General features: G+C 28.9%; 50 protein-coding genes and 1 riboswitch (1 of these 51 only partly in view). Of the genes, 15 read left to right on the plus strand and 35 right to left on the minus strand.

Features of this window, described 5'->3' with window-relative positions:
* Positions 1-583, minus strand: a 583-nt coding sequence (locus tag BN2920_RS18880; RefSeq protein WP_420919882.1) for an N-acetylmuramoyl-L-alanine amidase family protein, incomplete at its 3' end; no start/stop codon positions are given.
* A 415-nt stretch (positions 584-998) separates the two neighbouring features.
* Between BN2920_RS18880 and BN2920_RS18885 the strand changes: the two genes are divergently transcribed.
* Positions 999-1,691 (plus strand): PHP domain-containing protein, encoded by a 693-nt coding sequence (locus tag BN2920_RS18885; protein WP_058296511.1) that lies wholly within the window; start codon positions 999-1,001, stop codon positions 1,689-1,691.
* A 107-nt stretch (positions 1,692-1,798) separates the two neighbouring features.
* Here the strand turns inward: BN2920_RS18885 and recQ are convergent, their stop codons facing one another.
* From recQ to BN2920_RS18950, 13 genes are all read right to left on the minus strand, one after another.
* Entirely contained in the window at positions 1,799-3,562 is a 1,764-nt protein-coding gene (gene recQ, locus BN2920_RS18890) for a DNA helicase RecQ (protein ID WP_058296512.1), read from the minus strand.
* A gap of 138 nt (positions 3,563-3,700) precedes the next feature.
* On the minus strand, positions 3,701-4,219 hold the full coding sequence (locus tag BN2920_RS18895; protein WP_058296513.1) for a hypothetical protein: 519 nt from the start codon (positions 4,217-4,219) through the stop codon (positions 3,701-3,703).
* Between the two features lie 4 nt (positions 4,220-4,223).
* On the minus strand, positions 4,224-4,634 hold the full coding sequence (locus BN2920_RS18900) for a DUF4430 domain-containing protein (protein ID WP_058296514.1): 411 nt from the start codon (positions 4,632-4,634) through the stop codon (positions 4,224-4,226).
* A gap of 1,070 nt (positions 4,635-5,704) precedes the next feature.
* On the minus strand, positions 5,705-6,340 hold the full coding sequence (gene thiE / locus BN2920_RS18905; RefSeq protein ID WP_058296515.1) for a thiamine phosphate synthase: 636 nt from the start codon (positions 6,338-6,340) through the stop codon (positions 5,705-5,707).
* A gap of 340 nt (positions 6,341-6,680) precedes the next feature.
* Positions 6,681-7,511, minus strand: a complete 831-nt coding sequence (gene thiM / locus BN2920_RS18910) for a hydroxyethylthiazole kinase (RefSeq protein WP_058296516.1) — start codon at positions 7,509-7,511, stop codon at positions 6,681-6,683.
* A gap of 62 nt (positions 7,512-7,573) precedes the next feature.
* On the minus strand, positions 7,574-8,890 hold the full coding sequence (thiC, locus tag BN2920_RS18915; RefSeq protein ID WP_058296517.1) for a phosphomethylpyrimidine synthase ThiC: 1,317 nt from the start codon (positions 8,888-8,890) through the stop codon (positions 7,574-7,576).
* Positions 8,891-9,002: 112 nt separating this feature from the next.
* Complete coding sequence (gene thiD, locus BN2920_RS18920) at positions 9,003-9,788, minus strand: bifunctional hydroxymethylpyrimidine kinase/phosphomethylpyrimidine kinase (protein ID WP_058296518.1); 786 nt, start codon at positions 9,786-9,788, stop codon at positions 9,003-9,005.
* Between the two features lie 38 nt (positions 9,789-9,826).
* Positions 9,827-10,351: an energy coupling factor transporter S component ThiW gene (gene thiW, locus BN2920_RS18925; RefSeq protein ID WP_058296519.1), complete on the minus strand. Its 525-nt coding sequence runs from the start codon at positions 10,349-10,351 to the stop codon at positions 9,827-9,829.
* A 91-nt stretch (positions 10,352-10,442) separates the two neighbouring features.
* Positions 10,443-10,553, minus strand: a riboswitch (TPP riboswitch).
* Positions 10,554-10,621: 68 nt separating this feature from the next.
* Positions 10,622-11,506 carry an L-serine ammonia-lyase, iron-sulfur-dependent, subunit alpha gene (gene sdaAA / locus BN2920_RS18930; protein ID WP_058296520.1) on the minus strand — a complete coding sequence of 295 codons (885 nt, stop codon included), beginning with the start codon at positions 11,504-11,506 and terminating at the stop codon, positions 10,622-10,624.
* Between the two features lie 76 nt (positions 11,507-11,582).
* Positions 11,583-12,260, minus strand: coding sequence for an L-serine ammonia-lyase, iron-sulfur-dependent subunit beta (gene sdaAB / locus BN2920_RS18935; RefSeq protein ID WP_058296521.1), 678 nt, complete (start codon positions 12,258-12,260; stop codon positions 11,583-11,585).
* 378 nt (positions 12,261-12,638) lie between these two features.
* Entirely contained in the window at positions 12,639-14,075 is a 1,437-nt protein-coding gene (gene nagE, locus BN2920_RS18940) for an N-acetylglucosamine-specific PTS transporter subunit IIBC (protein ID WP_058296522.1), read from the minus strand.
* A 207-nt stretch (positions 14,076-14,282) separates the two neighbouring features.
* Positions 14,283-15,170, minus strand: coding sequence for a PRD domain-containing protein (locus BN2920_RS18945; protein WP_058296523.1), 888 nt, complete (start codon positions 15,168-15,170; stop codon positions 14,283-14,285).
* A 412-nt stretch (positions 15,171-15,582) separates the two neighbouring features.
* Entirely contained in the window at positions 15,583-17,223 is a 1,641-nt protein-coding gene (locus tag BN2920_RS18950; RefSeq protein ID WP_058296524.1) for a nucleoside kinase, read from the minus strand.
* Positions 17,224-17,412: 189 nt separating this feature from the next.
* Here BN2920_RS18950 and BN2920_RS18955 point away from each other — a divergent pair, with 189 nt between their 5' ends.
* The 12 genes from BN2920_RS18955 (at position 17,413) to BN2920_RS19010 (ending at position 28,928) form a co-directional block, all read left to right on the plus strand.
* A complete protein-coding gene (locus BN2920_RS18955) occupies positions 17,413-18,195 on the plus strand; it encodes a YetF domain-containing protein (protein WP_058296525.1) in 783 nt (260 codons plus the stop codon).
* Positions 18,192-18,572 (plus strand): DUF4363 family protein, encoded by a 381-nt coding sequence (locus BN2920_RS18960; protein ID WP_058296526.1) that lies wholly within the window; start codon positions 18,192-18,194, stop codon positions 18,570-18,572. Before BN2920_RS18955 ends, BN2920_RS18960 begins: the two co-directional genes overlap by 4 nt.
* A gap of 329 nt (positions 18,573-18,901) precedes the next feature.
* A complete protein-coding gene (locus tag BN2920_RS18965) occupies positions 18,902-20,125 on the plus strand; it encodes an argininosuccinate synthase (protein ID WP_058296527.1) in 1,224 nt (407 codons plus the stop codon).
* Positions 20,126-20,127: 2 nt separating this feature from the next.
* Complete coding sequence (argH, locus tag BN2920_RS18970) at positions 20,128-21,513, plus strand: argininosuccinate lyase (protein WP_058296528.1); 1,386 nt, start codon at positions 20,128-20,130, stop codon at positions 21,511-21,513.
* Between the two features lie 152 nt (positions 21,514-21,665).
* Complete coding sequence (gene argC, locus BN2920_RS18975) at positions 21,666-22,700, plus strand: N-acetyl-gamma-glutamyl-phosphate reductase (RefSeq protein WP_058296529.1); 1,035 nt, start codon at positions 21,666-21,668, stop codon at positions 22,698-22,700.
* A gap of 106 nt (positions 22,701-22,806) precedes the next feature.
* Entirely contained in the window at positions 22,807-23,157 is a 351-nt protein-coding gene (locus tag BN2920_RS18980) for a four helix bundle protein (RefSeq protein WP_058296961.1), read from the plus strand.
* Between the two features lie 88 nt (positions 23,158-23,245).
* A complete protein-coding gene (gene argJ / locus BN2920_RS18985) occupies positions 23,246-24,469 on the plus strand; it encodes a bifunctional glutamate N-acetyltransferase/amino-acid acetyltransferase ArgJ (RefSeq protein ID WP_058296530.1) in 1,224 nt (407 codons plus the stop codon).
* A gap of 117 nt (positions 24,470-24,586) precedes the next feature.
* A complete protein-coding gene (gene argB, locus BN2920_RS18990) occupies positions 24,587-25,447 on the plus strand; it encodes an acetylglutamate kinase (protein ID WP_058296531.1) in 861 nt (286 codons plus the stop codon).
* 192 nt (positions 25,448-25,639) lie between these two features.
* A complete protein-coding gene (locus BN2920_RS18995; protein WP_058296532.1) occupies positions 25,640-26,818 on the plus strand; it encodes an aspartate aminotransferase family protein in 1,179 nt (392 codons plus the stop codon).
* A 71-nt stretch (positions 26,819-26,889) separates the two neighbouring features.
* A complete protein-coding gene (locus BN2920_RS19000; RefSeq protein WP_058296533.1) occupies positions 26,890-27,150 on the plus strand; it encodes a hypothetical protein in 261 nt (86 codons plus the stop codon).
* A 155-nt stretch (positions 27,151-27,305) separates the two neighbouring features.
* On the plus strand, positions 27,306-28,226 hold the full coding sequence (argF, locus tag BN2920_RS19005) for an ornithine carbamoyltransferase (RefSeq protein ID WP_058296534.1): 921 nt from the start codon (positions 27,306-27,308) through the stop codon (positions 28,224-28,226).
* Between the two features lie 435 nt (positions 28,227-28,661).
* A complete protein-coding gene (locus BN2920_RS19010) occupies positions 28,662-28,928 on the plus strand; it encodes a hypothetical protein (RefSeq protein ID WP_058296535.1) in 267 nt (88 codons plus the stop codon).
* Positions 28,929-29,172: 244 nt separating this feature from the next.
* On the opposite strand, the gene BN2920_RS19015 is transcribed toward BN2920_RS19010, so the two are convergent.
* The 3 genes from BN2920_RS19015 to BN2920_RS19025 all read right to left on the minus strand — a co-directional run bounded on the left by BN2920_RS19015 (position 29,173) and on the right by BN2920_RS19025 (position 32,426).
* Positions 29,173-30,144 carry an aldo/keto reductase gene (locus tag BN2920_RS19015; protein ID WP_058296536.1) on the minus strand — a complete coding sequence of 324 codons (972 nt, stop codon included), beginning with the start codon at positions 30,142-30,144 and terminating at the stop codon, positions 29,173-29,175.
* Between the two features lie 120 nt (positions 30,145-30,264).
* Positions 30,265-31,158 (minus strand): hydroxyacid dehydrogenase, encoded by an 894-nt coding sequence (locus tag BN2920_RS19020; protein WP_058296537.1) that lies wholly within the window; start codon positions 31,156-31,158, stop codon positions 30,265-30,267.
* Between the two features lie 230 nt (positions 31,159-31,388).
* The gene (locus BN2920_RS19025; protein ID WP_058296538.1) at positions 31,389-32,426 is read right to left on the minus strand and encodes a nucleoid-associated protein; all 1,038 of its coding nucleotides are present in this window, start codon (positions 32,424-32,426) and stop codon (positions 31,389-31,391) included.
* A gap of 379 nt (positions 32,427-32,805) precedes the next feature.
* Here BN2920_RS19025 and BN2920_RS19030 point away from each other — a divergent pair, with 379 nt between their 5' ends.
* The gene (locus BN2920_RS19030; protein WP_058296539.1) at positions 32,806-33,363 is read left to right on the plus strand and encodes a class IV adenylate cyclase; all 558 of its coding nucleotides are present in this window, start codon (positions 32,806-32,808) and stop codon (positions 33,361-33,363) included.
* Between the two features lie 127 nt (positions 33,364-33,490).
* Here BN2920_RS19030 and BN2920_RS19035 read toward each other — a convergent pair whose 3' ends face one another.
* From BN2920_RS19035 to BN2920_RS19065, 7 genes are all read right to left on the minus strand, one after another.
* Complete coding sequence (locus BN2920_RS19035; RefSeq protein ID WP_198157502.1) at positions 33,491-34,879, minus strand: hypothetical protein; 1,389 nt, start codon at positions 34,877-34,879, stop codon at positions 33,491-33,493.
* A gap of 399 nt (positions 34,880-35,278) precedes the next feature.
* Positions 35,279-36,112, minus strand: coding sequence for a carbohydrate ABC transporter permease (locus tag BN2920_RS19040; RefSeq protein ID WP_058296540.1), 834 nt, complete (start codon positions 36,110-36,112; stop codon positions 35,279-35,281).
* Positions 36,112-37,068, minus strand: coding sequence for a carbohydrate ABC transporter permease (locus tag BN2920_RS19045; protein ID WP_083498861.1), 957 nt, complete (start codon positions 37,066-37,068; stop codon positions 36,112-36,114). Before BN2920_RS19045 ends, BN2920_RS19040 begins: the two co-directional genes overlap by 1 nt.
* A gap of 59 nt (positions 37,069-37,127) precedes the next feature.
* Complete coding sequence (locus BN2920_RS19050; RefSeq protein WP_058296541.1) at positions 37,128-38,501, minus strand: ABC transporter substrate-binding protein; 1,374 nt, start codon at positions 38,499-38,501, stop codon at positions 37,128-37,130.
* 78 nt (positions 38,502-38,579) lie between these two features.
* Positions 38,580-40,421, minus strand: coding sequence for a sensor histidine kinase (locus BN2920_RS19055; RefSeq protein ID WP_058296542.1), 1,842 nt, complete (start codon positions 40,419-40,421; stop codon positions 38,580-38,582).
* The gene (locus BN2920_RS19060) at positions 40,418-42,028 is read right to left on the minus strand and encodes a response regulator transcription factor (protein WP_172437825.1); all 1,611 of its coding nucleotides are present in this window, start codon (positions 42,026-42,028) and stop codon (positions 40,418-40,420) included. Before BN2920_RS19060 ends, BN2920_RS19055 begins: the two co-directional genes overlap by 4 nt.
* Before the next feature lie 291 nt (positions 42,029-42,319).
* The gene (locus BN2920_RS19065; protein WP_198157503.1) at positions 42,320-44,629 is read right to left on the minus strand and encodes a glycoside hydrolase family 127 protein; all 2,310 of its coding nucleotides are present in this window, start codon (positions 44,627-44,629) and stop codon (positions 42,320-42,322) included.
* Between the two features lie 223 nt (positions 44,630-44,852).
* Between BN2920_RS19065 and BN2920_RS19070 the strand changes: the two genes are divergently transcribed.
* The gene (locus BN2920_RS19070) at positions 44,853-45,746 is read left to right on the plus strand and encodes an AraC family transcriptional regulator (RefSeq protein WP_058296544.1); all 894 of its coding nucleotides are present in this window, start codon (positions 44,853-44,855) and stop codon (positions 45,744-45,746) included.
* A gap of 258 nt (positions 45,747-46,004) precedes the next feature.
* Here the strand turns inward: BN2920_RS19070 and BN2920_RS19075 are convergent, their stop codons facing one another.
* The 11 genes from BN2920_RS19075 to aroF (BN2920_RS19125) form a co-directional block, all read right to left on the minus strand.
* Positions 46,005-46,715: a GntR family transcriptional regulator gene (locus tag BN2920_RS19075; protein WP_058296545.1), complete on the minus strand. Its 711-nt coding sequence runs from the start codon at positions 46,713-46,715 to the stop codon at positions 46,005-46,007.
* 164 nt (positions 46,716-46,879) lie between these two features.
* The gene (locus tag BN2920_RS19080; protein WP_058296546.1) at positions 46,880-47,713 is read right to left on the minus strand and encodes a prephenate dehydrogenase; all 834 of its coding nucleotides are present in this window, start codon (positions 47,711-47,713) and stop codon (positions 46,880-46,882) included.
* A 246-nt stretch (positions 47,714-47,959) separates the two neighbouring features.
* Entirely contained in the window at positions 47,960-48,973 is a 1,014-nt protein-coding gene (gene aroF / locus BN2920_RS19085) for a 3-deoxy-7-phosphoheptulonate synthase (protein ID WP_058296547.1), read from the minus strand.
* Positions 48,974-49,198: 225 nt separating this feature from the next.
* Positions 49,199-49,633, minus strand: coding sequence for a type II 3-dehydroquinate dehydratase (gene aroQ, locus BN2920_RS19090; RefSeq protein WP_058296548.1), 435 nt, complete (start codon positions 49,631-49,633; stop codon positions 49,199-49,201).
* A gap of 172 nt (positions 49,634-49,805) precedes the next feature.
* Entirely contained in the window at positions 49,806-50,303 is a 498-nt protein-coding gene (locus BN2920_RS19095; RefSeq protein ID WP_058296549.1) for a shikimate kinase, read from the minus strand.
* 292 nt (positions 50,304-50,595) lie between these two features.
* Positions 50,596-51,405 carry a shikimate dehydrogenase gene (gene aroE, locus BN2920_RS19100; protein WP_058296550.1) on the minus strand — a complete coding sequence of 270 codons (810 nt, stop codon included), beginning with the start codon at positions 51,403-51,405 and terminating at the stop codon, positions 50,596-50,598.
* A gap of 435 nt (positions 51,406-51,840) precedes the next feature.
* A complete protein-coding gene (pheA, locus tag BN2920_RS19105; protein ID WP_058296551.1) occupies positions 51,841-52,986 on the minus strand; it encodes a prephenate dehydratase in 1,146 nt (381 codons plus the stop codon).
* A 15-nt stretch (positions 52,987-53,001) separates the two neighbouring features.
* Positions 53,002-54,075, minus strand: coding sequence for a chorismate synthase (gene aroC / locus BN2920_RS19110; RefSeq protein ID WP_058296552.1), 1,074 nt, complete (start codon positions 54,073-54,075; stop codon positions 53,002-53,004).
* Positions 54,053-55,357 carry a 3-phosphoshikimate 1-carboxyvinyltransferase gene (aroA, locus tag BN2920_RS19115; RefSeq protein WP_058296553.1) on the minus strand — a complete coding sequence of 435 codons (1,305 nt, stop codon included), beginning with the start codon at positions 55,355-55,357 and terminating at the stop codon, positions 54,053-54,055. Before aroA ends, aroC begins: the two co-directional genes overlap by 23 nt.
* Before the next feature lie 177 nt (positions 55,358-55,534).
* The gene (aroB, locus tag BN2920_RS19120; protein ID WP_058296554.1) at positions 55,535-56,587 is read right to left on the minus strand and encodes a 3-dehydroquinate synthase; all 1,053 of its coding nucleotides are present in this window, start codon (positions 56,585-56,587) and stop codon (positions 55,535-55,537) included.
* A 255-nt stretch (positions 56,588-56,842) separates the two neighbouring features.
* Positions 56,843-57,671: the 3' portion of a 3-deoxy-7-phosphoheptulonate synthase gene (gene aroF, locus BN2920_RS19125; protein ID WP_058296555.1), read on the minus strand. Its footprint extends 185 nt past the window's final position; the window shows 829 of its 1,014 coding nt (coding positions 186-1,014); the start codon falls outside the window, past its right edge; the stop codon is at positions 56,843-56,845.

The following is a 57,671-nucleotide window of genomic DNA, read 5'->3' on the forward strand; positions in this document are numbered from 1 at the left end:
CATTGTTATCTGGAGTTTCTGTTGTTCCATTATCTCCGTTTGATCCTCCATTGTTATCTGGAGTTTCTGTTGTTCCATTATCTCCGTTTGATCCTCCATTGTTATCTGGAGTTTCTGTTGTTCCATTATCTCCGTTTGATATTAAATTTCCGTTGCAATCAAATTCTTTTGAAGCATTTGGAATTTTATTTCCTACCGCTTGCCCATTCTTAGCAAATCTATATGTTGTTCCATTTATTCTAACTCTACCTGTTTGCATTACGCCTGATTTATTAAAGTAATATGTTTTTCCATCAATTTTTATTACGCCAGTTTGGATTACACCTTTACTATCTGCAAAATACCATTTGCCTCTACTTTTTATCCATCCAGTCTTAACTTTACCATTTTCCTTATAGCACAGCCTGCCATTATTTTTAGCAAATCCATTTGTGCTACTTACCTCATTAGTAGTTTGAGTAATCTCATTTCCTTGTGAAGTTGAAATATTTCCTTGTGCAGATACTCCTAATGGGTTTGATGCTATTATTGTAGCTGCAATCGCTACCCCACTTATACTTTTTAAAATAAAAGATCTCTTCATTAGTTTTTCTCCTTTTCTTTTTTATTTGGTTAATCATAACAATTATCTTTTCTTATCTTTTATAAGATTCTTTATCATTTATTCAAATTATTACAAGCAACCTTTGCACTTATGGTAACATACATTTCGTCATTTCGATTTTGTTCGACATTTGTTCTCATGCTATAAGATAAAGATATTTTAATATAACTCAAAAATACTATAAAAAACATGCATTTTACTATATGATATCCCTCTATATCCCATATAGTAAGGGCTAACCCCTATTATTTTTTTCTAAATCTATATATGCTTATATACTTTTTTAATAATTTTCAGATCTTAAAAATTGCTAAGCTAATCACAATCTTCTTTGTTACAATTCAGCTTTTAATTCATATAATAGGAATTGGAAATTAATAAATATGGAGTAAGTATGTATAAAAAAGGCGATTTTCATATTCATTCAACTTATTCTGATGGAAAATGTACACCTACTCAAATAATAGATATAGCTAAAAGACATGGTGTTGATATAATTTCAATAACAGATCATAATTGTACAAATGGAATATCAGAAAGCATAAAACATGGTAAAGAGATTGGGATAAAGGTTATACCTGGTGTTGAAGTATCTACTAGATATAATAGAACACGCGTACACATTTTGGGATACTTCAATGGTGAAATCTTCAATGACAGAACATTAATAAAATGCTTAAAATGCATAAAAAATCACAACATCTCAGAATTTAACAAAATATTAAAAAAGGAATTCTCAATTGCTTATAGAAGTGAAAACATCTGTGTTGAAAAAGGAATTGAATTACTTAGAGCTTTTGGTGCTACAGTAATTTTAGCTCATCCTGTTTTACTACCACGAAATCAATTTGAAGAGATAATCAAATTAGGTTTTGATGGATTAGAGGCAAAATATTTTAGTAATACAGAAAGAGAGACTGAATTTTTTATAAATTATGCCAATGAAAATAATATGATTTATACTGCCGGATCTGATTTTCATAGAAATAATGAATTATATAGAGCTCATGGTCTTATTGGTGATGCTTATTTAGATGAAAAAGAAATTCAGATTTTTCTTAATCATCTAGAAAAAAACGCTATTTAACTAACATTCTCATAGATTCACTGTAATCTAATTTCCTGAATAACAAAAAATATTGATGATTATGCCTAATTAAAAATCCTTAATTTGGTATAATCATCAATATTCTCTTAATACTTTTCTATTATTTTCAATATCTCATCGCCATATGCTTCTACCTTTTTACTTCCCACGCCTCTTATTTCCAATAATTCTTCTTTATCTTTAGGTATATTATTAACAATTTCAATTAAACTTGAATCTGAAAAAATAATATACGGTCTAATTCTTTCTTTATATGCTTTTTCTTTTCGCCATTTTTTAAGGTCTTCAAATAATTCTTTATTAAGAATAGTTTCTTCTTTATCCAAAATTTTAAATACTACATTTTCCTGACTTTTAAGTACTTTATACGAACGTGCATTTAATTTAAGCATGGAATAAGTTCCTTCTTTTAAATCTACATATCCTTCATTTAGAAGACTTTTAATTAAATCTTTTATAAAAGAATTTCCATATTCCTTCATTATTCCATATGTAGTTACTTTATCTAAATTATTTTGAATTATTTTAGGTCCTTTAAATCCCTTTAAAATATCAACTAAAACCGATATTCCATATTTTTCTCTCGTTCTAAATACAGTTGATAAAATCATTTGACTTTCTTTTGTAAAATCTTTGAGTTCATCATCATTTAAACAATTGCTGCAGTTATTACAATAACTTACTATTCTTTTATTCCCAAAGTAATTTAATATGTATTTTCTAAAACATTCATGATAATTACAGTAATCTATCATAGATTGAAACTTTTTAAGTTGAATAGATAATCTACTCAAAGCTGAACTTTTATTTATTATATACTCTATTCTACTTAAATCACTTTCGCTGTAGAAAAGATAACAATCACATTGCTCTCCATCTCTCCCACCTCTACCAATTTCCTGATAATAGTTTTCTATATTTTGTGGAATGGTGAAATGAACTATGAATCTTATATTTGATTTATCAATCCCCATTCCAAATGCAGTTGTAGCAATTATTATATTGTATCTTTCGTACAAAAATCCTTCTTGATACTCTTCCTTTTCTTCATCACTAAGTCCGCCATGATATTTACCCACGCTATACCCTAGTTCTTTTAAATAATAATATAAACTATCAACTTCTTTTCTCGCAGCACAATAAACTATACCTGATTGTTCATCATGAGCTCTTATAATATCTTTCACTTCTTCAAGCTTATCAATCTCTTTAAATACAGAAATATTTAAATTTTCCCTATTAATATCACCTATGTACATATAAGGGTTATTTAATCCTAGAAGCTTAATTGAATCCATCCTTACTTCATCTGTTGCAGTTGCAGTAAATGCTGAAATTACTGGTTTTGTTTTCAATATCTTATAGAATTCAGAAATTTGTAAATAACTTTTTCTAAAATCATGTCCCCATTGTGATACGCAATGGGCTTCATCTATAGCAATCTGGCATATATCCAGGTCTTTTACCATATCTTTAAATATTTTAGATTCTAATCTTTCTGGGGCCACATAAATAATTTTGTATCCCCCAAGGCTTGCTTCTATTAATATATTTTTAATATTTTCCATTGTTTGAGTACTATTTATATATGCACTTTTTACTCCAAGCTCAGTTAAATTATCAACTTGATCTTTCATTAGAGATATTAATGGAGAAATTACAATTGTTATTCCGCTAAGTATAATTGCTGGTATCTGATAACAAACTGATTTTCCTGCTCCAGTTGGCATAAGACAGAATGTATCTTCTTTGTTTAATATACTGTTTATTATTTCAAACTGTCCACGTCTTAAAGTGCTATATCCATAATACTTCTTTAAAACATAAAATATCTTTTCTTTATTATCCACACCATTCTCCTCCCTAATAATATTAATTATCTAATTTATGTAAACAGAAAGTGGCACCATTTTAACTGTTATGCCACTTAATAATAATACTATAATAATTTCCAATAATAAATAAATTATAAATATTTTATGTTATTTTTAGAATTCTCCAGTATAAAAATATTTTTTATTTAGCCTATTTAATAATTTAAATATTCTTTCTCCTAAAAATAGCATTATAAAATAATTTCCTGTTCCGTGTACAATATCATATGGAATTCCTGAAATCCAATATCCAATCCCCGAATTTATTCCAGTAAATATAAATACAGGAATAGCATATAATGCACCAAATATTAATCCAAAAATCCCCGAATAAATTGATAATAATAAATATCTCTCTTTAATTTTATTTCTTATTAAATATGTAATCATACTCAATGATGGCCATATTATTAAGTAACCAAACCACCATGTTCCAAATCCATATATAAGTCCCATCATCATTACAAAAATCACTACTATATACATCGATTTCTTCTCATAAATTAAAGAATATAATATTATCAATAAGCTTACAGTTTCAACATTTGGAATAAAACTTAACGATACCTGAGATATAGTTAAAATTGCAGCTAATACTCCAAATAAGATTAATTCTTTTACAGAACACTTCATTGTTTTACCATCCTGTTGTTAATATAAATTCTACCGTGTCACCATCATTTATCATTACATCATCAATACCTGTTGAAGAACTTTCACCATTAACAACTAAATTCCACCATTCTTGTTTTGATTCATCTGCTTTTCTTCCATTAACTTCAGTTACAAATCTTCCATATGAACCATTTTCAGATTCTATAAGTTTTCTCTTATCTAAATCTTCTCCAAGTGATTTTTCTTTTGTTGTAACATCAAATTCTTCACTAAAAGTTTTATCAGAATCTGTAACAATTATTTTATATTCTTTAATTCCATCTACTGCTTTACTATTTATATAAAATTTATATCCTGCAAAACCAAATACAGCTATAAGTAAGACAATAATTGAAACTATAAATTTCTTATTTTTTAAAATTGTATTTTTCATCTTCTCCTCCTTGATATTTTAATACCTTAAGTATATACCATATGTTTCATTTCTAAAACATATGATTTTAAATATATAAATATCTAATATTTATAACAATTATTAAGCATCTCATGCAAATCAATTTCCTGTTTAGTACATTCCTGCCATAATAATACTAAAATATAATATATAAGAAGGACTTCCTTTGAAAATTTTTAATTATATGCGCTTACAAAAATATATAAAATGTATTATACCTTTAATAATATTTTTTTATTTAATGTAACGTTACCACTTCTAATTGCATCTTGCACAATAATTAGCATTATTAATATTTGTAAAATAAATTCTTATAATTGTAACAATATTTCAAATAGTTTATTTACTCTAAAATCTTCTAACAATAATAGATATCTTATTCTTTTAATGTGGTTCTTTTTTGGGGAGATTGTTTTAGAAAATGATCTTTACACAAAGGATTTACCTAACGGTCCATTTACTTTTATTTGTAATTTTTTCCTTTTATGATAAGGCATTCTCTCCCGAAATGATATTATTTTATATAGTTGTATGTATTGCTATTTTTCTTGAAATTTATGTATATAAAAATAATAAACCTTTAATATATGAGGATGGCTTATTTAAAAATTTATATTTTTTAAATTTTTAACTTGGTTAATTAACTATTCCTTAATTTAAAAATGTATTTATGCATAGCAACATAATACCGATACTCTGAATTTAGATGAAACAAAGAAATAAAGCTCTTATGTTGGCGGTGTCTTGCATTCGAAAATGAAGCTTTAGAATTCTTCATGTAGACTTGTTCCACAATTGTTTGTCTAAGGTATATTAAAGGAAACATCTTCATCGGTAGATGAAGATGGGCTATACTGCTAAGTTCGTACCTCACTAAGCATTATATGCCTTGGAGCAAACATTTGTGGATACAAGTCTACATGTTTGAATTCTTAGCTTCATTTTTGTAGCAAGCGAGCCACACATAAGAGCTTTATTTCGGTTATTTCACTCTAAACTTTGTACGTCCCTTATTTATTCTATGCATTATTAGATTTCCAAAATTAATTTTATTTTTTAATTTTATTAAATTCATCCTTAATTTCTTTAGCAGCCTTTTTTATATCTTTTTGTGCTATTATTGCTGAAATTATAGCAACTCCATCAATATTTATGTCTTTAAAATCTTTTATTCTTTCTTTATTAACTCCGCCAATAACAACCATTGGAAGTTTAACATTATCTCTTATTTTTCTGACTTCCTCCATTGTTACTGCTGTTGCATCTTTTTTACTTCCTGTGACATAAACCGCCCCTACTCCTATATAGTCTGCTCCATCTTTTTCAGCTGTTAATGCTTCTTCAAGATTTCCTGCCGATACTCCAATTATTTTATCATTTCCTAATATATTTCTTACAATAGTCAATGGTAAATCACTTTGACCAACATGTACCCCAGCTGCATCAACTGCTTGTGCAATATCAAGTCTATCATTTATTAATAATGGTATATTATATTTATCAGTTATTTTTTTCACATTAACTGCTGTACTATAAAAATCAAGTGATGAACATTCTTTTTCTCTAAGCTGAATTAATGTACAGCCTCCCTTAATAGCTTCTTCAACTGCTTCTTCTAAAGTTTCCGTACTCATTAAGTCTCTATCTGTTACAAGATATACACTATAATCAATATAAGGCTTCATAAAATAAATTCCTCCTATAATAATAACAACTTCAATTAAATGATCAAAACTATATTAAGCTTATCAAAAATATAAATAAAGCTTGGCTCACATATGTTAGCAGATGAAACTATAATATAAAACCAAATATTTTGGTTTTTAACTTAAGAATATATATTCTTATATTCTTAAAAATTTGCTTATTTTATTAGAATTATATGGATTCTTTTTAATAATGAAACACCTACTCATATTCATTCGTAGGTGTAAGCGATTCACACCAAATATAAAATTTGGGCTCTCTGCTTAAGAATTTGCTTATTTATTGAGCTTCAACTTATATAAATATTATTTTTAAACTCTATAAAAAAGTTATTTTTCCTCTATCTTTAATTATCTCTGCTGTAAGATTACTTATTGCATCCATAATTCCAACATGAAAACTTCCAAGTCCTATATTTTTATTTTTTTCTTCTGAAATTTCTCCACTTATACTCATAGATAGTACAGCTCCTACTGCTGCTATAAAATAATCATTCCCACTACCTGCATAAGCTCCACAAAGTGCACTTGTCATGCATCCTGTTCCTGTGACACTTGCAAGCATTTTGCTTCCATTTGATAAAATTACACTTCTTTCACTATCTGAAACAACATCTTCTACACCTGTAATTGCAACTGTACAATTTAGTTTTTGTGCTAGATTTTTTGCTACATTAACTTTATCTTCATTAGTCATATTCATATCACTTTCAGATGCATCAACACCTTTAGTAACTGAACTTATTCCACTTATGAATTTAATTTCAGATATATTTCCTCTTATAATATCCATCTTAACTTCTCTTAAAAGTCTTTGAGCTACACTATTCCTGTATGGTGCAACACCTGCACCTACTGGATCATATATTACTGGAATACCACATTCATTAGCTTTTTTACCTGCAATAATCATAGCTTCAACCATATCATCATTTATTATTCCCATATTTAAAACTACAGCAGATGAAATAGATGCTATTGCTTCAACCTCTTTTGAAAAATCAGCCATTGTTGGTGATCCGCCAATAGCAAGTATTATATTTGCGCAGTCAGTTGCTGTAACATAATTAGTTATACTATGTACTAATGGCTTCTTTTTCTTAATATTTTCTAATAAATTTCCTACTTTATTTAAAATTTCACTGCTCATTTAAAACCCTCCTTTTGACAGCTGACATCTGTAACCTTTACGCCTTAACTGTCAGCTCTCAACTACTTAATCTCTTTTTGTAATAATTCAACTTTTTCTCCATTTAAAATTCTGTTTGTAGTTCTTACTGCGCACATTTTTCCGCACATAGAACAACTGTGTTGATCCTCTGGTGGAATGCTTTCAAAGTATTCTCTAGCCTTATTACCATCAAGTGCAACCTTAAACATAGCTTCCCAATCTAATTTTTGACGTGCATCTGCCATTGCATTATCTCTATCTCTTGCTCCTTTGACACCATTTGCTATATCAGCTGCATGGGCTGCAATCTTTGATGCTATAATTCCTTCTTTAACATCATTAATATCTGGTAATCTTAAATGTTCTGCTGGTGTAACATAGCAAAGGAAGTTTGCTCCATTGGTTGCTGCAATAGCTCCACCAATCGCTGATGTTATATGATCATATCCTGGTGCAATATCTGTTACTAATGGTCCAAGTACATAAAATGGTGCTCCATGGCATAGTCTTTTTTCTATTTGCATATTAGCTGCTATTTCATTCATCGCCATATGTCCCGGTCCTTCAATCATAACTTGTACATCTTTTTCCCATGCTCTTTTAGTCAATAAGCCAAGTTCCATTAATTCTGAAATTTGACCTGCATCAGTTGAATCATCAATACATCCTGGTCTCATAGCATCCCCAAGACTAATAGTTACATCATGCTCTCTAAGAATTTCTAATAATTCATCATAATGTTCATAAAATGGATTTTCATTTCCTGTCATCTCCATCCATGCAAATAGAAGAGAACCTCCTCTAGATACTATATTCATCTTTCTTTTATCTTCTTTAAATACAGAAATAGTTCTTTTATTTATTCCAGCATGAATAGTAACAAAATCAACACCTTGTTCTGCATGTTTTCTTACTACTTCAAGAAAATCCTCTGCTTTAATATCTAAAAGATCTTTTTCTAAATATCCAATTGCATCATACATAGGAACTGTTCCTATCATAGCTGGAGAATATTCTATTAGTTTTTCTCTAAATTCTTGTGTCTTACCATAATTACTTAAATCCATTATAGCTTCTGCACCATATTCAATAGCTAATTTAACTTTTTCCATTTCTCTGCAATAATCTACTGAGTCACCTGAAATACCTAAGTTCACATTTATCTTAGTTCTTAATCCATCGCCAACACCTTCTGGATTTAGTGATTTATGATTAACATTAGCCGGTATTACAACTTTTCCTTCTGCTATAAGTTGTCTTAATTTTTCTGCTTCTATTTGTTCCTTATCTGCTACGATTTCCATTTGTTTTGTAATTATACCTTTTTTAGCTGCTTCCATTTGTGTTTTATAACTCATCTTAATTTTCCTCCTAAATATTTCCCTAGAGAATTCTAAGGGAATTTTTAAACAAATTTAGACTTAACCCAATTTTTTTATTACCCCTGATGTACCTCAGGGGTACAACTAATTAATAATATTTATAAAAATGGTGAGTTGGTCCAACGCCTTTGCCAAGCTCAAAACCATTTTTGATAGCTCCCGTAATATAATTTTTAGCTTCACCTACTGCATCTTTTATATTCATTTTCTTAGCTATATTAGCAGCAATTGCTGATGATAATGTACATCCTGTCCCATGTGTATGAGTTGTATTTATTCTTTCTTGTGGAAATAATACAAATTCATTACCATCATATAATAAGTCTGTTGCATCATCTTCTAAGTGACCACCTTTAACTAATACTGCCTTTGGCCCTAATTCAATTAATTTTTTAGCAGCATCCTTCATTTGCTCTAAATTCTTTATTTCAACGCCTAAAATCTCTTCCGCTTCTGGAAGATTAGGTGTTATTAATGTTGCTAGTGGAAATAATTCTTTTACTAATGTTTCTTTTGCATCTGGTGATAATAAATTAAATCCACTTTTTGAAATCATAACTGGATCTAAGACAATATCACATAAATCTTCAACTTTGTTTAATGCATTTGCTATAGCCTTTATAGATTCAATTTTAGATACCATTCCGATTTTTACTGCATCTACTCTTATATCTTCAAAAATTACGTCTATTTGTTTTTCTATCATTTGCGGTTCTATATCTTGTATCCCAAATACGCCCATTGTATTTTGAGCAGTTATAGCAGTTATAACACTCATTCCATATACACCATTTGCAGAAAATGATTTTAAATCTGCTTGTATTCCTGCTCCCCCACAACTGTCTGAACCTGCAATTGTTAATGCTCTATACATACCTTCACATCCTTTGTTTTAGATATAATACTTAATATTTAGTTAGTTTTAGCTTCTAAATTATGCGAGCTTCTATTTATTAATGTATGTTCTATAACAGGAATCTTTAGAAATACATATGCAATTATTGCACCTGCACTGCAGCTAAGCATAAATGGTGCTACAAACATTATTACTGCTCCTTCTTTTCCTAAAAATGCTGCTGCTAGTGGATACGCAAGTAATGCTCCTAATATTCCTGTACCTACTACTTCTCCAATTACACCAACAAGTATTCTCTTAAATTTTTTATAAAGAATACCTGAAAGTAATGCACCTACCATACTACCTGGGAATGCTAACAGACTGCCTGTCCCTAATATATTTCGTATAAGTGATGCTACAAACGCATTACACATTGCATATATTGGTCCAAGAGTTACTGCTCCAACTACATTAACAAAATGTTGTACTGGCGATATTTTTGCTGCTCCTATTGGTATTGAGAATGTTCCGAATATAACAGCCATACCAATAAGTACACCACTTAGTGCAATTTTTTGTGCTTTACTCTTTTCGTTCATTTTTCAGCCTCCTTATCTTTTAATTTTAGGAAACTATACAAAAACTACGTAAAAAAAAATGTAACCCAAAGGGTTACATTATAAATATACACGCAATTATTTTGTACTTCCCTCCGTTGGCATTAACCAAATCAGGTTATAAGAGTCTAGGAAATCAATCTTTCCAATCTCAGCCGATGTATCAGCTCCCCTAGTTATAAATTATTTAATTTTATCCACAAATTAAACATTATACCAATATTATAAAATAGTCAAGATATTTTACATTCTTTACTCATTATTTTTTCCAAATACTTTTTCTTTAAGCCTAAGTCCTTCCTTTGTTGCAGCTACTCCTCCCATTGCAGTTTCTCTAAGTGCTGATGGTAAGCTTTTTCCTACTTTATACATTGCTTCAACAGCATCATCAAAAGGTATTTTAGCTTCAACTCCTGCCATCACCATATCTGCTGTACAAAGAGCAGTAATAGCACCTTGTGCATTTCTTTTTGCACATGGTATTTCTACTAAACCTGCTACTGGATCGCATACTAAACCTAATACATTTTGAAGTATTATTGACCCAGCATCTAAACTCATTTTAGGAGTTCCACACATTAATTCAACTACTGCTGCTGCTCCCATTGCAGAGGCTGATCCGCACTCTGCCTGGCATCCTCCTTCTGCACCAGAAAGGGTTGCATTCATTCCAATAATCATTCCAACAGCTGAAGCTGCAAGAAGTCCATTTATCATTTCATCCTCTGACAATTCCAACACTTCACCTGCTGCTAAAATAACTGCTGGTAATATTCCACATGATCCTGCTGTTGGACATGCAACTATTTTCCCCATGGAAGCATTTACTTCTGATGATGCAAGGGCCATTGCCATAGCTATATTAGTAGCTCTTCCTGTTAAAGTCTTCTTATTTTTAGCGTAATTATTTAATCTATGTCCATCTCCGCCAATAAGGCCACTAAGTGAGTAAACTTCTTTTTCAGTTCCTGCTTTTGCTGCATCCTTCATTACTTTTAAGTTTTTTCTCATCTTTTCTATTACTTTCTCTCTTGTTGATCCCTTTTCTTCAACTTCACATCTTATAGCATACTCGCTTAAAGAAATATTATGTTTATCACATAATTCTAATAACTCTTCTCCTGTTCTTGCAAGCATATTACCTGTTCCACCTTTCTTCTTACGCTATTGTTTAATACTATATCTCGAATTATATGCATTCCAAAGCAATTTATTATTCTTCTTGTACTGGGCTAATTGCAATAACTTTAAATACAAATTCTAATTTTTTTATTTTATCTATAACATCCTCATTTATCCTATTATCCATTTCAAAAATCATAGTTGCTTCTTCGCCTTTTCTATCTCTAAAAACTTTCATAAATGCTATGTTTATATTTTCACTTGAAAGAATCTGAGTAACTGAATTAATGACCCCCGGTACATCTTTATGAGATATAATCAATGTTTCATATATTCCTGTAAATTCTACTTCATTATCATTTACCTCAAATATTTTAATATTTCCACCACCAATAGAAGATCCCATCACTTCACAATAGTTATCATCTACAGTTCTCATTATAAACTTAACTGTATTAGGATGAACATCACCTAAATCTGCTTCTTTAAATAGGAATTTCACTCCTAATTCTTTTGCTATTTCCATAGAATCTCTAAGCCTTTCATCATAAGGTTCCATCCCAAGTATTCCTGCTACCAAAGCTTTATCTGTTCCATGACCTCTATATGTTTTTGCAAAAGAACCATGTAGTAAAAATGTTACTTCTGCTATTTCTCCTCCAGCTATACTTCTTGCTATTTTCCCAAGTCTAGCTGCTCCTGCTGTATGTGAACTAGATGGACCTATCATTACTGGTCCAAGTATATCAAATATTCCTATACCTTTCATAATCGAATTTCTCCTTATTTACTTTTAACGATTGTAATGTTTCTCAAAATTTATTAAAACATATTATATTTAAAGTATCTACATTATATAATTATTTTGTCATTTTTATAAGAATATAAGCATAGTTTATTTAAATATTTAAATTTTATAACTCAAAAAATTTAAATATATATGTTGCAATTACTTTTCTACATTTTGTATGCTGGTATTTACTTAGACTGTAAACATCTTAAATGAAATTTTATTATTGTAATATATATTTTTCTAACTTATTAAATAATACATGAATATTATTAATTTACCCGAAATAAGGATAGCAATTAGAATGCTATCCTTATAAATGATTAATTATTTAAATATTTCTTTATAAACAATTTATTATCTACATAGTTTTTTAAATTCATCAGCTACAAATTGAACTTGCGTACCTACTATAACCTGTAAGCTTGTCTTACCTGGTCTCATAACGCCTGATACACCTGCTGATTTAATTAATTTTTCATCTACGCGTGATTGATCTTTAATTTCTAAACGTAATCTTGTTACACAATTATCAATTGAAGTTATATTTTCTTTTCCTCCAACACCTTTTAATATGATAGATGCAACTTCTGTATAATTATTATTAGCAAGTACTGCATTCATTTCTTCAGCATCATCATCTTCTCTGCCCGGAGTCTTTAAATTAAATTTTGTAATAGCAAAGCGGAATACAACGTAGTAAATAACTGCAAAAACTAAGCCTATTGGTATAATATAAAGTGGATTTTCAGCCATTGGGGCTTTAAAACTTAAGAACCAGTCTACAAAACCTGCACTAAAGTTAAATCCGCATCTTACTGGCAATAATGTACATACCACTGCTGAAATTCCTGATAATATTGCATGAACTAAGTATAATCCTGGTGCCAAGAACATAAATGAGAATTCTAAAGGTTCTGTTACCCCTGTGAAAAATGCTGATATTGACGCTGCTAATAATAATCCATAAACTGCTTTCTTCTTGTTATCTTTAGCAGTATGATACATTGCAAGAGCTCCTGCTGGTAAACCAAACATCATTACTGGGAAGAATCCTGTCATATACATACCAGTCACGCCTTGTGTACCAGTTCCTGCCCAGAAGTTTCCTATATCATTAATTCCTGCAACGTCGAACCAGAATACTGAATTAAGTGCATGATGAAGACCTGTTGGAATTAAAAGCCTATTGAAGAATGTATAAATACCTGAACCAATTGCTCCTGTAGATACGATTGCTTCCCCAAAACTTACTAATCCTCCATAAACTATTGGCCATACAAAGAATAATATCAAAGATGCAACAATTGATCCTGCTGCTGTTACTATAGCAACACATCTTTTTCCACTAAAGAACGCTAAAGCATCTGGTAATTTAGTGCCTTTAAATTTATTATAACAACTTGAACCTATAATACCTGATAAAATACCTGTAAATTGTGTTGCTATCTTTCCAAATGCTGCTGGTACTTCTGCAACATCTACACCTTTAAACATTGCTACAACGGCTGGTGATAATAAAGTAGTAATCATAAGCCATGAAACAAGTCCTGCAAGTCCTGCTGTACCATCGTTGTCATCAGACATGCCGACACCAACACCAATTGCAAATAATATACCCATGTTGTCGATTAATGAGCCTCCAGCTTTTATTAGGAATGCTGCAATTATATTGTTTGCCCCCCAGCCAGATGGATCAATCCAATAACCAATTCCCATTAATATACTTGCAACTGGCAAGCAAGCTACAGGTAACATTAATGATTTCCCTAGTTTTTGTAAGTACTTCATCATATTGAAGTCCCTCCTTATTAAATATTTATTACAAGAGTACTAGACTCTCATATACATTTTTATTTTTGAACACAAAAAAGCTGAAAAGAATAGATCAAGATATAATCCTATCCTTTTCAGCTGATGCTCGAATCTAATCGGTTACACGCTATTTATTAAAAACGTATTCTGTTTATGTTTACATGTTACCATATAAATCTATTATAATCAACTCTTTTTATTAAAAAATTTAATATTAAATTTAGTATTCTTGCTTTCCTTTCTAAACCTTTCTATATGCATTGCTAAGTATGCTATCTCACTCTCTGATACTTCTTTATCAAGGTATTTTTCTAATATCTTTGCTGAAGATTCCGCTATTTTATAAGATACCTTATATTTTGACTTAATCTCATAAATAAAGTCATTACCGATTTCTGAATCTGCCAAAATTCTTTTAATAGCAAACTTTATATGAGTTACAAATCTTGCATAATTTAAGGTTTCTTTGTCTATTTTTATATCTAATTGCTTTTCTACACAGGTAATTACCATATTACTTAAATTAGTACTCTTTATTGTGTCATTTAAGTTTCCGCTATTTCTACTTGAATGAATATGCAATGCTATAAGTCCAATTTCATCTTCTGGAATTAATAAATCCAATTCATTTTCTAACATTTTTGCTGCTTTTTCAGCTAACATATATTCTTTTTTATAAAGAACTTTAGTCTCAGTAATAAAAGGATTTTCTATTATTTCTCCATTTACAATTCTCTTTATTGCAAAATTTAAGTGATCAATTAATCCAATATGTATCTTTTCATCCAAATCTTCATTTAAATCACTTGATATTTCTGTTATTATATTTTCACATAAACCAAAAAATTCTTCATCAACTTTCTCAATAACTTGTTTAAAATTCTTAAGATTATCTTCATTCTCCATCACAAAGACTTTTTCAACCTGTGTTCCTTTTGGTATTTTATCACCAAATTTTTTACCAAATCCTATTCCCCTAGAAAATAGCATTTTTTCTTTTCCTGATATTTTTACACAAACTATATTATTATTATACGCTTGTATCACTACCCCTTCATTAACAACAATACCCATGACACGCCTCCTTTTTACTAATATTTCAGCATCATATAATCATAGTATAACAAATCTATTTATATTTCAATTTAAATTATTCGATATTTTATTATGATTTCTTTATTCTGTAAACACTTAGAAATAAATCATATCAACCTTAATAATCATTCATCAGAATCTATTTATTATTATAATATCTTTATTATATCATTTTAGAAATAGGTACTATCATACAAACAAATCCTTTGTGAAGTAACTAATAACATTGTAGCTGTTAAATAGGATAATATGATTGCTACTTCATTCCATTCAAAAATTATAGATGATTTAAGTTTTTTAGAATATTTTCAAAACGGATTAATTAAATGAATTTAAATATAATAAATAATGTTGAATTGTATTATACAAATATAATTCAACATTAATATTTTTAATATTCATAAAAACAAGATCCACCTATAAATTCTCTAAGCAAAGAATTCTTCGGCACATCATTTGTATTTATTTCTTTAAAAAAACTTAAAAATGTTATAAGTCTTAGTGCTTCTGAATATACTGGACTTTTTTTCGGAACCTTACTTAATTCCTCTAATGCAAAAGGTTTTAAAACACCTAATTCATATACCAATGTAGAATTAAAAATCACATCTGCTTCTTCCTGATAAACAAAAATATTTTTCTTTTCTCCACGTTTTATTGCAGGCCACATCTTTAATGTTTCCTCTGCACAATAACCTCTTGATAAAGAATCTCTTACAATTCTTCTAACTATTCGTGAATCTGTTGTAGAAATTCTATTGTGATCATCTATATTAAGCTGAGTTAATGCTGATATATATATTTTAAAAACATTCTTATTTAAATTATCCCATATTAATTTAGGATTAAGTCCGTGTATTCCTTCTAATATAAGTACTCCATTTTCAGGCAATTGTTCCTTATATCCATTCCATTCTTTCTCACCTGTTTTAAAATTATAAACAGGAAGTTCTACCTCATTACCATTTAAAAGCTGCTCTAAATCATAATTTAGAAGTTTTAAATCAAGAGCATCAATATTTTCATAATCATATTCTCCATTTTCATCTTTTGGAGTATCTATTCTGTTTACAAAATAATTATCTAATGAAAGCGGTATAGGTATCATTCCATTAACTCTTAATTGAATACTTAATCTATTGGCAAATGTAGTTTTTCCAGAAGATGATGGTCCTGCTATGAGAATTATTTTAATATCCTTTTTATCATATATTCTATCAGCAATATTAGCTATCTTCTTTTCATGCAATGCTTCTGATACCATTATTATATCTTGGAGCTCTCCTGCATCGATTTTTCTATTTAATTCACCAACTTCGCCTATTCCTAATATAGATAGCCATCTTTCAGTTTCAATGAATATACTATTTAAAGATTTTTGATTTTTAAGTTTTGGAATTGTATTTAAATCACTTATATCAGGTCTTCTTAATATAAATCCTGATAAATATTTTTCAACATCAAAAGCTTTTATAACACCTGTTGAAGCTGCTATTTTCCCGCAAAAATAATCATACTGACCTTCTAGTTCATATAATCTCACTTCATTTATATTACTATATTTCAACAAATTAATTTTATCTAGCATATTATAATTTTCAAATATTTTAATTGCCTCTTCTTTTGAAACAGATATTATATTTATTGGTACATCTTTTTTTATTAATTCAATCATTTTTAATTTTATATTTTTCAAATCCTCTTCATTTATATCATATTCATTATAAATCTCACCGTATATTGATTTGCTAAAAGAATGTTGCAATGTTATTCTTGCATTTGGAAACATATCTAATGCACATTTTATAAATATAAATTGTAACGTATTTATATATATCTTCATACCAGCATCAGTATCAAATTTAACTATTTCTATTTTGCCGTCATTTGGTATCTTATCTTTTAAATTATATATATTTCCATCTAGCTTGCATGCTGCAATTTCCTTAATATCTTCTCTATGTTTTTCTTCCAATGATTCATAAAAAGTAATTTTCTTTTTATCTAAAACAACTCCATTGTTATTTATCATTAATTTTCCTTCTTTCTTTAATCATCATTTATTCATAATTAGTTATATTATCGTATTTAGTTTTAATATTTCTATTCCTATTATATACATTTATCTTAAAAAGGATAAATGTAATTTTCTTATTAGCTGTCCTAACTATTATGAATTATTTTATATATTTTGCACATATTAATTTTGTGAGGTGTTTTTATGATTATTGTATTTATTAGAACAGCATTACTTTATTTACTTGTAGTTATAACCATGAGACTAATGGGAAAAAGGCAAATCGGAGAACTTCAACCATATGAATTTGTAATAACTATAATGATATCAGATTTAGCATCCTTGCCTATGCAGGATCAGAGACTTCCACTACTCCAAGGAATTATTCCAATAGTAACCTTATTATTTTTAAAAACCATCATAACACAAGTAGAATTAAAATTTCAACGTGCGAGAGATTTTCTAGATGGTGCTCCATGTATTCTTATATATAAAGGAAAGATCAATTATCAAGCATTAAAAAAGCAACAACTAAATATAGACGAATTATTTGAAGAATTAAGACTTGCTAATTACTTTAATTTAGATGAAATACAATACGCGATTTTAGAAAACAGCGGGCAATTATCTATACTTCCTGCAAATTATAATAGCTCTAGTGGAAGTTCAAATAGCAGTTCATCATCTTCTAGCTGCAGCTGTAATCAGTCCAAAAATTCCAGCAGTGCCAGTGGAAGTAATACCACAGACAAGAAATATAATACTTCAAAAACTCCAGATGCTCAGCTCCCTAAGGTTTTAATATCTGATGGTAAAATAAACAAAAGTTCTTTAACCAGTATAAATAAAGATGAAGAATGGATTAAAGGTGTTTTAAAACGTCATAATATTCCTTCAATAGATGAAGTCCTTATCGCTATGTATGATACAGAAGGAAAATTTAAATTTCAACTATACGGTGACTACGAAAAGGAGTGTAAAAAATGAAGAATGCCATAATCTCTGTAGTTATTTTTCTTAGTTTATTAATTGCTGTAATATTTATAAATAATTCTGTCTTAGATTTATGCGATGATATTAAGGATAAAACTGATGAAATTGAATTAATACTCTTAGATAAAGATAAAGAACTCGCTTATGATAAATCTATAGAATTAATAGATTTTTTGAAAGAAAATGACTTAATAACTTCAATTTATGTTAATCATCAGGATTTTGATGCTTTAAAAAATGAAGCTGTTAAATTAAGTATATATATTTCACATGATGATATTAGTGAAGCTAATGCATCTCTTCACGTTATTAAATACGGAGCGGAAACGGTAAAACATCTTCAAAAACCTGGATTAGGCAATATCTTTTAAAAAATAACTATATTACTAAAATATTCATTTTAGTAATATAGTTATTTTTTCAAATGAATTTTATATGCATTTTTATTCAGTGTATGCAAATTTTATGCATATATATTTTAGTTCTTCCCTTACTAAATACTCATAATATTCTTTATATATTTAATATTTTTCGAGTCACACTTTTATTTTTTATGAATATTATTAAAATAAGATGAATATTTTTTCATTTTTCTATTGATTATTTATTCTTTCAAATGTATAATTATAAACAAGCAAATAATTACAATTAGTCATTTATTTTATATTTTTATAGATAGATACGAAGGGGGATTTTTTCGATGAAAAAGTATAACAAGGTTGTTTTAGCATACTCAGGAGGTTTAGATACATCCATTATAATTCCATGGCTTAAAGAAAATTATGGATGTGAAGTAATTGCAGTATGTGGTAATGTTGGACAAGCTGATGAATTAGAAGGCTTAGAAGAAAAAGCAATAAAAACTGGAGCTTCAAAATTATATGTTGCTGATATAGTAGATGAATTTGTAGAAGATTATATATTCCCTACTATTCAAGCTGGTGCAATATATGAAGGAAAATACCTTTTAGGAACTTCTTTTGCAAGACCAATAATCGGTAAAAAATTAGTTGAAATTGCAAAAAAAGAAGGTGCAGATGCAATTTGTCACGGATGTACTGGTAAGGGAAATGACCAAGTTAGATTCGAAATGGCAGTAAAAACTTTTGCTCCAAATTTAGATATTATAGCTCCTTGGAGAACTTGGGATATTAAATCAAGAGAAGATGAAATTGAATATGCAGAAGCAAGAAATATTCCTTTAAAAATTAATCGTGAAACAAACTACAGTAAGGATAAAAATATATGGCACTTAAGCCATGAAGGTTTAGATTTAGAATTTCCTGAAAATGAACCAAATTATGAAAAAATATTAGAGCTTTCTAAAACACTTGAAAATGCTCCTGATAAAGCAACTTATATAACATTAACATTTGAAAAAGGTAAAGCAGTCGCTTTAGATGGTAAGGAAATGAAGCCTGCTGAACTCCTTGAAGCATTAAATGAAATTGGCGGAGAAAATGCTATTGGAATTATTGACATGGTTGAAAATAGACTTGTTGGCATGAAATCAAGAGGTGTTTACGAAACTCCAGGCGGAACTATTCTTTATAAAGCTCATAAAGACTTAGAAGAACTTTGCTTAGATAAAGAAACTTCTCATTACAAAGAACAAATAGCATTAAAATTTGCTGATCTTGTATACAATGGTCAATGGTACACTCCTCTTAGAGAAGCATTAACTGAATTTGTTAATAAGACTCAAGAAACAGTAACTGGAGAAGTTAAATTAAAGTTATATAAAGGAAACATTGTAAATGCTGGTATGACTTCACCTTACTCATTATATAGTGAAGAATATGCTACTTTTGGTGAAGATGGTGTTTATGATCAAGGTGATTCTGCTGGCTTCATTAACTTATTTGGTCTTCCAACTGTTGTTAGAGCTAAAATGCAAGAGAAACTAAAGAAAGAAGGAAAATAATAATGAAACTTTGGGGTGGACGTTTTAAAAAAGGTACTGATAAATTAGTTAACGATTTTAATTCTTCTATTCCGTTTGATTCAAGAATGTATAAAGAAGACATTGAAGGAAGTATCGCACATGCATCAATGCTTGGTGAACAAGGTATAATTCCAAAGGATGCCAGTGATAGAATCATCTCTGGCCTTCTTGAAATTTTGAAAAGAATTGATAGTGGCACAATTGAAATTGATATGACTTCTGAGGATATTCATAGTTTTGTTGAAGGTACTTTGACTTACTATATTGGAGAAAACGGCAAAAAGCTACACACGGGAAGAAGTAGAAACGATCAAGTTGCTTTAGACTTAAAACTATATCTAAAAAAAGTTCTTAAATCTATTCAAAATGATCTTATAGCATTAGAAGAAGTTCTTTTTGAAAAAGCTAAAGAGAATATAGATACAATAATGCCTGGATACACTCATATGCAAAAAGCTCAGCCTATTACACTTTCTCATCATCTTTTAGCTTATGCTGAAATGTTTAAGAGAGATGTTACTAGATTAGCTGACTGCTATGAAAGAATGGACACTATGCCTCTAGGATCTGGAGCATTAGCTGCAACCACATATCCTCTGAACAGAGAATCTGTTGCAAAGACCCTTGGTTTTTCTAAAATAACATTAAATAGTTTAGATGCAGTATCTGATAGAGATCATGCTATTGAAGCATTATCTGCATTTTCAATGATAATGATGCATCTTTCTAGATTTTCTGAAGAAATTATTCTTTGGTGCACAAATGAATTCAGTTTTATAGAACTTGATGATTCATATAGCACTGGAAGTTCTATAATGCCTCAAAAGAAAAATCCTGATGTTGCTGAATTAGTTCGAGGTAAGACTGGAAGAGTTTATGGTGATCTTATGACTTTGCTTACAGTAATGAAAGGAATTCCCCTTGCTTATAACAAAGATATGCAGGAAGATAAAGAAGCTCTTTTTGATGGAATTGATACTGTCACTTTAGCTCTTGAAACATTTACTGGAATGATTAAGACCATGAAAGTAAAAAAAGATAATATGAGAAAAGGAGCTGGACTTGGCTTCACTAACGCAACTGATTTAGCTGACTATTTAGTTAAAAAAGGTGCTGCATTTAGAGATGCTCATGGAATAGTTGGCGAAATAGTTCTTGCATGCATCAAAGATAATAAGATGATTGAAGAATTAACCCTTGATGAGTTAAAAGAATTTTCTCCTATCTTTGAAGATGATGTATATAAAGCTATTGACCTTGTAACTTGTGTTGAAGAACGTAAAGTAATTGGTGGTCCTTCTACTGAATCAGTTAAGATTCAAATTGATGCCTTAGAAAGTTTCATCAATAAGTATAAAGAAAGTTAGTTTATATTTATATAAACATCTAAAGTTAATATATCATGCACAATCCACACAATATATATTTAGAATCTCCTTCTATTATACATTTGTTATTTCTTAATATATATAATGCTGTGAATTGTGCATTGATTTTACTTTAAGGAGGATATTTTAAAATGACTAAAATAGGAATAATCGGTGCTACTGGATATGTAGGCGCTGAGCTTTTAAGATTATTACTTGCACATCCTAAAGTTCAGGTTTCAGCATTAAGCTCTGTTTCATTTGAGGGGCAGGGAATTAGTGATGTATATAAAACCTTTTTTAATAAAACAAACTTAGTTTGCGGAAATGCTGATGAGGTTATTGAAAAAAGTGATGTTATCTTTACTGCTCTACCTCATGGATTAAGTGAAGATATAGCTAAAAAAGCAATTGATAATAATAAAATCTGTATTGATATGGGAGCTGATTTCAGATTATCAGATGAATCTGAATATGAAACTTGGTATGGAAAGAAATTTGTTCAACCTGAATTACACAAAAAATGTATATATGGTCTACCTGAATTAAATAAAGAAAAAATTAAAGACTGTAAATTAATTGCGAATCCCGGCTGTTATCCTACCACTATAAATTTAGGTTTAATGCCGCTATTAAAAAATTCTTTAATTGAAACTAAAAATATTATCTGTGATTCTAAATCAGGTACTACAGGATCAGGTAGAGGTTTAACTTTAACTACACATTTTCCTGAAGAAAATGAAACATTTGCACCATATAAAGTTGGGACTCATAGACACACTCCTGAAATAGAAGAAATTTTATCTACCATAGCTGATGAAAAAGTTACTATAACTTTCACTCCTCACTTACTACCTATAAATAGAGGAATTCTATCAACTATTTATTGTACACCTAAAAAAGAAATAGATCTTGAAGAAATTCATAAACTATACATTGATTTTTATAAAGATATGCCATTTGTAAACATACTTCCATTAGGGGAAACAGCCTCAATAAAAAATGTACGTTTATCAAATGACTGCTTTATCTCATTACATTTAAATCATAGAAAAGATCAAATAATAGTTTGTAGCACAATCGATAACATGATAAAGGGGGCTGCTGGACAAGCAATTCAAAACATGAATATAATTTTAGGTTTTGATGAAACTGAAGGTCTTAATTTAATTGCACCAGCTTTTTGACAATTCACAATTAAATAATATTAATTACTTGTTTTTTTAGAAATGAATATATTTCATTTCTTTGGTTAAGTATTTATAACAAAATACTTATCTAGGAGTGATTTTTCTGAGTGAAAATATAGTAAGAGAGAAATCTTTTAAATTTGCATTGGATATCATTAATTTATATAAACATTTAACCGTGATACAAAAAGAATTTATTTTATCAAAACAGATACTCCGTTCAGGTACTAGTATAGGTGCTAATGTTAGAGAAAGCCTAAGAGGTCAATCACGGCGTGATTTCTTGTCCAAAATGAACATAGCTTTAAAGGAAGCTGAAGAAACTGAATATTGGTTTGAATTATTAATTGAATCTGATTATTTAGATACTAAACATTATTATTTCTTATACAATAATTGTAAAGAACTATGCAGGATTTTACATTCAATTGTAAAAACTACAAACATAAATTAATCAATGCACAATTCAAATCAAAAACTACAATAACTACAACTGTGAATTTTGAATTTTGAATTGTGCATTGACGAAGGGGGTTATTATTATGAATTTTAATTATATAAAAGGTGGAGTTACCGCTCCAAAAGGATTTTTGGCATCTGGTATTCACTGTGGATTGAAAAAAAGCAATTTAAAAAAGGATTTAGCATTGATATATTCTGAAGTTCCTGCTGCTGCATCTGGTATGTTTACTAAAAATAAAGTTAAGGGAGCTCCAATATCAATTTCTAAAGATCATTTATCTAATAAAAAAGCTCAAGCAATAATCGTTAATAGCGGAAATGCTAATACATGTAATGGCACAGATGGTCTGAATAAAGCAAAAAAAATGACATGTCTACAAGCTAAAGAATTAAATTTAAAAGCAGATGACATTTTAGTTGCATCTACAGGGGTAATTGGGGTTCCCTTAAATATTGATGCAATAAAATCTGGAATTCCACTCCTTACACAAAAATTATCTAAAGAAGGTCATGATGATGCATCTTCTGCTATCATGACTACTGATACAGTAAAAAAAGAATTAGCATTAGAATTTACCATTGGTGATAAGGTAGTAACTATTGGAGCTATGGCTAAAGGTTCAGGAATGATTGAACCTAATATGGGGACAATGCTTTCATTTATTACTACTGATATTGCAATTACTCCTGAGTTATTAGACGAAGCTCTTAAATCTTGCGTAAAAGTTACTTATAACAGAGTTAGTGTAGATGGTGACACAAGTACAAATGATTCTGTATTTATATTAGCTAATGGATTAGCTGAAAATAATCTTATCTCTGAAAAAAATGAAGATTATGAAACTTTTCTTAAAGCACTTACAGATTTAAATACAATAATGGCAAGAAATATTGCTAAAGATGGTGAAGGTGCTACTAAACTTTTAGAATGTAAAATCTCAGGTGCAAAAACTGAAGAAGATGCTTCTATTTTAGGGAAAAGTGTTATAAATTCTCCACTTGTTAAAACAGCTATGTTTGGAAGTGATGCTAACTGGGGTAGAGTTCTTTGTGCTCTTGGATATGCAAATATTAACTTTGATCCTGAAAAAGTTGATGTATCTTTCCAAAGTTCAAAAGGTGAATTAAATGTATGTAAATCTGGTAGTTCTCTAGATTTTGATGAAGATAAAGCAAAAGAAATATTAAGTGAAGATGAAATAATAATTGATATAAATCTAAACTCCGGAAAATATGGGGCAGTAATTTGGGGCTGCGATTTAACTTATGAATATGTAAAAATTAATGGCGATTACAGAAGTTAATTCAATGCACAATTCAAAATTCACGATTCACAATTAAGGATTAAAATCCATTAAAGGATTTTCTTTTCTAATTGTGAATTGTGAATCATGAATTGACTAAATTGAGGGGGGATTTTTTTGGAATTAAATCATACACAACAAGCTGAAATTCTAGTTCATGCTCTTCCATATATTCAAAAATATCGTGGAAAAATTATCGTAGTTAAATATGGTGGAAATGCTATGATAAGTGAAGAACTTAGAGAAACTGTTATAAATGATATTATATTAATGAAATGCGTCGGAATAGAACCTGTTGTAGTTCATGGTGGTGGCCCTGACATATCTGACTTACTAAAAAGATTGAATCATAAAAGTGAATTCATAAATGGACTAAGATATACGGATGATGTAACAATTGAAGTAGTTCAGATGGTTCTTGGCGGAAAAGTAAATAAAAATCTTGTATCACTGATTGAGAAATTTGGTGGAAAAGCCATTGGATTATGCGGTATGGATGGTTCATTACTAAAAGCTAAAAAATTAAAATCAGATGTTGATCTTGGCTATGTTGGTGAAGTTACTGAAGTAAATACAGATATATTAAAAATGGCTATGAGCTCTGGATACATTCCTGTAGTAGGTAGTGTAGCTCTAGGCGAAGATGATAATAAAGCATATAACATAAATGCTGACACATGTGCATCAAAAATTGCATCTGCTCTAAAAGCTGAAGAATTAATGCTTTTAACTGATGTTCCAGGAGTTATGAAAGATCCTAGTGATCCTTCTACTTTATATCATAGCTTAAGATTGCATCAAATTCCTAAGTTATGTTTAGAAGGCATAATTAAAGGTGGTATGATTCCTAAAATTGATTGTTGCGTCGAAGCTGTCAGAATGGGCGTTGAAAGAGCAATCATATTAGATGGACGTATTTCTCATTCAATCCTTCTAGAATTATTCACTCCAGAAGGTATAGGAACAATGATACATTAAAATAATTCACACTTCAAAATGCACAATTTAAAGAAGAACTATTTACAGAATTTCTTCAAATTATATATTGCACAGATTTTAGTAATATAAAATCTATTACTAAAAATAATACTTAGATATTTCTAAGAAATATCTTCAATAATTGTGCATAGTGAATTGTGAACTATAAATTGAATAAATGGAGGTTTTCTTATGTCATACGATTTTAACGAAGCATCAAGTCATATTATGAATACTTATGGACGATTAGATCCACTTATCACTCATGGTGAAGGTGTTTATTTATATGATAAAGATAATAATAAATATCTAGATTTTACTAGTGGAATAGGTGTAAGCAGCCTAGGTTATGGAAATGAAAAATGGATAGAAGCTACATCAAATCAGCTAAAGACTCTAGCTCATGCTTCAAATATTTTTCATACAGAACCTGCAGCTAAAGTTGCAAAAAAATTAACTGAAATAGCTAAAATGAGCAAAGTATTCTTTGGTAACTCTGGTGCTGAAGCTAATGAAGGTGCTATAAAATTAGCTAGAAAATATAGCTATGAAAAATATGGTGAAGGTAGGAATACTATACTTACATTAATCCAATCATTCCACGGACGAACAATAACTACATTAAAAGCAACTGGTCAAGAAAAATTCCACAAATACTTTTATCCATTCACTGAAGGATTTAATTATGTAGTTGCAAATGATCTTGATGACTTTAAATCTAAGCTTACAAACGATGTTTGTGCAATAATGCTTGAAGCCATTCAAGGTGAGGGTGGAGTTATTCCACTAAATAAAGACTTTGTACAAGCAGTTGTTAAAATCTGCAATGAAAAAGACGTTCTTGTTATCTTTGATGAAGTTCAATGTGGTATTGCTAGAACTGGTAAGATGTTTGGATATAATAACTTTGATGTTGAAGCAGACATCGTTACTGTCGCTAAAGGATTAGGTGCTGGCCTTCCTATTGGTGGATTCCTTTGTTCTTCAAAGCTTGAAAATGTTTTTAAGCCAGGTGATCATGGTTCAACATTCGGTGGAAATCCTGTTGTATGCGCTGGCGCTGAAGTTGTTTTAGATGAATTATGTAATGAAAAATCTTTTAACGAAATTGCTGAGAAAGGTGAATATGTTAAGGATTTAATACTAGATGCAAATAATCCAAATGTTCTTGCTGTCAGAGGAATGGGCTTAATGATAGGAGTCAAAGTTGAATGTTCCCCTAAAGATGTACAGATAGCTGCTTTAAAAAAGGGATTATTAGTTTTGACTGCTGGAAGTGATACAGTTAGATTCTTACCACCTCTAGTTATTTCTAAAGATGAATTAAAAAGTGGTGTTGATATTTTACTTGATGTTTTATCTACTATATAGGAATATATATTAATTTCAAATTATATAATTTTCTAAAGTAATATTATTTATTGAAGGAGAAGTCTATTATCATGAGTGAAGAAGATTTAAGAATCAAAGAATTGCTAATTGAGAATGACCGATTAAAAAACAAAATTGAGAATTTAAAAAAAGAAAACAAGACTTTGTATGATGAATATCTAAATTACATGGAGTATTCAGAGCTAACAATTCTTGATTTATCAGTAGAAATTAATAGACTCAAGGGAATTGATAACACAATGTCAAATAAAGAATTTCAAGAATTATTTAATGAATGCAAGCTCAATGAGCTTGAATACTATTCTTCTTAAATAGATTAATTCTTGTAAAATTCTAAACTTCAAGTCTTAAATAATATAACTATAATTTAAATTATAGTTATATTATTTACGTAATTATTAATTAATTATATTTAAATAATGTTATGATTTATTCATTTCTTTTGCTATATTATTGGGGGATTTTTATGAAAAAAGATTTATTACGAATTGACACCTTATCTAAGGATCAAATATTAGACATTTTAAACTTAGCTGATCAATTAAAATATGAACAAAAACACGGAATTGAACATCCACTTCTTAAAGGAAAGACATTAGGTATGATTTTTGAAAAAGCATCCACAAGAACTCGAGTTTCTTTTGAGACTGGTATGTATCAGTTAGGTGGAAATGCGTTATTTTTAAGCCACAAGGATCTACAAGCTGAAAGAGGTGAGCCTGTAGAAGACACCGCAAGAACTCTTTCAAGATATGTTCAGGGAATACTTATAAGGACTTTTTCTCAAGAAGATCTTGAAACTTTTGCCAAATATTCAACTGTCCCTGTTATTAATGGCCTAACAAATGATGAACATCCTTGTCAGGTATTAGCTGATTTAATGACAATAAGAGAAAATAAAAATATTCTCGAAGGTTTAAAGGTTGCATTTATTGGAGATGGTCATAACATGGCAAACTCTCTTATGATTTCTTGCCTAAAAGTTGGGATGAATTTCTCAATTGCTTCTCCAGAAGAATATATGTCACCTAAATCTTATATTTTAAGAGCTAAAGAAATTGCAGAAAGAGAAAGTGTTGAATTTATTGTCACTACTTCCCCTGAAGAAGCTGTTCAGAATGCTGATGTAGTAATAACTGATGTTTGGACTAGCATGGATCAAGAAGATGAATCTGAAAAAAGACTTCAAGCTTTTAAAGAATACCAAGTTAATTGGGACTTATTAAAGCACGCTGATGAAAACGCAATTGTTCTTCATTGCCTTCCCGCTCATAGAGAACAAGAGATAACTTCTGAAGTTTTAGAAGCCTTTTCTGATATAATATTTTCTGAAACAGAAAACAGATTGCATGTTCAGAAAGCCATACTTTGTAAACTTATGAAATAATAATTTAACTTTCTTCATAAACATATATGTATATAAAAAACTCTGATTCTTATATAAACAAAGATTTAGAGTTTTTTACTTTTATTTTCATTTATTTTATGCAATCATCAACATTTTGCGTAAAATGAGTTCATCTGTTCTTAATATCCTATCTCTGTACTCTACTTAATATATCTTTATATATAAGTTCATATTTCAATTTCATAATTTCTTATTATCTCGTAACTTTACTTACTAAGGATTGATATTTTTTTTCAAGAGGTATATAAATAATATTGTAGCAATGTATTATCTTAATAATAATCCTGTTACAGTTACAAACTATGATTTAGAAATTTAACTTAAATATAATTTCTATTTTGCAATAAATACAAAAGGCTGTCACATACTATTTTATTAGACAACCTCTATATTAATTTCAAGGAGGAAGCTTTAATGAATTTTGATCATCAAAAACGAATAACTCTTCTATCTGACATAAAATTTATACTAGGAAAATTAGACTCCAGAAATCAGCAGCCATTAATTGATACACTAATTGAATGTGCTGAAATCTTAGAAAACTCTAGTAAAGAACTTGAACCTTCAATCAATACTACTATAAGTAAAATCGAAAAATGCATTTTAGAAAATGAAATTAAGAATGTTCCTAATGAAATTTCTGATTTAATAAAATCATGCACTGCATTTTTACCAAATTAATCAGTATCATTATTATAAAAACATTTTAAGTATTAAAAATAATGTATTTTTTACAAACATAGATATCCATAAGGATTATTATTTTTATAAATTGCAAAAGTATATTTTTCATATTTGTAGTATATTTCTTTTTTTACAACTACAATATGTAAAAATAAACATAATATTAAAAAGCTCGATGCTTATAGCACCGAGCTTTTTAATATAGCTAATCATATTTTTATAAGCATGTTTATTATATAGTCTATAAAATATTACCTTTTAATATTTCCTCTATCTTATCTAATTCTTCTTTTGAGAACTTTAAATTTTCTATTGTTTTTACATTATCTTCAATTTGTTTCACACTGCTTGCACCAATAATTACAGAAGTTAAATCTTCTCGTAAATTCCAAGCTAACGCCATTTGTGCGAGGGTTTGTCCTCTTTCTTCTGCAATTTTATTAAGCTTAATCACTTTATCTATCTTTTCTTCTGTTACATCAGTCTCGTGTAAATATAAACTGTGTTTAGCTATTCTTGAATCTGATGGTATTCCTTTTATATATTTATTAGTAAGAAGCCCTTGTGCAAGGGGACTAAAAGCAACAGTTCCAACGCCATTTTCTTTATGAACTTCAAACTGCTTTCCTTCTATTCTTCGTTCAAACATAGAATATCTTAATTGATTTACTATACATTTGGTACCCAGTTCATTTAAAATTTTGCAAGCCTTTTCTGTTTGCTCCGGATTATAATTTGATATTCCAACATATAGTGCTTTTCCTTGCCTTACAATTAAATCTAATGCAGACATAGTTTCTTCTAATGGTGTTTCTGGATCAAATCTATGATGATAAAAAATATCTACATATTCTAGATTCATTCTTTTTAAACTTTGATCTAAGCTAGAAATTAAATATTTTTTAGATCCTCCATCATTATATGGTCCACCTTCCCACATATCGTATCCTGCTTTCGTTGCAATAACCATTCTGTCTCTGTCATTAGATGAAAAATTTTTTTTAAGTATTCTTCCTAAAGTCTCCTCTGCAGAACCATCAAAAGGTCTCCCATAATTATTTGCTGCATCAAAATAAGTGATTCCCATTTCAAATGCTCTTTTAAAAATAGCTTCACTATTTGAATAAACATCACCAGCTCCAAAGTTATGCCATAATCCTAAAGATATTACTGGTAATTTTAATCCACTATTTCCACACTTTCTATATTCCATTTTTATACCTCCATTGCTTATAATCTAAACCATTCTGAAATTGTTTTCTTTCAGTATATAACAATTATATATGTTAATTATATTTTAAGTAAAGGTATCTTGAATTATTTCAAAAATATATCATACTTTTTCTAAAATTCCTTTTACAACAGCCATTCCAACACGGTATAATGCTTCATCTGTATTTGCTCCAATATGAGGCGTAGCAACAAAATTATTAAGACTAAGAAGTGGATTATCTAAGGTGGGTGGCTCAGTTACAAAGACATCACATGCTGCACCTGCAATGTGCTTATTTTTCAAGGCATTATATAAGGCTTTCTCATCTACCACCTTACCTCTTGAAGTATTTATTAAATATGCTGTCTTTTTCATGAGTTTAATCTTTTCATTATTAATCATATTAACTGTAGAATTATTTAGTGGTACACCAATATTAACAATGTCAGAACTTCTAAGTACTTCTTCTATAGATGAACAATATTCTATTTCAAGCTCTTTTGCTTTTTCCTTAGTAAGCGATCTTGAGTATCCTATTACATTCATTCCAAATCCATATTTCATTATCTTAGCAGCACGAATAGCAATATCTCCAACACCAATTAACCCAAATGTTTTTTGTCTTAATTCAATTCCTTTTAATTCAGATGGTGCATTATCTATCTCTCTCCCTTCTCCTATTAATTTTCCTGCTAATGAAATTTTTCTGGTAAGGCTAAGGGTAAGACCAACTATCAGCTCTGCAACTGAATCTGCATTTTGGTGTGGCGTTGAAAAAACATGAATTCCTCTTTTCTTAGCTTCATCCATGTCAACCCCATCTATCCCTGTTCCATGTATAGCTATAACCTTTAGATTCTTGGCCTTGTCCATTGTTTCTTTTGTAATTTGAAGATTTCTGTTTATAATGGCATCAACTTCATTTATCTTATTCCAATCACTTATTATTTCTGCATTCATTTCTAAATATTTTCGTGCTTCTGAATGAATAAATTCACATAAAAATACCTTCATTTTTTAATCCCCACTCATTCTATATTTCTATTTTATTTTCTCGAAAACTCATATTGTCGTTCTTAATTTATTTTTACTTACATATGAGTATTATACTATATTTAGTTAAACATAATATATAACATAAATATACTATCCTAATTTTACTTATTAAAGTGCTATGTGAAAACATGTAATTTACCATATAACAAAAGAGATTCTATAACAAAGAATCTCTTTATAATCTACAATTATTTTTCTATATAATTAATTACATTCTTTATAATTAAATTAATACTGCCATCACCATTTCTCACGACCTCAAATTTTTGTTGATCGTGATATGTTTCTTCATTTATATATAAATCAATTTGTTTATCTATATTGAGTCTTACTCTTTTTAATTTTTTATCAACCCATGTTTTATCAATTGCCACTTCCTCTTTTAATCCTTGGGATTTTATATAATTAGTGAAATCTTCTTTAACTTGTGGCGTCTCATTAAATAGTTCATGGGAAAATTCTTCAATATTTATACTATCTTCTTCCTTTAACTTAGTCTTAATAGCAGTTCTTACCTCTTCTGCTTTCTCTGCATTATCAGTAATATTTTTTCTAGTCCAATTTTCTGCTGCTTTAACAAATGTTTTAGTCATATCGCGTTCATTTGTTACAATACTTGCCCCTAAAAATGTACCTATAAAATAATTTGCTCCATATTCATCATCTTTTGATGCTTTTTGCTTATCTAAAACCATAAGGTTATATTTTTCATCTTCTCTTATAGGCTTAATAAAAGCTGCCTTTTGAATCCTTTGCCCACTTCCCGGCAAGCCAGCACTTTGTGGAACTATTCCTATACCTATTTTTTCATCAATAAACTGTACTTCATGAGTAAAGTTTTTAACATAATCCATCTTTAAAATAGCAATCATTGGCCCTTGATCTGTAGTTAATGATGCTACTATAAGATCAGCTGATGGAATATTTTCATTAGTCTGAATTATTATAAATAATTGTCTTGCTAATTCTTTTGATAGGTTTATCAAGTCATTATCTATACCATTTAAATAATCTTGAACTACCTCTTTAACTATATTTCGTTCTGGATTAAAAGCTGCATATTTTAGTTCATCATCTTTAAAACATTTTTCTATATGTTTATATAAAAATTTATATATATCTTCGTTTAATTCTAAACTATATTCATTAAGTACAGGTGTACTTCCATTGCTATCTAATATATGTATAACTGCCTCGTTTATGTTTATATCATTAATGTATTCCATTAAATTCACTCCTACTTTTGTAAATAAAATAAAACTTATTAATCTCAAATTTTATCATTTAAATTCTGCTACAACTAATTATATAATATTTGCTTATCCGATTAAACTTAATCTTCATTATTTATATTCTACTATATAAAACTCTAAAATAGTAACTTTTAATCCTTTCGTTCATATGAATATATAATCAAAAAGAATCTATATTATATTAAATATCCATTCAGAGAAAAATGAAAGTACTATTGAAAAATAAAAGTAGTATTAAAGAATTTAAAATTTAATAATTTTCAAATGTTATATTTATAATTCTTAAAAAATTATTATTGTTATTACCTTTCTTATAAACTAAAATATTAATTACGAAAGGAATGGTTATTTTATGGAATTAGAAACTAGAATTGTTGATATTGATGTAGATAATATAAGAGATATTCTTACTTTAAACAACGCTGAAAAGGTTAAAAGCGAAGATCAAGTTAATGATATTTATGATTTTGAAGATGGCAGATTATTAGCAAAAAAAGGGTATGCTCGTATAAGAACTATTGAAGATAGACTTAATAAAAGAACAATATACTATATGACTACAAAAAAAATGATTTCACAAAATAAATTCAAAGTAATGGAAGAAAATGAAGTTATTATTGACAATAAAGAAATGGGTGAAGGAATTTTTAAATCTCTTGGATTAATCTTAAAAGAATCTAATAAAAAATATAGAGAAAGCTATAAAATATTTGATTCATTAGTTGAAATAGATATAAATGATAAGAACTTCTGTCCTTTCCCATATATAGAAATTGAAACTAATTCTGAAGAAAAATTAGATAAAATAGTTAAATTATTAGGATATACTATAGAAGATACTACTTCACAAACAATTTATGAAATTCTTTCAGAAAGAGGAATAACTCCAAATTCACCTAAAGGTGTGTAAACTTTGGGATAAATGGTAACACATAAATAGAGATCTCATGTTCTTCTAAAATGAAACCTATGCAGAACATGAGATCTTTATCTCTTTGTTTCATATTATTGCCAGATTCTCATATTATAACTAAAATTTAAATAATAATTATTGCTACTATAGTTGTAACAACCAATCCAATTACTACCGGCTTAATGTTTCTCTTAGCTAATTCAAAAGCATCAACACCACAAATGGCTGCTACTGGTATTATTGCCCAAGGTATTACTGTTCCTCCACCTATCCATATTCCAGCTATTTGTCCCAAAGCTGTTAGTGTTGCTACGCCTCCACCTAAAGCTGTTGAGAATATTTTAGCTATTGAACCAACTAACGATATACCTGAAAAACCTGATCCATCCAAACCAGTAATAGCGCCTACTACTGTAAGTGTACTTGCTGATATAGTTGAATTAATTGGTACTACACTTGCTAGTGCAACACCTAAATCATTTACTATACCATTTGAACCTTTTGGAAGTATATTCCCAAATATCTCTCCTAAAGCTGAATCTCCTAAATAGAAAAATGCCGCTATTGGTATAACAACACCAAATATCTCAAAGCCAAATTTTAATCCCTTTACTATATTTTCAGTAATCTTATCTAAAGATTTTTTCTTATAGCATATTATTGAAATTAAGCTCATTATAAATATAGCAGTACCTCCTATCAAAGCAGTCGCATCTCCACCTTGTAATCTATACTTATACATTAAAAAAATATCTAACGAAAATAGCACAAGTATTGACAATGCTAAAAAACGCCTTACCTTTTTAGAAGAAATTAGCTTTGAATCATATGTTTTTTCATTTATTTTATCTTCATCACTAATCTTTCCAGCCTTTATATCTTTTCTAAGGAAATAAAAAGCTGATATTGTTGTGACAAGTCCCATTATAATTGTAAGAGGTACACTTGCTGAAATAACATTAGATACTGGTATTCCAGCTGCATCTGCAGTAAGCTTTGGAGCTGCTTGAATAATATAATCACTTGATAAGGCTATTCCATGACCAAATAAATTCATAGAAATAGCCACCCCCATAGCTGGTAGACCTGCTTTTTTAGCGATAGGTAAAAATAATGCTCCTACAAGGGCTACAGCTGGAGACGGCCAAAAAAACCATGATAAAATCATCATAACAATTCCAATTACCCAATAAGCAATCCAGTAATTTTTAATCATCCCTTTAAAAGGAGATATCATCTCATCATTTACACCTGAATCTATAACAGCATTGCTCATAGCCGTTATAATTGATATGATAAAAATTGTGGGCATAAGTTCCTTTGCTGCATATACAAAGCTATTAAACACCCCCATAATTGATTTATATACAGATTGTGTTCCTATTAATCCAAGAACAAATATTCCTAATATACATAATAACGAGATATCTTTCTTTTTTATCATCGCTATTATTAACACAATAATAAATACAAGATAAACATAGTGTATTGGCATTAATGTTACGTTAATCATATACTTCTCTCTTAAAGTTGCTATATAACTAAACTATGTAAAAAATATATAATTGGTTACCTTCAAATTTATCTTATAAATACACATTTCTATGATTAACTCTGTTACATCTCTATATAATATATTTTTATATAGCGTTAAATAAAACTTTTCCAGTTAGTACGCAATTCTAGCATGCTAATATTATAAAGATACTTGCTAATTCATTGTTTTCATAGTATTCATTTTTTCATTCTCGTTCAATAAATTCCATATATTTGACTATGAATTACGTAAAATAAATTTTTTCAAATAGTCATAAAGCCGTTTAATTAAGATAATAATTTAAATAAAAAAAAATAGCGGATTTTCTAAGAATATGAATAAAATATCTCTTCTTAGAAAACCCACTTATTATATTTATCCCTTCATTCCACTCATTGATATACCTTCAATAAAGTATTTTTGTCCTATAAAGAATATTATTACTATTGGTATTAGAACTACTGTTGCTGCTGCCATCATATATTGCCATTGCGCTGAGTACATTCCTTGAAATTGCATAAGTCCAAGTGATAATGTAAATTTATCTCCATCATTTAAATATACTAGAGGTCCTAAAAAGTCATTCCATGACCCCATGAAAGAAAATAATGATACAACTATTAACGATGGTTTGCTTAAAGGCATTATTATTTTTGAATATATAGTGAAATGTCCTGCTCCATCAATACGAGCTGCTTCATCTAATTCTTTTGGTATTGTCCTAAAAAATTGCCTTAGTAAAAATACATTAAATACTCCACCTCCAAACCAAGCTGGAACTATTAATGGTGCATAGGAATTAACAACCCCAAGTTTCTGCCATCCAATAAATGTTGGGATAAGTGTAACTGCAAAAGGTATCATCATAGCAGTTAATAATATTCCAAAGACAGTATCTCTACCTTTCCATTCTATTCTTGAGAAGCTATATGCGCATAGTGAGCTTGTAATTACAGTTCCAAGTACAGTAAATACCACAACAAATAGTGTGTTTAAAAAATATCTTCCAAATGGAAGCATTGTTAATGCCTCTTTATAATTACTAAATTTTATTGGCTTTGGAATCCATATTGGTGGCATAGTAAATATTTGCGACATATCCATAAGTGAGCTTCTAATCATCCAATAAAATGGAACTAAGCATACAAAAGATATGAATAATAAAATAATGTATATTATACTTTTAGAAATTTTCTTTTTACTTTTCATTATTTACCATCTCCTTCATAATATACCCACTTAGATGTTTTAAAAATAATAAATGTAAATATAGATATTATTAAAAATAAAACCCAAGCAAGAGCAGAAGCATTTCCCATTCTAAAGTTACTAAAGGCTTCTTTATATAAATAGAAGGCATAAAATAAGCTTGCATTATTAGGTCCACCAGCAGTCATAATGTATGCCTGTGTGAATACCTGAAATCCATTAATGAATCCCATAACAAGATTGAAAAATAAAGTTGGTGTTATCATTGGCAATGTAATATTTATAAATTTATGAAAAGCATTGCCTCCATCTATTTCAACTGCCTCATATAATTGATTAGGTACATCTTGTAAGCCAGCTAAGAAAATTATTACTGTACTTCCAACTGTCCACAAGCTCATAAGTATTAACGATGGTATTACTGTTTTTTCGTCAAATATCCATTTTGATGTTGGTAATCCTACTGCACCTAAAACATTGTTAAGTAATCCAAGATCCGGATCCATAAGCCATATCCAAATCATTGAGGATGCTGCTACAGGTACAATAGTTGGCAGATAAAATATTGTTCTAAATATTCCCTTTCCTTTAACATCACTATTTAAAAGCATTGCTACTAATAAAGAAACTACTATTTGAATTGGGACACTTAAAAATACATATGTTGCAGTTACTAATAATGATTTATAAAAAAATGGATCTTGATTTGTAAATAAATTTTTATAATTATCAAAGCCTATCCATTTGGGAGTACTTGCAATACTATAATCTGTCAAGCTAAAATATCCACTAGCAATCATAGGCCCCATAACGAAAATTATAAATCCTAGTAACACGGGTGATGCGAATAATAGTCCAGAAATAATATTTTTCTTTTCTCTAGACATTTTTGTATATCTTTTTTCTTTGACTTTTATACTAACATTTTCTGTAACCTTTGTACTGATACCTGCCATAAAATTATCACCTCTCTATAATTTATATACAGCTAGATCAAAAATCTAGCTGTCATTGGTTATTTGTTAGTATAAACTCCTTTAAGTTCTGGTACTACTTTAGGCTCTATTTCTTTTAATGCTTCTTCTGCTGTTTTGTCACCACTCCATACTTGATCAAGAGCAGGTGATATGATTGAAGATATCTTAACTGAATTCTTTATATAATATCCTGAATCTGGAACGCTATTGTTCATTGCTTGATCTAAAATAGCTTCTTTATATCCATCTGGATGTCCTGGTTTTACTACCCATGATTCAATTATTTCAGGATCTGTATACCACGATTTTACCGTCGGCATCCATAATCCACTAGTAATTAAATCTTTAGTCCCTTCCCCTGAAGTCATCCATTTTAAGAATTTCCAAGCTTCTTCTGGATGCTTAGTAGTATCAAACATACACATAACTTCACCAAATAATGTAGTTTTGTTATTCTTCATTTTAGGAAGTACACCAACATCATAATTAACTTTGGCATTTGCTAAATCAATTTGTACCCATTGTCCATCCCAATCCATAGCAATCTTTTTTGACTGTAATGCTACAGCTGGTGCTGGTAGAGTTTTAGATTGCGCTGGTGATGGTGCTACATGATATTTAACAGATAAATCTGCAAGTTTCTGAATTGTATCAATAACTACTGGATCTGTTAAATTTGATTTCATTCCATCATCGCTAACGTATTTTACATCGTTAAGATTTAAAAATGTTTGCCATATAGAAGTTGGCATATTCATTCCATATTGTTTGATATTATTAGGATCAAATCCGTCTTCTGTAGCATTCTTACCATTTTGGTCTATTGTTAACTTTTGACATATCTTTATGAATTCATCCCAAGTCCAAGCATCTTCTGCTTTAGTTGGTGGTAATTCTATTCCTGCCTCTTTAAATGCATCAATATTATAATATAATCCAAAAACTTCTTGACACGGAGTAATTCCTATTATGGTATCTTTATCTGTGTGTATAAATGAACCATCTATATAGGTATCCTCACTTATTTCACTATCTTTTTCTAAAAGAGGTGATATATTTCGTATCTTTCCTTGATCAGCCCATGCTAATGCTGTAGTCTTATACATAAGTGATACATCAGGCGCTGTATTACCAGCTATCATTGTTGCTAATTTAGTATCATAATCTGTTGGTATATGCTGAAGCTTAACCTTAATATTGGGATTATTCTTTTCGAACTCTTTAACGGCATTAGTTTGAGCCTTAAGTTCCTCCGGGCTTCCCCAAGTAGTATAGGTTAATGTAACAACTTCTCCATTTGAATTATTACTTGTTGATGATTCTGTAGATGTTGTATTACTACCGCATCCAACTAATGTACTGGTAATAAATACAGCTGAAAGAATTGATACAACTATTTTTTTTATCTTCATATATTTCCCCCCTAAGTTCTTTAACTTATTCTTACAAGTAAATTATATTTGAAAACGTTTATAAGTTAAATTCTAACTTTATTGGATTAGTATACTTTTTTTAGTTTTTTCACTTTTAGGTAAATTTATTGTGATTCTAGTACCTCTATTTATTTCCGATTGAATAGTGACACCATACCTGTCTCCATAAATCAACTTAATTCTATTATTCACATTTCTTATACCAATATTATCCGTATTTGTTTCCATGACTTCTTTTATTCTTTTATTATCCATTCCCCTACCATTATCTTCAACACTAAAATATACCATCTCTCCTTCTAATCTTCCTGTTATTTTTAGACTTCCTCCACTATCAATCATACTAAATCCATGAATAATTGAATTTTCTACAAAAGGCTGTAAAAAAAGCTTTGGAACTTTATAGAATTCTACGTCTTCATCTATCTCATAAAAAACATTAAATTTATCCTCAAATCTATTTTGCATTATGTAGATATATTTTTTTAACCATTCCAAATCTTTCTTAAAGTCAGAAATTTCTTCATTATTATGTGCAGTATATCTTAACATGCTTGAAAGGCTAATGATCATTTTACTAATTTCCTTTTCATTATTCTCAATAGCAATCCAATTAATAATATTTAAAGTATTATAAAGAAAATGTGGGTTTAATTGAATATTTAAAGACATTATTATAGCTTCTTTTTCTCTTATACTACTTATATAGTTCTCTTCAATTAAAGTTGAAATCTTATCATCCATCTCATTAAATTTCTTAATAAGATTTCCTATTTCATCATTTCTATTTACTTGAACTTTAGTAGAAAACTTTCCCTCGCCCATTTTTTTAATAGCTACTAGTAATTTATCTATTGGTTTTGTAATAGATTTTGATATAAAACTAGCACATATTGAAGCTAAAATTATTAGTATAATTCCTAAAAATAATATAAAATAACGCATACTAGCTAATTCTATTAAAATAGAATCTACTGGAATAACTACTGCTGATACCCATCCTGTGGATTCTATGGTGTCATAGCATATTATCATTTTCTTTCCATCTATATCTTTTTTTATTTTTCCACTCTTATTTTCAGCTATTTCTTCTAGCCACATTGGTTTTTTCTTTGTAGCCAAGTCAGATGCATTTGTGCTATATACTATGTCCCCCATAGATGAAAATATAAAATACTGAGATTCTTTATATTGGATATCACTTTCAACAATGTCTTTAAATAAATTAGGTTTAAAATTTATTATTAGTAATGGCTTTTCAGTATTTTCATCTAAATCATCAAAACGTATGTTATCACGATTTAAATTGTTAATTATTTTTACTGCAGAAAATAAATATCTATATTCTATATCCATATCTTCCAGTTCATTTGAATTATATACGTCTGTAAACTTATATGTTGGCACCCATGTTAAAGAGCCATTACTTTCTTGTGCAATTTTATATAATTTAGATGTATAAAAATAATTTTTAGGTATTGGTATCTCACCACTTCCAAAGTTATAATAACTGGTAATAATATGAGATGAATAAACATCTGAATTATTAAAATACTTAAATAATATACTATTTATCTTCTTATCTAGCGCAATTAATTGAGATGCGCTAGATTCTTTATAATCATGTACTATATCATATAAATCATTATCTAATGTTATTGCATCTGAACTTTCTACTATTTTATTTAATTTTAAATTTATTAAGTTATTATTATTTTTAACTATTTTTAAAGAACTATCTTCTGCATTTTTTATAATAATATCAGAACTTATTTTATAGTAAACAGCAGTCATTATGATTATTGGTATTACAATTAATATTATATAAGTTATATTTAATTTTTGTTTAAGTCCAATGTTATTAATAATGGTGATAAATTTATTTTTTAATGAATTCACATTGCACCTCGTTTATTTAATGAATTTAAACGTCTATACTCATCTGGAGAAACATTCATTTCATTCTTAAATACTCTATTAAAATATTTCACATCATTATATCCAACTAAGGCTGATATCTCATATACTTTCTTATCACTATTTAATAACAATTCGCAAGATTTTTGAATTCTCAATTTCAATAGATACTTAACAAAATTCATGCCTGCTCTTTCTTTGAACATAGCACTGAAATAGCTTGAATTAAAATGAAATTTTTCCGAAACACTTTCTAGAGAAATATCATACATGTAATTGTCTTGTATATACTTCAAATATTTATCAAAAATGACTCTACTTTTATTACTCTTCCATCTTTCAAGCACACTAATTATCTTTATTATTATCAAATTACAGTTTCGCTTTAGCTCTACTATATCTTTGCTTAAATTTATTGTATTAATAATATTAGTTGTGATTTCAGTATACGTCTCACTTGTCATAAAATTTTCGACTTCTTTTGTGCTATTAATAATTAATCTTATAATATAATTCTTAAGTTCATTTGGCTCTGAATAGCCACACTCCATAAATTTACTTAAAATATTATTCACTAAATTGGTTGCTTCAATCTTATCTTGTTTGCAAATCAATTCATTAAACCTTTCTTCATCTTTATAACTAATAATCACACTTTTTTTTCTAATTTGCTTTTTATCAGAAAAACTCATAATTTTACTATTTTTAAAATAGAATCTTAGTTTTAATGCATCAACGGCTTCATCAAAACATCGTCTTGCATCTTCATAAATACTATTGCACTTACTACTTACACCAATAGCTATATTTATACAATACTCACTCTTAATATAGTCTACTATTTCATTTAACTGTTGAAACTCTACTTCATAAAAATTATTATCATTTCTTTTAATTGCAGCTATTAACATTTTTTCATTATCGCGTAAATAAAAAGATATAACATTTCCATAGCATCTAAGCTTCTCTGTAATTACATCTTTAATATCATTTAAAATTTCCTCTTTATTTTCATCTATATCATCGCTTATTTTCGTAATTATTATCCATCCTTGTCCATCTTCAGCTAAATATTTTTTGACCTCTAATAAATTTTCTTTCTTAACTTCTCCTTTTATCCATTTATTAAATTCCCATTCTGAATAAACTTGCATTTTACTCTTTAAACTCTCTAATAGCTGTTCTTCTCTTTTTCTTTGTTCCTCTTCTTCATAAATACTTTTTTCCACTTTTATTAACATTTCAGATATTATCTCTTCATCAACTGGTTTTAATATATAGTCAAAAGCACCTAAACTTATAGCATTCTGAGCATATTCGAAATTTGCATATCCACTTAAAATTATTATCTTAGCGCTTTTTTCATTTTCCTTGTGTTTCTTAACAAATGATATTCCATCCATAATTGGCATCTTTACATCTGTTATTATAATATCTACTTTGTTCTTGTTTAAATATTCTAAAGCTTCGTTTCCATTTTTAAATTGATTTATTTCATAATTAGGTCTTAACTTTCCAATAAGATTTACTAATCCCTTACGATGCCTTGGTTCATCATCTACAATAATCATCTTTAAAATAACTCTCATATACCCTTTTACTCCTTTCATACTCCTTATTTTTATCTGATTATAGTGATTATAATTTAAAATAATAATTTCGTAATTGAAAGAAAAACATTTATAAAAACCTTTCTTATAAGTAATCATGTAACAAATAAAATAGAAAGATTTTGTATAAATGTTTATAATATGATTGTACACAATACCTTATAATTAAATAATAGCTATTGCTAAAACTATAAGACGTATCAAAGATATATCATTGATATCTATAGATTACTAATTGTCTAAACTTTAAAAATTTATATATTTAATGACTTATAGTTCATTTTTTGATACAATTCTTATTCCAAAAATTCTACCTGCAATTTTCTCATCACTTGAAGTAAATTTAACTTCAATTTTCCCTTTACCATTAGTAAATTCTTTAGGTATAACATAGAATTTGTCAAAAAGTGCATAAGGCTTATTTTCATTTAATGTTTCTTGTAATATCAAAGTACCATCTACATATATATTAAATTCTCTTATATATCTTTTTCCATCAATAAAACACTCTTTATCACTACCCCAATATGTTACGGCTAAATAGTTTTGTTCATCTGAATCTACAGACATTTCATAGCTAAAATACCCATCATCCATACTTTCACGCCATCCTCTTCCAGCTTCACTAGAATAATCAGATGTTGAATTTTTACATTTCATTTTGTGCTCTATTTCTGGTTGCTGTTCATTTGGATTCACTGAATCTATTGTTATTCTATCTAATTTTTCTTGATAATCAGCACTTGCTAATTCATTTTTCTTATATTCTTCACTTGTCATCCTTGTCCAATAAATTGTATATCTTTGATGATGAAGTGCATAAAATGGAATTAATGTGCATTTCACATTTCCTGGCTCACCTATTGCTTCAGTTTCAAAAATTAATTTTGAAATATTTACAGGTTTTATAAATTCTTCAATATTTAAATTATCTGTTACTAAGGTTGGAACTATAATTCCTGGATAGTGATTTAATTTTAATTGATCCTCTAAAATATCTGTTTCTGGAAAGTTCTCTCTTCCTAATGCTCCAGCAAGAACAATTGGTCCATACATAAAAGCAATTTTACTTTTATCTTCTTTTGAAGCATAAACATGTATATTCATTGGCAGTTTCACATCTATAATATCACCCTTATTCCAGTTACCTTCTATAGATATATATCCCTTTTCTGCTTTAGAATATTCAGTACTTCCATTTACAACTACCTTAACTTCTCCATTTACCCAATATGGAACTCTTATGTTTATATTAATAAACTTTTCTTCACCTTCTTCAAATACAAATCTTGTGCTATCACTTTCAGGAAAATTTGTTTCTTGTTTTAGTATTATGCCCTTATCTTCCAATTTAATTTCCGAAGAAATATACAGATTTACATACAAATCATCATTATCTCTATAATATATGTTCCTTATATACCTTGCTGGATTTTCCATTCCTGTACCTGTACAACACCAGAAGGAATTATCAGGTGAGCAATAAACTTTAAAATGTCCAGGCTTAGTTGAAACAAAATAAGTTTTCATTCCTGACTCTGGATCTTGAGATGCAAGTATGTGATTATATAGTGCATTTTCATAATAATCCATATATCTTGAATCATGATTCCATGAATATAAATGTTCTGTAAGCTTTAACATATTATAAGTATTACAGGTTTCAGCTGTAGTAACTCCTAATTTTTCAGTATCTGCCTTTCCAAAATGCTCATCTCTACTATTTCCACCTATAACATATGAACGGCTTCTAGTAACAACATCCCAGAAAAATATAGCAGCTTTTTTATAATCTTCATTTCCAATAATTTCGTAAAGTCTTGCTGCACCAATAACCTTAGGTATTTGAGTATTTGCATGCTTTCCTTCCAGTTCATCTTCTAACTTTGTTAATGGAGTCAATGTTTCTTTGTGATAAAATCTTCTTGATAAATCTAGATAATCTTTATTCTTAGTTATTTCGTAAAGATTCGCCATAGCTTCACACATACCACCATGTTCACAGTAAAGCATTCTATCAAACTGTTCTTCTGTTAAATTATCGCTTCCCTTTTTAGCCCAATCAGCCATTTTTATAACAACCTCAAGTGCTTGTTCATTTCCAGTTAATACATATGCATCAATAAGTCCTGCATATATCTTATGAATGCTATACCAAGGAACCCAACTATCTCCAAGTTCAAATCTTGTAACATTAAACTCTCCAGTAAATACTTTATCAAAGCATTCCCTTGGAAATCCACTAACATATCCTTTTTCATCAAAAGTTTGAAGATATGCAAGTTCAGATACAGCATAATCAAGTTTTGATTTTAAATTTTCATCTCCTTCTGCAACATACATAGATGCTAAAGCTGATAAAAAGTGTCCTAAAGAATGGCCACTTATAGCCATTGATTCCCATCCACCATAACGTGGTTTTTTAGAAGTTTTTCCTATTGCCTCATAGCATGGTGCTACAAGTCTGTCCACATCTAAATATTCTAGGTATTCCTTCCCCTTATCTTGTGATACTTTAAATAGTCCATCTAATAATTTCACTTTTTCCATATTATTATCAATCCTTCCTTTATTATTCATTATGTCTCTTACTGAATATATGCATTTATTAGCTCTAACTTTTACAATATGCACTACAATTTAATTTAGTTTCACTTGATAACCATATTTTTATCTTTATTTTTATCTAAAGTGTTTTAAATTGCATTTACACTATGATTAATACTTTGTACAATATAACTATGCCACAACGTAAAGCCATTGTCGGTAGACTATATTAACAAAAGGTGGTGAATATTGACTAATGAGATATTTAAGAGCAAATATAGATACTCCTTTAATTTCTTCAATCTGCGGAAATTTTACATCTGATAGTAATTGGATACATATGGAGAGAATAATAGATAGTTATGAAATAATTATAGTTAATAAAGGAACTGTTTATATAGAACAGGATGATGAAAAATATAAGCTAAGAGAAGGGGATTTTCTTCTTCTAGAGCCTGGACGTAAACATAAGGGATATGCTTCCTCACCTAAAGGTACATCTTTTTATTGGGCTCATTTTTATTGTAATGAATTTTGTAGTATTTCTAATCATATTGATATTATCCCTGAAATCCATATGACTAAAAACAATCCATATTTTGATGGTTTAAAATCAAATATATTAATACCTACTTTTGCTACTGATCTAAATCTTGATAGAATAAACATACTATTTCGTCAATTATTGCATTTATCACAATCAAATTACTATACTAATCAAAGCGTAAATTATATTCTTACCTCTCTCTTAATAGAGCTAACAGAACAAGTTATTTCAAATTTTAAAATAACTCCAAAAATAGTTCCTCAAGAAGATACTTTGCCTAAAATATTACAATGGATAAATATCCACATAACAAAAAATATCTCTCTTAAAGATGTAGCTTATGAATTTAATTTTTCAAAAGAATATCTAGCTAGATATTTCAAAAAAAGAATGGGTATGAGTATGCAAGAATATATTAATTATTTAAGAATCTCTAATGCTAAAAGGCTTCTATGCAGTTCAAATTTAAATATAAAAGAAATTGCAAAAGAATTAGGTTTTATAGATGAAAAATACTTTCTTAAACTTTTTAAAAAATATGAAAATTTGACTCCTAAGCAATTTCGAAATGCTTATAATATGACATTTTTAAACAATATATAAAACTCAAAAAAGAGGAAAGCATTTTCTATAGTTATGAAAATACTTGCCTCTTTTTCAAGTCTAGTATATAAATCTATTTAAATAAATTTACTCTTTTTCTTATTTCATTTAATGGTAATAAAACGAGTACATTATTAATTTTCATATAACTTTCTGTCTTTAAAGTATTTCACCATATTAATTGATAAAATATAAAAACTAAACTCTTTTTTAATATATAGAGTTCCGCTTATTTGTATCTAATAATGGTTTATATTATTATTTTATACTAACAGATCTAAATTCTATCGTATCTCCCTTATGATGTGATTTTGAATACTCAAACGCCTTACCATTATCTAAAAAACCAATCTGTTCAACTTCTAATATAGGAAATCCTTTATCAATTTCTAAGTACTCTTGTTCAGTATCATTTGGGGCAATAGCTCTTATTGTTCTATGAGCGCTCTTTATCTTTAATTTAAGTGAATTTTCTATGTAACTATAAATGGAATTTTCTAATACGTCATTTTTTATGCCTGGTATTAACGATATTGGCATATAAGTATACTCTATAACAAATGGTACATTATCAGAATATCTAACTCTAATAATATGATATACAAAGTCTTCTACTGTAATTCTAAGTTTATCAGCAATTTCCTCATCTGGATTAATAACTTCAAATTTAACTATTTTAGAAGTTACAGAACTATATTTATGCCCTTCTGAAAATCCTGTGAATTGTCTAGACATACTTAATTCTCTAGCTTCAGTAGATGCTAAATCTTTAATAAAAGTCCCTGCTCCTCTTCTTTTAACAACTAAACCTTCACTAACTAGCTGATCAACTGCTTTTTTTATTGTAATTCTACTTACATTATAATATTCACACATTTCTTTTTCTAATGGAAGTTGCTGATTAACATTATATTTACCATTCATAATATCCTGCCTGATATCCTCTGCTATCTCCTCATATTTAGTCATCATCTATCCTCCTAGTACATATTTATTTATATTATAACATATCCATTTTGCTTTCTATATAAAAGATAATTAGTTAATTTTATCCTACTAAAACGCAAAATAAAAATATATTTTATTAAAAACTCACATTAATAATAAAATATATTTTTATTTTTTTCTAGTGCCTATAGTTTTTCTCTTCTTTTAGTTGATTTTATAAATAGCTCTTTTAATGTTTGTGTATCATCATTTCTTATTGCATTCTTAATCTTATCTAACTCAATTTCAAAGTTATCGATTGAGTTAAGCAGGTTGTCCTTATTTTCTAAAAATAGCTCTGACCATAAGTCTTCATTAATATTAGCAATTCTAGTTAAATCTCTATAGCTATCCCCAATGAAATTCCCTGTTTCACGCCCTTCAACATCACTATTTATGAGTCCAACAGCAATAGCATGTGGCAATTGGCTTACAAATCCAATCATCTCATCATGATATTCAGGTGCTATTCTTTTGACTCTTTTAAATCCTAATTTATATACTAATTCTTCTACTAAATCTAAATTTTCAGGTTTGTTTCTGCTAATAGGAGTCAAAATATAATTTGCACCTTTAAAAACTTGACTTGATGCAAAATCAATCCCTTTCTTTTCTCTTCCTGCCATAGGATGTCCAAAAATAAAATCTATGTTATTTGGCAATATATTTAAAATATCTTCAATAAAAAACTTCTTTACTCCAGTTGCATCAGTTATAAGTGCTCCATCTTTGAAGTTTTCTTTATTATCAAGAATAAATTGCTTTACTAATCTTGGATATAAAGAAATTATTATCAAATCTGCTTCTTTAATAATTTCCTTTCCATCTTTAAAACCTTCTTTTATCAATTCTTTCTCTTTTGCCTTTTTTAAACTTTCTTCATTTACATCAATTCCGTATACATCCTTATATCCGGCCTCTTTCAAGGCCATAATAAAGGAACCTCCAATAACACCAAGTCCAACAACTACTATTTTCATAAATACACAGCCCCCTAAAATTTAAAATTATTCTATAAATGAAAGTTATAAATCACAGCAAACCACTCTTTGGCATATAATGCTTGGTGAGGTACGAACCTAGCATTATAGCCCTCCTATGAACGAACGTGAATAGGAGCTTCCTTGGCATATAACACTTAGCGAGATACGAGCTTAGTGGTATAGCCCTCCCATGAACGAATGTGAATAGGAGTTTCCTTTTAAATTGCAGCATATCTGCTCTTTTTATAAGTGTTTATCTTCCATATCTGCTAATTTTTTTATTTTTGACATTAATTTATCGAATGCATCTGGAGTTAAAGATTGCTGACCATCACTCAATGCATTCTCAGGATCATTATGTACTTCTATCATAAGTCCATCTGCTCCTGACATAACAGCCGCTTTAGCCATAGGTTCAACTAAGTACGCGTATCCCCCTGCATGACTTGGATCTATTATTATAGGTAAATGTGATAATTTTTTTATAACAGGAACTGCCTGTAAATCTAAAGTGTTTCTTGTTATTGTTTCAAATGTTCTTATACCTCTTTCACAAAGTATTACATTATCATTACCCCCAGCCATTATATATTCAGCTGACATAAGCCACTCTTCTATTGTTGAAGATAATCCCCTCTTTAATAATACAGGCTTCTTTGTTCTACCAACTTGCTTTAATAAATCAAAGTTTTGCATATTTCTCGCACCAATTTGAATCATATCAACCTCCTCTACAAATGTATCTAAATAATCTGTAGACATAAGTTCTGTAACTATTGGTAATCCTGTTTCCTCTTTAGCTATTTTTAAAAGCTTTAATCCCTCAAGTTCTAAACCTTGAAAGCTATATGGTGAAGTTCTTGGCTTGAATGCCCCTCCTCTTAAGAAGTTTGCCCCTGCTTTTTTAACTCTTTTCGCTACTTCCACAATTTGTTCTTCACTTTCTACAGAACATGGACCAGCCATTATTCCAAGGTGTCCGCCACCTACTATTGAATTTTCAACCTTAACAATCGTATCTTCTGGTTTAAATATTCTATTTGCTTTTTTATAAGGCTCTTGAACTTTCATAACTCTATCTACACCTTTAAGCACTTGTAGTTTTTTAGGATCTATTACTGAGGTATCTCCAATTATTCCTATTATAAAATAAGTATCACCTTTTGAAAGATTAGTTTCTAATCCCTTTCCTTCTACTACTGACTTTACCTTTCTAACTTCTTCTTCCGTTGCTTTTGGGTTCATAATTATTATCATTTTTAGTTCTCCTATCCTACTCTATATTTTTATATATTAATGTTTAATTCTAATTTCAATAAATAAAGAAACTAAATAAAATTCCTCTGAACATTATAATACTAAAAACTTCTTTAAATCTTAGTTCCTTATTGATAATTAATCATTAAACATCTATTTTTTCTTAATATTTTCCTACTATACTACGTGGATTATTATAAAATAATTTAATAATAATTCCTTCTACTACTTTTTATACATTTCTAAAGCATTTATAGCCAGTATATATCCATTTTCTCCAAATCCACACATCTGTCCTATACATGCTGGTGCTGTAACTGACTTGTGTCTGAATTCTTCTCTTGTATGAATATTAGATAAATGTACTTCTACTGTTGGTATATCTATCCCCCTTATTGCATCATGTATTGCATAACTATAATGGGTATAAGCACCTGGATTAATTATTATTCCTTCATACTTTTCATAATATGCCTTCTGTAATTCATCAATTATTTCGCCTTCACAGTTGCTTTGAAATAGTGTTATTTCATGCCCTCTTTTTTCTGCTTCTTCTTTTACAAAATTACAGATTTCTTCATATGATCTTGCTCCATATATTCCTTTTTCCCTAATCCCTAACATATTTAAGTTAGGACCATTAATAAGCATAATCTTCATTTTACACACCCCCTTTTATCAATTCACGATTCACAATTCACAATTCATTTACTAATTCACAATTCATGACTCACAATTAAATTTTTTTAATTCATAATTTTCTTCTTAAATATAGAGAAATTAAAAAATGTAAGTCATAATTTTCAATTATCTATTTATTGTGAGCTCTCAGCTATAAATTATTATAAATATCAATAATTTTATTTTTTGTATCTTCTATATTTTTATTATTTACTACTATTTCATCTGCATAATTTTTGTAAAGTAAATATCTTTCCTCATATAGTTTCAATACTTTTTCTTTTCCTTCTTTCAAAAGCGGCCTTTTAGAAATATCCACATCTCCAATAATATCATCAACAGATCTATCAATAAAAATAACAATACCATTTTCTTTTAGAAAATCAATATTTTCTTTTCTTTTTATTACTCCTCCGCCTGTAGATATGATTACATTTTTGTTTTTAGAAAGTTCTTCACATGCTAAGCTTTCTATATCTCTAAAATAATTTTCCCCTTTTTCAAATAATTCACTTATTTTTTTGTCTGTTTTTCTTTCTATATAATTGTCCATATCATAGAATTCCATAGATAATTCTTTATTTAGGATTTTCCCAAGTGTTGTTTTACCACATCCTGGCATGCCTATAAGAACTATATTTTTCCACATACTACACCCACTTTATCAATTCACGATTCACAATTCACAATTAATTTATCAATTCATAATTCGCAGTTCACAATTAATTTACTGACTCATAATTCATAATTAGTAAATGATTTTTCTTTAATAAAATCAATGCACTATAGAAATCCACTGCGTATTTTATCATTAATTGTGTTTTTCAAAATTATAATTTATCAATACTCACTGACCAATTAATGTTGAAATTCTTTCAGAATTTCTATAAACATATTTCAAATTTTGCATTGCAAAATTATCCTTAATTGATAATTGATCATTATAAAACTGTATCTATATACGAATATACTTCATCAAGCACTTTATCATCTATTTTTCTATCCTGCCAAAACTCTTCTGATTTTATCGCTTGGCCAACTAGCATTTCTAATCCACCACATATCTTTTTATTTAGATTTTCTCCAATTTCTAAAAACTTAGTTTTTCTTGGATTGTATATTATATCAATTAAAACTTTAAAATTATCTATGATATCTTCCGATACTGGACTCGCATCTATATTAGGATACATTCCAACTGGAGTGGTATTTACAATGATATCACCTTTTACATGCTTTATTTCTTCATATGTAATATATTCAACTCTAGAATCATCATAAGAAGACACAACATTTTTACTTCTTGAAACTAAATATAATTTTGAAACATTATTATCCAAAAGATAAGTCACTACAGCCTTTGATGCGCCACCTGTTCCAAGTACCATAGCCACCTTATCATTAGTCTCAACCTTATTTCTATTTATGATAGTTCCAAAACCATAGTAATCTGTATTATATCCATAAAGCTTATTATCCTTTAATAATATAGTATTTACAGCATCAATTTTTTTTGCTTCATCTGCTATAAAATCTAAATAGGGCATGATATCTCTTTTATATGGAATTGTTACATTAACACCTTTTATCTTTAAAGTTTTTATTGAATCTGCAACCTTGCCTAAATCTTCTTTAGAAACTTCAAATTTCTTATATGCTCCTTCTATATTCATAATAGAAAAAACTTTATGATGAATTTCAGGCGACACACTATGACCTAGCTTTTCTCCTAATAATCCATAAAACTCCATTTTCAACACCACCTTTTTCAATTCGCAATTCACGATTCAAAATTCACAATTACTTTGACTGTTGACTGTAATTTTTGCCTTTATTCATGTCAAGTGATTTTTTATTTATTTTAGATTTACAAATTTTTATTTTTTCTTTTAAGTTTATCTATATATAAAGTCAAACTCATAGATCTGAGTTATAAGATTCAAAAGATTATAAATACCAAAGCGGATAAAAATTGTATAACATTTTTTTATGCAATACTATATTTAAAGAAAATCTGTAAGATTTTCCTCCTTTTATAAAGTTAAACGCATAGATTTGAGTTGTAAAATCTAAAATATTATATATACCAAAGCGGATAAAAATTGTGCAACAATTTTTTATGCAATACTAAATTCAAAGAAAAGCCTCTGGCTTTTCATCCTTAATTGTAAATCGTGCATTGTGCATTATGAATTGCCCAAATATCCTCCAAGCAATTTAAAATATGAGCTTTTCTCATTAATACTCTTTAATGCCTTTTGGACTTTAACATCACCAAGATTTCCTTCAAAATCAACATATAAGAAGTATTTCCACACACCACTTTCCATTGGTCTAGACTCTATCTTAATCATATTTATCTGATTTTCTGCAAGATGTCTAACTAATTCATATAGTGTACCTGCTTTATGTTCCATTGAAAATACAACGCTTATTTTATTACATTCTGAATCGGATTCAATTTTCTTTGATATAATTATAAATCTTGTTGTATTTTCACTATTATTATTTATCTTCTCTTTTATTATATTAAGTCCATATATCTTAGCTGCTCTTTCACCTGTTATTGCTGCTTTTGTTGGATCCTTTAGATCTTTTACAAGTTTTGCACTAACTGATGTGCTATGAAACGGTATAAGTTTCCACTCGGGATAATTCTTTAAAAATTCTGTACTTTGCTGGAAAGGTTGTTCATGTGAATAAACTTCTTTTATTTCTTCTATTTTAGTTCCTTCAATTCCAACCAAATGCTCATTTATCTTTACACATTCTTCACCTACAATATAAAAATCATATTTATATAGTAAATCATAAACTTTTGAAATGGCACCAGTTGATGAATTTTCTATTGGGACTACTCCATAATCTATCTCTTCTTTTTCCACAGCTTCAAATACTTCTTCAAATTCATTATATGATTTTGCATCTTCTCTTTCACCGAAATGATTAATCATTGCCTCTTCTGAGAACGAGCCTATAGCTCCAAAGAATCCTACTCTACAATTTTCTTTTTTATGTTTATATATGTTATGTTTAGAAAAAATTTTATCAATATTAGACTTTTCTTTCATCTTTTTATGTTCAAGATCTTTAGCTATATTCATCATATTAATGAAGAAAGCTTTTAGCTCATCTGCATATTCTTTATTTTCAAGATATCCAATATTCTTTTTTAAAACTTCTCCTTCTCTTGACTTATTTAAAACTGGAAGATTATTAGCTTTTTTATATTCTCCAACCTTCATTACAACATTCATTCTTTCTTCAAAGAGCTCTGTCATCTTCTGGTCTATTTCATCTATTTTCTTTCTATAATCATCTAAATCTGACATTCTGAACCTCCAATATTAAAGTATTAAGTCAAGTATTCCAATTGCAGTAGCGGCTTCAATTACAGGAACTGCTCTTTGTACTATACATGGATCATGTCTTCCGTGTATTTCAAGTTCAGCATCTTTCTTTTCATCTATATTTATTGTTCTTTGCTTTTTAGCTATTGATGCTGTTGGTTTTATTCCCACCTTAAATAATATTGGCATTCCATTAGTAATTCCACCTGTAATTCCACCATTATTATTTGTATAAGTTTTTACTTTATCACCATCATAATAGTATTCATCATTGCAATCAGAGCCTCTAAGTTTAGTCATTTCAAAACCTTTGCCAAATTCTATTCCTTTAACTGCTGGAACTGAAAACATTAAATGTGCTAAAGTGGATTCCACTGAATCAAAAAATGGATTTCCAATACCAGGATTCATCCCAAGAACAGTACATTCAATTGTTCCTCCAACTGAATCTAAATCTGTTTTTGCTTTCAGTACAGTTTCTCTCATAAGAGCTTCTTTATCTGAAAATAATAATGGAAGTTCCTTTGTTTTCAAATTATCTAATAACTCTTTAGTTAATTCTACTTCACTAAAACTTTTATCTTCAACTTCTCCAATACTTTTTACATGTGATCCTATAAATATTCCATGACTTTCTAATATTTGCTTACATATAGCTCCTGCAAATACAAGTGGTGCTGTTATTCTTCCAGAAAAATGTCCACCGCCTCTGTAATCATTAAATCCATTATATCTTATATTTCCTGGGTAATCCGCATGACCTGGTCTCATTAAATCTTTTAATTTTCCATAATCTTTAGAATGCTGATCGCCGTTTCTAATTATAGCGCAAAGTGGTGTTCCTGTTGTTTTTCCTTCAAAATATCCACTTAATATTTCCGGTGAATCTGTTTCTCTTCTTGCTGTAGAAAGCTTACTCTTTCCTGGTGCACGTCTTGCCATTTCCTTAAGAATTTCATTCATGTTTATTTCAAATCCTGAAGGAAGTCCATCTATTGTAATTCCAATTCCTACACCATGTGATTCACCAAATATTGAAACTTTTAATTTATTTCCCCACATTCCACTCATCAACTATACCTCCTAAACATTTAAAATCATCCCAAAACATAGGATAAGATTTTGAAACGCATTCGTAATCTTTTATTACAATCGGCTCATCACATACAGTGGATGCTATTGCAAGTGTCATTGCAATTCTGTGATCCTTATGACTCCAAACTTCAACTCCACCTTTAAGCTTTTTAACACCTTCTATTATGAGTCCATCTTCTTTTTCTGTGATTTTAGCACCTAACTTATTAAGTTCAGAAGTTACTGCTGCTAATCTGTCACATTCTTTAATTCTTAATCTTCCTGCATTTACAACTTCGCATGATCCTTCACATAAGCATGCCACGAGTGATACTACTGGAATTATATCAGGACATTGTGAGCCATCTATAATAGTAGATTTTAAATTTTCAGGTGCTTTTCCTAAGAAACCATTATCTTTAGGAGTAATCTTGACTCCCATTCTTTCTAATATATCTATTACTTCTTTATCACCTTGAAGTGAATCTAATTTTAAATCTTCTGCTATAACTTCATTTGAAAGTGCATCAGCACAAAGGAAAAATGCTGCTTGTGAATAATCTCCTTCAACTCTGTAATCTCTGCTTACATAAGTTTGATTTCCTTTTATAATAAATTCTCTATAATCATTATTTATAATTTTAATTCCAAAATCCTTCATAGCACTTAATGTTAAATCTATGTAACCTTTAGATTCCATTTCTGTTGTTATTATAATTTTAGAATCACCCTCTAATAAAGGAAGCGTAAACAACAATCCTGTTATAAATTGTGAACTTATATTACCTTTTACCTTAAATTCCCCAGCTTTTAATTTACCTTCAGTAACTAAATCCAATATTCCTTCCTTATAAGTATATTTAATTCCTTGTTCATCAAATATATTATAATACGTATCTAGTGGTCTTTTTCCAAGATTTCCTCTTCCTATAAATCTATTAGCCCCATCAAAAATTGCAGCTATTGGAACTAAAAATCTAAGTGTAGAACCAGATTCATTACAATCTATGATTCTCTCAGAATCTATATCTTTACATTTATTATCTGGAGATTTTATTCCTATAACTTCAAGATAATAATCTTTCTTATTAATTATTGCCCCAAGAGATTTCATAGCATCAATAGTTGCAATGATATCATCTGAATAATCAATATTAGTAAGCTTGCTTAATCCATTACTAAGTGCTGCACAAATTACTGCTCTATGTGCCATGCTCTTAGAAGGTGGTATTTTTACTTTTCCTTTTAACTTGTTTGGATAAACTTTATAATTCCCCATTGCTAACCGCCTTTCAATTATTAACTATCAATTATCAATGATCAATTAATTTAGAAAACCATAGGTTGTCTAAAAATACTATAATAAAAAGCATATTGCTTTTTTCAATTCATTAATCATTGAGCATTGAACATTGAGAATTTTTAATATATTTCCTTAAATTTTTCATACAATAATTTATCTAAAGAAATCTACTGTAGTCTTTTCCAAATATGCTTCTCCCATTGTTTTAATTAAAACAACTTTAAGAACATTATCTATATTCTTTTTATCTAAAGATATTGTGTCTAATATATCTGAACTTTCTTTTATTGGTGCCTCATATGGAAGTCCATATTGAATTAATATTTCTTTAATATCTTCTGCAACTCCGCTTTCTGTAAGACCTTTTGCTTCTGCTATCTTACTTATTTCATACATTCCTATAGCAACGGCTTCCCCATGAGTAAACTTGCTATAATTGTAGTAAGTTTCTACTGCATGGCCTAATGTATGTCCAAAATTTAATAACATTCTCTCCCCAGTATCTTTTTCATCATTTTCCACAACACATCTTTTTATATCACAACAAGTGTGTATAATTTTCTCTATGTTGTTCATAACTTCCTCTTTTGTTTTTAAATCTTTTAAGAAGTAGAAAAATTCTCTGTCTTTTATACATCCATATTTAATTACTTCTGCCATACCATCTTTGAAAAATCTATCACTTAAAGTCTTTAAAACATTTGGATCTATTAAAACTAATTTAGGATGATAAAAGCTTCCAACTAGATTTTTCCCTTTTTCTAAATCTACAGCAACTTTTCCTCCTACACTACTATCAACCTGAGCAAGCAGCGAAGTTGGCATCTGAACAAAAGCCACACCTCTTAAAAATGTTGAAGCAACAAATCCCCCAAGATCTCCAATAACTCCACCACCAAGAGTAATTATCAAATCACTTCTTGTTAGTTTAAAATCTAAAAGTTCGTTATATACAGAAGGAAGCGTATTAAAAGACTTAGTCTCCTCTCCTGGTTCTAAAGCCATTAATCTAACATTATAACCTTCTTTTATTAAGCACTCTTTAACTTTATCTCCATAATAAGAAGCAACATTTTTATCACTTAATATGAATATCTTTTTACCTTTAAAAACCTTCTTAATTTCTATACCCGTTTCGTCAATTAGTCCTTTTTTAATTATAATTGGATAGCTTCTTTCACCTAGGTTAACTACTAAGTCTTCCATTTTTACACTCCCCTTATTTTAAAATACTACTTATTCTTGATTATTGATTTTATTTTCTAGTCTAATTATCTAATATGCAAGAATATATATTCCTGTATTCTCATATTCTTGAGTTCTAAAATATATATTCTTATATTTCTAAGAATATATATTTTATATTTCTAAGCTCAATTCTTCGCTAAGAGCTATTTAAAGAACATATCTACCTAAAGGTAGATATGGGCTATATCTCTAAGCTCAATTCTTCGCTAAGAGCTATATGCCTCTTCCAACAGCAGTTGCAATTGGCTTTAATTCTTCAACTAATTTTTCAAATTTTGATGGCTTAATAGATTGAGCTCCATCACATAAAGCATTTTCCGGATCATTATGAACTTCTATAATAAGTCCGTCTGCTCCTACTGCTACTGCTGCTTTAGCTAACGGTTCTACCATCCAATACTTGCCTGTCGCATGACTTGGATCAACGATTATTGGTAAGTGACTTAATTTTTTAACTGCTGGAATAGCACTTAAATCCAATGTGTTTCTTGTGTAAGTTTCATATGTTCTTATTCCTCTTTCACAAAGAATTACATTTTCATTTCCTTCTGACATAATGTATTCAGCAGACATTAGCCACTCTTCTATTGTAGCAGATAATCCTCTTTTTAAAAGAATTGGCTTATTAGTTTTTCCAAGTTCTTTAAGTAAATCGAAATTTTGCATATTTCTTGCACCAACTTGAATTACATCAACATCTTCAACGAATTTTTCTATATCATATGGAGACATAAGCTCTGTAACTATCGGAAGTCCAGTCTTTTCTCTTGCTTCTTTTAATAACTCTAGCCCTTCATATTTTAATCCTTGGAATGCATATGGAGAAGTTCTTGGCTTAAATGCTCCTCCTCTTAAGAAATTAGCCCCCATTTTCTTAACATCTTGTGCAATTCCTACAATTTGCTCTTCTGTTTCAACTGAACAAGGTCCAGCTATCATAGCTAATTTTTTTCCTCCAATTTGAACTCCATTAACATCAACTATTGTATTTTCTGGATGAAACACTCTATTTGCTTTTTTGAATGGTTCTTGTACCTTCATT

The sequence above is a fragment of the Clostridium neonatale genome (assembly GCF_001458595.1).
GTDB classification, from domain to species: Bacteria; Bacillota; Clostridia; order Clostridiales; family Clostridiaceae; genus Clostridium; species Clostridium neonatale.

Excerpts from the sequence above, each read along its gene's own strand:
- BN2920_RS18885 (WP_058296511.1), top strand. The coding sequence starts at position 999 with ATGTATAAAAAAGGCGATTTTCATATTCATTCAACTTATTCTGATGGA.
- BN2920_RS18895 (WP_058296513.1), bottom strand. The coding sequence starts at position 4,219 with ATGAAGTGTTCTGTAAAAGAATTAATCTTATTTGGAGTATTAGCTGCA.
- BN2920_RS18900 (WP_058296514.1), bottom strand. The coding sequence starts at position 4,634 with ATGAAAAATACAATTTTAAAAAATAAGAAATTTATAGTTTCAATTATT.
- thiE (WP_058296515.1), bottom strand. The coding sequence starts at position 6,340 with ATGAAGCCTTATATTGATTATAGTGTATATCTTGTAACAGATAGAGAC.
- thiM (WP_058296516.1), bottom strand. The coding sequence starts at position 7,511 with ATGAGCAGTGAAATTTTAAATAAAGTAGGAAATTTATTAGAAAATATT.
- thiC (WP_058296517.1), bottom strand. The coding sequence starts at position 8,890 with ATGAGTTATAAAACACAAATGGAAGCAGCTAAAAAAGGTATAATTACA.
- thiD (WP_058296518.1), bottom strand. The coding sequence starts at position 9,788 with ATGTATAGAGCATTAACAATTGCAGGTTCAGACAGTTGTGGGGGAGCA.
- thiW (WP_058296519.1), bottom strand. The coding sequence starts at position 10,351 with ATGAACGAAAAGAGTAAAGCACAAAAAATTGCACTAAGTGGTGTACTT.
- sdaAA (WP_058296520.1), bottom strand. The coding sequence starts at position 11,506 with ATGCTTGCAAGAACAGGAGAAGAGTTATTAGAATTATGTGATAAACAT.
- sdaAB (WP_058296521.1), bottom strand. The coding sequence starts at position 12,260 with ATGAAAGGTATAGGAATATTTGATATACTTGGACCAGTAATGATAGGT.
- nagE (WP_058296522.1), bottom strand. The coding sequence starts at position 14,075 with ATGATGAAGTACTTACAAAAACTAGGGAAATCATTAATGTTACCTGTA.
- BN2920_RS18945 (WP_058296523.1), bottom strand. The coding sequence starts at position 15,170 with ATGGGTATTGTTGTTAATGAAGGGGTAGTGATACAAGCGTATAATAAT.
- BN2920_RS18950 (WP_058296524.1), bottom strand. The coding sequence starts at position 17,223 with ATGATAAATAACAATGGAGTTGTTTTAGATAAAAAGAAAATTACTTTT.
- BN2920_RS18955 (WP_058296525.1), top strand. The coding sequence starts at position 17,413 with ATGATTATTGTATTTATTAGAACAGCATTACTTTATTTACTTGTAGTT.
- BN2920_RS18960 (WP_058296526.1), top strand. The coding sequence starts at position 18,192 with ATGAAGAATGCCATAATCTCTGTAGTTATTTTTCTTAGTTTATTAATT.
- BN2920_RS18965 (WP_058296527.1), top strand. The coding sequence starts at position 18,902 with ATGAAAAAGTATAACAAGGTTGTTTTAGCATACTCAGGAGGTTTAGAT.
- argH (WP_058296528.1), top strand. The coding sequence starts at position 20,128 with ATGAAACTTTGGGGTGGACGTTTTAAAAAAGGTACTGATAAATTAGTT.
- argC (WP_058296529.1), top strand. The coding sequence starts at position 21,666 with ATGACTAAAATAGGAATAATCGGTGCTACTGGATATGTAGGCGCTGAG.
- argJ (WP_058296530.1), top strand. The coding sequence starts at position 23,246 with ATGAATTTTAATTATATAAAAGGTGGAGTTACCGCTCCAAAAGGATTT.
- BN2920_RS18995 (WP_058296532.1), top strand. The coding sequence starts at position 25,640 with ATGTCATACGATTTTAACGAAGCATCAAGTCATATTATGAATACTTAT.
- BN2920_RS19000 (WP_058296533.1), top strand. The coding sequence starts at position 26,890 with ATGAGTGAAGAAGATTTAAGAATCAAAGAATTGCTAATTGAGAATGAC.
- argF (WP_058296534.1), top strand. The coding sequence starts at position 27,306 with ATGAAAAAAGATTTATTACGAATTGACACCTTATCTAAGGATCAAATA.
- BN2920_RS19010 (WP_058296535.1), top strand. The coding sequence starts at position 28,662 with ATGAATTTTGATCATCAAAAACGAATAACTCTTCTATCTGACATAAAA.
- BN2920_RS19015 (WP_058296536.1), bottom strand. The coding sequence starts at position 30,144 with ATGGAATATAGAAAGTGTGGAAATAGTGGATTAAAATTACCAGTAATA.
- BN2920_RS19020 (WP_058296537.1), bottom strand. The coding sequence starts at position 31,158 with ATGAAGGTATTTTTATGTGAATTTATTCATTCAGAAGCACGAAAATAT.
- BN2920_RS19025 (WP_058296538.1), bottom strand. The coding sequence starts at position 32,426 with ATGGAATACATTAATGATATAAACATAAACGAGGCAGTTATACATATA.
- BN2920_RS19030 (WP_058296539.1), top strand. The coding sequence starts at position 32,806 with ATGGAATTAGAAACTAGAATTGTTGATATTGATGTAGATAATATAAGA.
- BN2920_RS19035 (WP_198157502.1), bottom strand. The coding sequence starts at position 34,879 with ATGATTAACGTAACATTAATGCCAATACACTATGTTTATCTTGTATTT.
- BN2920_RS19040 (WP_058296540.1), bottom strand. The coding sequence starts at position 36,112 with ATGAAAAGTAAAAAGAAAATTTCTAAAAGTATAATATACATTATTTTA.
- BN2920_RS19045 (WP_083498861.1), bottom strand. The coding sequence starts at position 37,068 with ATGGCAGGTATCAGTACAAAGGTTACAGAAAATGTTAGTATAAAAGTC.
- BN2920_RS19050 (WP_058296541.1), bottom strand. The coding sequence starts at position 38,501 with ATGAAGATAAAAAAAATAGTTGTATCAATTCTTTCAGCTGTATTTATT.
- BN2920_RS19060 (WP_172437825.1), bottom strand. The coding sequence starts at position 42,028 with ATGAGAGTTATTTTAAAGATGATTATTGTAGATGATGAACCAAGGCAT.
- BN2920_RS19065 (WP_198157503.1), bottom strand. The coding sequence starts at position 44,629 with ATGAATAATAAAGGAAGGATTGATAATAATATGGAAAAAGTGAAATTA.
- BN2920_RS19070 (WP_058296544.1), top strand. The coding sequence starts at position 44,853 with ATGAGATATTTAAGAGCAAATATAGATACTCCTTTAATTTCTTCAATC.
- BN2920_RS19075 (WP_058296545.1), bottom strand. The coding sequence starts at position 46,715 with ATGACTAAATATGAGGAGATAGCAGAGGATATCAGGCAGGATATTATG.
- BN2920_RS19080 (WP_058296546.1), bottom strand. The coding sequence starts at position 47,713 with ATGAAAATAGTAGTTGTTGGACTTGGTGTTATTGGAGGTTCCTTTATT.
- aroF (WP_058296547.1), bottom strand. The coding sequence starts at position 48,973 with ATGATAATAATTATGAACCCAAAAGCAACGGAAGAAGAAGTTAGAAAG.
- aroQ (WP_058296548.1), bottom strand. The coding sequence starts at position 49,633 with ATGAAGATTATGCTTATTAATGGTCCTAACTTAAATATGTTAGGGATT.
- BN2920_RS19095 (WP_058296549.1), bottom strand. The coding sequence starts at position 50,303 with ATGTGGAAAAATATAGTTCTTATAGGCATGCCAGGATGTGGTAAAACA.
- aroE (WP_058296550.1), bottom strand. The coding sequence starts at position 51,405 with ATGGAGTTTTATGGATTATTAGGAGAAAAGCTAGGTCATAGTGTGTCG.
- pheA (WP_058296551.1), bottom strand. The coding sequence starts at position 52,986 with ATGTCAGATTTAGATGATTATAGAAAGAAAATAGATGAAATAGACCAG.
- aroC (WP_058296552.1), bottom strand. The coding sequence starts at position 54,075 with ATGAGTGGAATGTGGGGAAATAAATTAAAAGTTTCAATATTTGGTGAA.
- aroA (WP_058296553.1), bottom strand. The coding sequence starts at position 55,357 with ATGGGGAATTATAAAGTTTATCCAAACAAGTTAAAAGGAAAAGTAAAA.
- aroB (WP_058296554.1), bottom strand. The coding sequence starts at position 56,587 with ATGGAAGACTTAGTAGTTAACCTAGGTGAAAGAAGCTATCCAATTATA.